This window comes from Evansella sp. AB-rgal1 (assembly GCF_041820985.1).
In the GTDB taxonomy this organism is placed as follows: Bacteria; Bacillota; Bacilli; order Bacillales; family Salisediminibacteriaceae; genus Evansella.
Map to the genome: position 1 here is coordinate 1 of NZ_JBGUAU010000018.1, position 57,671 is coordinate 57,671.

A 57,671-nucleotide genomic window follows, 5' to 3' on the forward strand; every position below is an offset into this window, starting at 1 on the left:
ATCTTTCACATACCTTTTTTATTTCACTTCAAATTTTTGTTAGTTTTCCTTTTAATTCAGCATCAAAACTTCGAGAATGAATCATCTCAATCTCTAATTTATACGGTGCAAATTTATTATTTTTGTCTTCCCCGACATACGGAGTTTCTAGTATTTTCGGTATTTCTTTGAATACATCATGATGAATAATTCGATCTAAAGCTTCAAAGCCAATATGACCATAACCTATATTTTCATGACGATCTTTTCTTGCTCCGCATTCATTCTTGCTATCGTTCACATGTAAAACTTTAATACGCTCAAGACCAATAATATCGTCAAATTCCTTTAAAACAGAGTCAAGATCATTTACAATATCGTACCCAGCATCATGAACGTGACATGTATCAAAACAAACGGAAAGCTTATCATTATGCGTTACTCCATCCATAATTTTAGCAATTTCATCAAAGGACCTTCCACACTCAGTCCCTTTTCCTGCCATTGTTTCTAGTGCGATTTGTACTTCTTGTTTTGAATCCAATGCTTCATTTAAACCTTCAATTATTTTTTTTATTCCTGCCTCTGATCCAGCACCAACATGAGCACCAGGGTGGAGTACAATTTGATTTGCTCCAATTGCAGCGGTGCGCTCTATTTCACTAGTTAAGAACCTTACTCCTAATTCAAACGTTTCAGGTTTTTGAGAGTTTCCTATATTTATTATATAAGGAGCATGAACAACTATATTGGATATCCCATTTTCAAGCATATGTTTGACGCCTGATTCAATATTTAAGTCTTCAATTGACTTTCTTCTAGTGTTTTGTGGTGCTCCTGTATAAATCATAAATGTTGTTGCTCCATAAGAAACTGCTTCTTCACTTGCAGCTAACAACATCTTTTTCCCACTCATCGAAACGTGTGATCCTAATAACATAATATCCTCTCCCAATGAAAAACTATCTTATTCTTTATTTTTTCCGCTTGCTTTCAATCCGGCGCTGTCTTTTATCTTCAAGAGCCTTTTTATATCTTGCCTTCTTTTTGTATCCTGGCTTTACTTTTTTAGGTTTTGCTTTTGCCTTTGTGCTTGTACCACTCTTTTTTACACCAGTTTCCACTTTCGCTGTAGAGACCATCTTTGGACGATTTCGTTTATCAATATCTACCCATTCTCCATCTTTTATTTCACGATACGTAAAACTTATTCCTTGTTTTTCTAATTTCGTAATGCTATCTTGATCATTTCTCCCAACGATTGTGATAGCAATTCCATCCCAACCAGCACGAGCAGTTCTTCCAACGCGATGAATATAATATTCTAATTCGGTCGGAAATTCATAATTAATGATGTGGCTAATTCCTTCCACATCTATCCCCCTTGCAACTAGATCGGTCGCAACTAGGTACTGGACTTCTGCATCCTGAAGACGTTTCATCACTTTTTTACGCTCTCGTGGACTGATTCCGCCATGAAGGATATCTACATTTAAACCTGCTTCTTGCAATCCCTGAAAAACCTCGTCCGCTGTTTCCTTTTTGTTTGTAAAAATAACAGCTAAGTAAGGATTTGCAACTTTCACGATATTTGTTAATAAATCTTTCCGATCACGATCTCTATCAGGTATTAACCAGTGCTTAATTTGTTTTGGTGATACATTTTTCGGCTGAACATGAACATGTCGTGGATTTTGTAGATATTTTTGTAGAAAAGGTTGTAATTTTTCTGGAATAGTTGCTGAAAAAACCATCATTTGAAGTTCTGTTCCCATTCTACTTGCTGCCCTGTCCACATCTTCTAAAAAGCCCATATCTAACATTTGGTCTGCTTCGTCTACGACAAACATATCTACATGACGAACATCCAATGCTTGATTATCTACCATATCAGCCACTCTTCCTGGAGTACCTACAACAATATGTGGTTTTTGCTTTAATTTTTCCATCATTCGTAATCGGTCAGTTCCCCCAACTACCAGTTGAGTTGTAATTGGTTCTTCAGAATAGTTGGTAAGTTTCTTTAATTCGTCAAATAATTGATTCGCAAGTTCACGAGTTGGTGCTGTGATAACTGCTTGTGTTTCTTTTTTTGTTATATTAATTCGATCAACAATTGGTAATAGGAAAGCATACGTTTTTCCTGTACCAGTTTGTGATTGACCAATAACATCCATTCCATTTTTTATTGCTGGTATGAGTCTCTCTTGGATTTCGGTAGGCATTGTAATGTCAAATTCACTCAATGCTTGTATCAAAAAAGATTTTAGTTCAAACCGTTCAAAATTATGTTTCATCTTTTATCCATCCTTCTTATCAATCTTGTCACGTACTTTTAGACATCGAATATACATTTTACCACGAGTCAAAGGTTTCGTGCTACTACAGAGCAGTTTCTTCTTCCCTATTTCTCATTTTTGGTCTAATGCCTATACATTATACTTTCTTCATGCATATACCTAACATGAGAAGATCATGTATTTTGAAAGGATGTTCGGGATGTTTGGACCAAGACCATTTCCTCCTCGTCCGCCTTCAACAGGCGGTGCCTTTCCTAGAGGTGGAGCTTTTTCACAGCCACAATCACAAATGCTACAACGCTCCATAAATAATACACCACCTCCACAATCAGGGCGAGGTTTAGGTGGTCTTTTGTCTAGGTTATTTGGTCGAGGAGGTTCCATGGGGAATCCATCCTCTGGAGCACCTATGGGAAATGCAATGCGTGGAGCTCCATCTATGGGGAACGCATTGCAAGGAACACAATCGATGGGAAATGTTATGCAGGGAGCTCAGTCGATGGGAAATGCAGCCATGGGAGGTGCCCGTTCCATAGGAGGTGCCAGTGCATTAGGAAATGCAGCTAATGCACTTGGTGGAACAGGTGCAATGGGAAACGTGGCAAATGCAGCGACTACAGCTGCTGCTGGAGCAAGTGGTGGTGGCTTAGCCAGTATTATTGGCTTTGTAGAAAATGCACAAAAGACTATTGAAATGGCTCAAATGTTCGGTCCGATGATTCAACAATATGGGCCACTAGTAAAATCATTACCTGAAATGCTCGCCGCATTATCGTCGAACGACTCCGATGAAGATACTGATACAAACCAGGAAGAATCATCAGTTGACTCTGATAATGAAAAGTTAGATGAATCTGATCCTACTTTAGAAGAATCAGCTGAGGAAGCAATAGATGAATCTAATGAAACGAAATCTCTCAACAATCAGAATGAGGGAACTGAAGATGAATTTGAGGAAGAAGAATCAATGAAAAAATCAGAAATGGATAGAAAAAATGAAAAACACTCCAAGGATCACATTGAAAAAGTAACAAAATCTGGATTTAATAAAACAAAAAAAAGTACTAATAATAAGAATAAAGAAAAGCAAATAGCAAGAAAGAAAGAAATAACAGGTAATACCCCTGGGCCAAAGCTATATATTTAATCCAGTCAGAGGAACCATGGCTGGCTTTTCTTTTTACACAATTTCTCATTGACTAATTAGACTATCCATAGTAAAATTTTAAATTTATTTATATTTATGTTACAATAGAAATTACTATTGTATTGGAGGAATGCTCATGTTTAAAGTCGGTGACCATGTTGTCTATCCATACCACGGGGCTGGTACGATTAAAGACATTGAAGAAAAAGATATTTTAGGAGAAAAATTAAGTTACTTTGTGGTCTATTTTCCTTTGAATCACGTAACATTAATGCTTCCTGAAAGTCGTATAAAGAGCTCTGGCTTACGAAAAATCATTCAACCGAAACAAATAGAAGATGTGGCAACTGCTTTAAAGCCGACAGAATGTACCACGAAAAAAGAGGCAGCACGTCCATACTCTAAAGAAAATGAAACTTTATTAAAATCTGGTTCAATATTAGATGCAGCTATGGTAATTGCAAATCTAACATCTAAAGAAGGAGAACGCACGAACGGTTTACATATGGAAGACCGTAAGAATTTAGATCGTGCAAAACAATTTATCGTAAGTGAATTAATGCTTGTAAAAAATATTAGTGAAGAGGAAGCTCTCCAATTTATATCTGATAATTCAAAAGGTGCGTAATCAATATTTTTATGGCGCTTCAAAGAAAAACCTTTCGTTACCACGAAAGGTTTTCTTTGTTATTCTATCTTGTTGAGTAACGTTTTAAAGTTAATGAAAAGGATCGCATTTTCATTATTGTGCTTTAGGATAAAACCAGTTTTCCAATTTGTCGTTTTTGCTTTTTGCATTTATAATGAAACAGATATTAGATTTTTTATAGGGGGGGATGATGATGGAAGTCATCAAAATTTCTCCGCGTGGCTATTGCTATGGAGTTGTAGATGCTATGGTGTTAGCCAGACAAGCGGCTGAAAACTTAGATTTACCAAGACCAATTTATATACTTGGTATGATTGTTCATAATAAACATGTGACTGATGCGTTTACAGAAGATGGCATCGTTACTCTTGATGGACCTAATAGATTAGAGATTTTAAAACAAGTTGAAAAAGGAACTGTAATCTTTACAGCACATGGTGTGTCACCTGAAGTACGAAAAATAGCGAAAGAAAAAGGGTTAACTACAGTTGACGCAACATGTCCAGACGTGACTAAGACTCATGATTTAATTAGAGATAAAAAAGAAGAAGGATATGAAGTGATTTATATTGGGAAAAAAGGTCACCCGGAACCAGAAGGAGCATTAGGTGTAGCTCCTGATATTGTTCATCTCGTGGAAACAATAGAGGATGTAGATCAATTAAATGTAAAGTCAGAAAAAATTCTTATCACAAACCAAACTACCATGAGTCAATGGGATGTTTCTCACCTTATTAATTCATCACTAAAAAAATACCCTCATGCAGAGGTTCATAATGAAATTTGTTTAGCAACCCAAGTACGCCAAGAAGCAGTAGCTGAACAAGCAAAAGAAGCAGACTTAATGTTAGTTGTAGGTGATCCAAAAAGTAATAATTCAAACCGTTTAGCACAAGTTTCCAAAGAAATAGCTGGAACACCTGCTTACCGAATAGCTAATGTGAATGAATTAAACTTAGAATGGTTAAAAGGGATAAAAAAAGTAGCAGTAACAGCAGGAGCTAGTACTCCGACTCCCATTACGAAGGAAGTTATTACATTTCTTGAAAAATTTGATGAGGATGATCCACATACTTGGGATACAACTAGTACCGTTAAACTTTCAAAGATTTTACCTAAAGTGAAGAAAAAAGTAATTTCTAAGACCGAGACAGGTTCATAATACTTACCGTCAAAACCTTTGTATGTATCTTGTTGATATCTGCAGAGGTTTTTTTGGTGGAGTCTTCCTAAAAATAAGTGTATAAGTTTATCTTGAAATACTAACTTTGTTGGTTTGTATGCCATTCGCTACTGACCACTCCCTTTCCGTGGGGAGCTGCCTAGACTCCTCAAGGCTTTTGCTTTTAATCGGGAAGGTTATTTGGCACGAGGTGATGGCTCCTAAAGCCAGACATCGACTTCATCAATCTAAGATTTCTTATCTTTTTAAAAGGCTGTGTTAGTGGTTAGTGTTGATAATCATAAAAATAAAGGGACTTCCATTATTTTGGAAGTCCTTGAATGAATATTCGCCTTGTGTAACTAACGCTACCCCGTTAGTGCCACAACAGCGACAACGACCTGTTAGTGAAAATTAAAGGAACGTATAATAGATAATTCCCGAAATCACTATCAGGGGAATAAAGAAAATACAAATAAACAGTAGAGACTTCTTATAAGCCTTGATATAAGAACGTAAATTCATCCCCTTATCTTCATTTGTAGCTAATTCCATTGCTAAGTAGGCAATGACTAGCAACGCTATTCCAATAGCGATTACCCAACTCATTTCTACCACCTCCAGTTGTTGTGGAATTCTCCCCGTTAGCACTATAAGCAAACGCCATTATTTGCTAAACTCTGATAATCTAAGTGTATCATATGTTTCCATAATTGGTATTAAATTTCCTTTGATTATCATATCATTTATATTAACGTTATTTCTTTGGTGATGAATGGCTTCTAGTGCTTGAAACCAGGTAAGGTAATTATTTAGATACTTCGTTGCAACACCTCTAAATCGTAGTATCCAATCTTTTAGTCTACTGTGATAGCTGTTGACGTTTTGGATATGATAAATCCCTTTAGTACGAATTTTGCTACTTGATTTGAATTGATATATAACCATACCCTTTTCAGCAGCATAGGTTTTAAAGGCACGCCAAGAATCGGTACATAAGACGTTTTTGTTAGAAAGTTTATGTCCGATTGCCTTTTCTAATTGGTCTTTCGTTAATCGTCCCATTCCCAATGCCTGGGAAAAGGTCATTTTATCCCGATCTCTAACAACTAACACACATACTTGTTCATTACTTATTCCGCGTTTTTTAGCAGTTCCTCCTCGTTTACGAGGTTCTCTGCCTTTAATATGCCTAGATCCTTTTTCAGAGTATAGAAAATAAGTCTCGTCCATTTCCACAATGCCTTGAAAGTCAGAGAATTCCATTTTATTTAGCGCAGATAGTAGCTTATGTCTCCAGTAGAATAAAGTGACATAAGAAATATCAGTTTCAGAATCCAATTTATCTGCATTAATTAAATCTGCTGATTTACGTAGCGAGTACCCCTCTATCATACATTCAACAAACTTAATCCATTTATTCAAACGACGAGTACGATACAAAGTGGAATTTGTAAGATCAGTAAAAGTCCTTTTACACCCTTTACAAAGATATCGTTGCTTTTCAACTTCGTCACCATCAACTGGGGTTGTGTATGTGCCATTTCGAACGATATGTTCTGAATCGCAATCTGGACAATGATAGCCTTCTTTGTTCTTACGTTCAGAGATCTCATGCAACACATTGCCTGTTGAGGACGAAGCAGTAAGAGCATTAATCAAATATGCTCGTAAACGATGCTTGTCTCCAGGATTAAGCTCTTGAATAGCTTTAATAATATCTTTAACGTTCACTGATTACACCTACTTTTCCCCGTCTTTTACCACCATTATAGAACAACCGTTTGGGTAATTGCAAATATCAACATTGAACGCTAACACAGCCTTTTAAAAAAGGACTCACTCATTTAACCAATGAGTAAACCCAATTTTTCTATTTCGAGCATGCTATTTATAAAAATGTAAACGGATCTGTATGAACAGTTGATGCAATAACTTCCGTGCTATAGCCTTTCTCTTCTAAAAAAGTAGCAACTTTATTTTTCACGCCTTCTTTCATGATCTTTTCCACGTTATGACCTGGATCCACCATGTTAAGACCTTCCATCATTGCATCATGTGCTACATGGTAATATAAATCTCCTGTGACATAAACATCTGCTCCTTTAAATAAAGCAGAGTTGATATATTTATTTCCATCACCACCTAAAACAGCAACTTTCTTAATTATCCGTTGCAAATCCCCCACGACGCGAACCCCTTTCACATCAAAGGCATTCTTAACATACTCTGCAAAGGCTTCTAACGTCATTTCTTGCGGAAGATACCCTAATCTACCCAAACCATAAGTTTCTCCCTTTATATCCACATTTAAAACGTCATACGCTACCTCTTCATAGGGATGCGCCTCCTTCATAGCTCGTAGTACCTTTTTTTCTAAGGAAGATGGAAAAATACTTTCTATTTTCACTTCAGAAACAAACTCCATTTTTCCTTTTTGTCCAATATATGGATTTGACCCTTCTTCAGGTCTAAATGTGCCCGTTCCCTTTGTATTAAACGTACAATGACTGTAATTGCCTATATGACCAGATCCAGCATTTCCTAACGCTTCTCTTACAGCATCAGCATTTGCTTCAGGTACAAAGACAACTACCTTTTTCAGTGGATCTCCTGTTGTTTCAACAAGAACTTCAACACTTTCTAACTGAAGTGCTTCAGCCATCATATCATTGACTCCACCAGGTGCTACATCTAAATTTGTATGTGCAGCATAAACAGTGATATCGTGTTTTATGAGTTTTTCAATTGTTCTACCATAGGCATTATCTGTTCGTAGTGCTTTTATAGGCTTAAAAATAATTGGATGGTGAGCAATAATAAGATCCACGCCTTCATTGATTGCTTCATCCACAACAGGTTCTAATACATCGAGAGCTATCATCACTTTTTTCACAGGCTTGTTTAACGTTCCAATTTGTAGGCCGATTTTATCACCTTCCACCGCAAATGATTTTGGTGAAAAAGCCTCAAAGTCTTGGATTATTGCTTGAGCATTTGCTAACTTCATTCGAAGACCTCCTCTAGCCATTGGATTTTCTTTTGAACTTCTTCCTGTTTTTTTCTTAATTCATTTGTGATTGTTCCGCTATGTAGTTGCTGATTTATTTTTCTTAATTGCTCCAACTCTCTTTGCCATTTTAAAAGAAACGATACGTTTTTTTCTCTGAGTAAGAAAGGACCTAGCCAGATCTCCTTCTCAACATCATGTGAGTAGGAGGCCATCGTATTTCCTCGCTCTGCAACTAATATTTCGTAGATATGTCCGTCTTCTTCCATAATAGCTTCATCTAACAGCTCCCAGCCATGCTCAATAAGCCATGACCTTATTGGATGTGCAGCAACATTCGGTTGCAGTATTAGTCTTTGTACACTGTCAAGGTTATGTTTACCCTCCTCTAATATCTTTGTTATCAGAGGGCCACCCATCCCAGCTATTGTTACCGTATCAACATTTTCATTATCTATAACAGCTAATCCATTTCCTAATTTCGCTTTAATTTGTTCTTGCAAATTGTTCTTTCTTATCTGAGTTTCAGCTGCGTGTAACGGACCTCTATTTACCTCACCAGCAACCGCCTGTTTTACAATACCGTGTTTCACTAAGTAGACAGGTAGATAGGCATGATCAGATCCTATATCCGCAACAGAAGAACCCTTTTTTACAAATGATGCTACTTTTTCTAGTCGTCTTGATAATTGAAGTTCGTTCATCTCATTCACCTTTTTATTTGGCTCTGTTAAACGTTGATGTTGATTTTCTCCAGGTTGCTCGCTTTCCTTGGGCGAACTGCAAGCCTCCTCGGTCGTTACCTCCCTGCGGAGTCTCGCCTAGCTCGCTTTCCCCTAGGAGTCTCGCACCTTCCGTAAAAATCAACATGGTACAAATATCAACATTGTCCTTTAACATAGCCTTTTATTTAAAAGTTTTCCCTAGTTATAGTGAAAAAAGAAGGATAAATTATCCTTCTTCTTTTGATTCCCTACTATTATTCTGATTCCGCTAAAAGATATTCTGCAACAGCATCCGCTTCGGCCCCTGTAACTAAATTAGGGAGCATTATTCCAGGTCCTTCCGCAATAATATCCAATATTTCATCTTTTGAATACTTTTCAGCTAAAGCATTGACTGGAATATTAGTACTTCCACCAAGTAAATCTCCACCGTGACAGCCAATACAATTTAATTGATACACGTGTTCCCCTAATTCTAACGGATCACTAAACTGTTGCTCATCATTGTCACCATCTTCTCCAGCCATGTTAGGTCCTCCTGTATTCAAGCCCCAAAAGGATAAAATAACAACAAGTCCTATCCCCAAAATAGCAGTTAAAGCAAAAGGATAAAGGGGTTTCCCTTTCATCGTATGTACCTCCTTTTAATAATAAATAAATTTTCTCTATAAAAACCCATCGCTTGCATAAGCATAGCTATTGTATATTGTACTTGAAAATTTCGCAATAGAAAAGTACTAGCTTTTGATAATTGCCTAAAAGCATCTATATTTTATGGCTACCCTGAAAATACGTGTTATTTAAGAGTGCATAAACTATGTAGTTTTAACAATCTTGTTGGTTTGTATTCCATTCGCTACTGCCTGCTCCCTTTCCTGTGGGGAGCTGGCGAGCCGTCCTCGAGCTAAAGCTCTGCGGGGTCTCGCCCCTGCTCTTCCTCCCACTGGAGTCTCGCTGGCTTACGCTCATTACATAGAAAGTCATAGTACTATCCACTACTTCACAGCGTATTTTCATTCGCCATGGTGCAAATTTTTCACTTGCATGGAAGTCTACCCTGTAAATACGCTATCAAACTGGCTTACACTATCTGGTGTTAACTACTTTGTTGGTTTGTATTCCATTCACTTCAGCGGACTCGCGTTCCTGTGGGGAGCTGGCGAGCCGTCCTCAAGCAAAGCTCTGCGGGGTCTCGCCTCTGCTCCACTTCCCACTGGAGTCTCGGAACTTACATACATTATATAAATAATGATGGTACAAAAATACTTTATAGAAATATCAACACTGTCTATTAACATAGCCTATTCTATATAGCTTATTACAACCTACTACTTCCGCGTAAAACCTCGGTCATGTATTTGGGGTCATCCGTAATGATAGCCTCTACCTGTAATCTGAAGCACTTTAATGCATCTTTTAAACGATGTACATTATACACTCGAACTGGTAACCCAGCTTTGGCCCATCGTTTATAATAATAGGTAGATTGATAAGAATGACGAATGTGAATGGCATTCGCCCTCCTTTTTTTCGCATATAGTGTCGCCCTAAATGGCGGGGTTTTTGTTAGGAGTGCTGTTCTTATTGTTGGTTTTTTTTCCTTCACATATTCGATATACGAATGTTCAAATGTACTTATTACTACAGAATTACTCATATCGTAATCATTAATCAGATTTAAACATGTATCAATAAATGATTTTGTTTTTAACTTTTGTTTTTTTAATTCTACATGCAAAGTAAGTCCTGTATCCTTACTCCACTGTAGGACTTCTTCAAATGTCGGAATTTTTTCTCCTCGAAAACGTTCATGAAACCAACTTCCTGCATCAAACTGCTTTAATTCTCTTAATGTAAATGAATGTACAAATCCTCTTCCATTCGTTGTTCTGTCAATCTTTTCATCATGAATGACTACCGGTATATTATCTTTCGTGGATTGAAGATCAAACTCTATCCCATCTATAGGATAGGTACATGCAGAATAAAAAGCAGTCATTGTATTTTCAGGAGTATATTTTTTATTACCGCGGTGAGCGATGATATCCATATGAATAACCACCTTTTATGTATATTCCCTCACATTTACACTATTTTAACATAACATAAAAAAGGAGGTAGATAAGAAGCCCGAAAATACCTCCAATTGTTAAATATCGGTATTTCCAACGTAATCCTATAACAATCCAAACTGCACAAAGTAATGCTACAGCTGCACCTAATATTTTTGATTGATTAGAAAAAAATTTTTCAGTTATTTGCAATACAAAAAGAAATGACAGAAAGGTTGTTGCAACGACATAAATATGCGCTATATATTTCCCTCTCCTGTGAAAATATATAGCAAAAAAAAGAGAAACACAAAAAAATATAAGTGATAGGGTGATTTGCATTAGTAACGAAAACTGAGTAAAATAAATACCAACAAATGATAACGCTATCAGGGTTGCAACAAGCATAATATTTAAGATCGTATGTAAACTAAGAAATTGAAATTTCGTTTTGGTTTGTTTTTGTTGTTCACCTTGAGTATAGAGACTAAGCAAAAAATTACAATATACTTCAGGTAAAAGACGATTCTGTTTCCAGTATTCAATTTCTTTTATAATCATTTTTTTCTTATTGTCCATGACAGTATCCCCTAGGTTATAAATAAAAAAAGAGACAGCCTGACAACTATATTGCCAGGCATGAGAATGGATCTATTCTAAGAAATCCTTTAACCGTTTGCTTCTACTTGGGTGTCTTAATTTACGTAATGCCTTTGCTTCTATTTGACGAATACGTTCACGTGTTACACCGAAGACTTTACCAACCTCTTCCAATGTACGTGTACGACCGTCATCTAGACCAAAACGTAATCGAAGAACATTTTCTTCACGGTCTGTTAATGTATCAAGAACATCCTCAAGCTGTTCTTTTAACAGTTCGTAAGCAGCAGCGTCAGAAGGTGCAAGTGCTTCTTGATCTTCTATGAAATCACCAAGATGTGAATCATCTTCTTCTCCAATTGGGGTTTCTAATGAAACGGGTTCTTGTGCTATCTTTAATATCTCACGAACCTTGTCAGGAGTTAGATCCATTTCCTTGGAAACTTCTTCAGGTGATGGCTCTCTCCCTAAATCTTGAAGAAGTTGACGTTGAACACGAATTAATTTGTTAATTGTTTCTACCATATGAACTGGTATACGAATCGTTCTCGCTTGGTCTGCAATTGCTCTCGTAATTGCTTGACGAATCCACCATGTTGCATACGTACTAAATTTATATCCCTTATTATAATCAAATTTTTCTACAGCTTTTATTAGACCCATATTACCTTCTTGAATGAGATCTAAAAACAGCATACCACGACCTACATACCTTTTTGCTATACTTACAACAAGACGTAGATTTGCTTCTGCTAAACGGCGTTTTGCTTCTTCGTCACCGTCTTCAATTTTCTTAGCTAACTCTATTTCTTCTGTAGCAGATAGTAGTGGTACACGCCCTATTTCTTTTAAGTACATACGTACAGGGTCATTTATTTTTATACCAGGAGGAACACTTAAATCATTTAAATCGAATTCCTCTTCTTCCTTTTCCACTTGTTGCAGACTAGGAACACCTTCAGTTTCATTTAATATTTCTACACCTTGTTCTCCTAAATATTCAAAAAACTCATCCATTTGATCTGAATCTTGATCAAAAGCCGCAAGTCGCTCAGTTATTTCGGCGTATGATAATACCCCCCGTTTTTTCCCAAGCTCAACTAACTGCTCTTTTACTTGATCGATGGACAAATCCCCTTCCGCCATTGGACGTAATGGTTTCTCAGCCATGCGACCCCTCCTTCCTATAATTCAAGACAACTTCTTTATCGTCTGTATTATGCTTTTTTTAGTTCTTGCTCCATTTTAATTATGTCCATACCTATAGTAGCCGCTTGCAGATAATCTTTCTGCTCCTCTGCTTTTTTTCTTGCTAACTTTAGCTTTTCAATTTCTAGAGTTTTAGGGTACTTTTTTATACATTTAATATAATCGTCCAACTCTTGCTCAGACAGGTCATCACTAATCGTCATCATCGCAAGCTCTGCGGCAATTTTTCTTAAATTATTGTCCTCTAATCTTTCAATAAAAGCCGATGGATTTGGATCATATCCTTCTCCATAATAACTGTATAAATGTGCTACGATTGCCTGATATTCATCTATGTTAAATGTTCCACCAATTCGCTTTTGCACTTGGTTGGAAACATTGCTATTTTGAAGCATATGTGCAATAAGTATTCTTTCTGCATTCTCGTAGGCTTTTAATAATTTTTTTTGCTGTTTTTTTAAATTGTTTACCTCTACCTTATATTCTTGTTGCTCTTTTCCTTTACTTGCTTTGAATATCTGAATTTGCTCTTGCTTTAAAGCTTCTAGAGATAAGGTGAATTCCTCAGATAATTGCCTAAGATAATGGTCTCGTTCAACAGCACCTTTTAACCGACTAATTTCAGCTAACATTTTTTTTATATAGTCCATTCGTTGCCCATCATCTTGAAGATTTAGTCCGCGACGATAATATTGATACTTAAACCCCATCACTGTAAGACTTTGACCAATAACATCTTGCCTAAATCGTTCTGACCCTTCTTTTCGGATATAATCGTCGGGATCATATCCATCTGGCAAACGTGCAATTCGGACGTTCATACCCGCATCTTGGAGCATGGTGATATTTTTTAACGTAGCTTTTTGCCCAGCAGAATCCGAATCATAACATAAAATAATATTCTCTGTATTCCGTGAAAGCATTTTTACTTGAACATCCGTTAACGCGGTACCGAGGGTAGCTACTCCGTTATCTATACCCGCACGCCATGAAGAAATAACATCAACATACCCTTCAAAGAGTATAGCTTCATTTTTTTTCCTAATTGATTGTCTCGCTTTATGGAAGTAATACAATGTTTCACTTTTATTAAAAACGGTAGACTCTGGACTGTTGAGATATTTGGGATTTCCGTCGTTCAAAATACGGCCGCCGAACGCAATAATATTCCCCTGTTTATTCCATATAGGAAACATGATTCTTTCACGAAAACGATCAAACTTCTTTTGATCAAATTCCCGTACAGCAAGTAATCCACAATTCACCATTTCACTCATTGGGAACTTCCTTTTTTCTAAAAAGCTAGTAAGAAAATCCCAAGAATTAGGTGCATATCCAATTTGGAATGTTTCAATGGTTTCTTTTGTAAACCCACGTTTTCGTAAATATTCCCTTGCTTCCTTTCCTTCATCTGAAACTGTTAGTACATGATGATACAACTTTGCTGCAAGTGAATGCCCATCATGCCAATATTTTAATAATTCGTTTTCCTTTTCTGAAGTCTCGGTTTGCTGTTCCAATTCTGGAAGTTGAATATTTACACGGGAAGCAATCTTACTAACAGATTCTATAAAAGGAATACTTTCTATTTCCATCAGAAACGAAAAGACATTTCCTCCAGCTCCACATCCAAAGCAATGGTAAAGCTGCTTTTCAGAGGATACAGAAAAGGACGGTGTTTTTTCTCCATGGAAAGGACAAAGTCCTAGTAAGTTTCTCCCTTGTTTCTTCAATGGAACATATTCACTTATAATGTCCACAATGTCTACGGATTTCCTTATCTCCTCTATTTTTTCTTCCGCTATACGTGGACTCATAATCTTCACCAACCTTCTTTCTATTGAAAGGGGATGGATATATATATTTCGCCCTCTCCGTCAAAAATCCTGCTAATATGACAAGATTTTTTCTATTTCATACTTAAATTGCTCCCGATCCTCATCTGTTAATTTTTTTGGACCTTTTGTTTTCCCGCCAGATCGGCGTTTTTTGGCTGAATGGTATCGAGAATCCAATAAATAATCAATCTCTCGATCAGTAATGAACTTTCCTCTCGAAGTTAGGACGTGAACCCCCTTTGCTATTAATAAACTCGAAAGACCAAGATCATCTGTAATAGCTAGATCATCCTTCGAAACTGCATTCGCTATTTTTAAATCTGCAGCTTCTTTATCTTGATCAACATAAACATGATTAACAAAGGATGGAAAGCTTTTGTTTCGGATGTGTGCATAAGATGTAACAAAAACAACACTGATTTTATATTTATCGGCTACATATAAAATTTCATCCACTACAGGACAAGCATCCCCATCGACAAAAATTTTCCCTATTTTCTTTTGCATACTTCTGTATTCTACATCCTTTTCGAGATTCCTTCTTTCTGTTTTTTTTAACAGAATAATTCCCATTTACTATCTTTACCAAAAAAACGAGATTAAGTCTTGACATTTACAATTTATTTGTTCTTTTTTTGATTATGCCTATTTTTTTCATTAAATATAATGAAATCACAATATTTCATTATATAGTAAGATCAAAACTTACGCTACATATTTATCTACTCTTTTATTTATTAAAGAATATTTTTGTTTATTCTTTATTTATTAAAAATTCATCAAAAAAAGATGAATCTAAAATAATGTTAACTCTAGATCCATCTTGATTTGCCTACTCATTTTTCACTTGAATCATATGATAAATTAAATTTGCCGTTTCCTCCACTGCTTTATTAGAAACATCAATTACTTTACAGCCGATTTTTTCCATTAATCGATTTGAGTAGTCCAACTCCGTTCGAATTCGATTAACATTTGCATAGTTAGCTTGTTCTTTTAACCCTAACGCCTTTAACCGCTCCGTTCGTATACTATTCAACTTCTCAGGACTAATTGTAAGTCCGATTACTTTTGAGGCTGGAATCTCAAACAGTTCATTTGGCGGGTCGACCTCGGGTACCAACGGAATGTTTGCTACTTTCAGTCGTTTATGTGCTAAATACTGAGATAAAGGTGTTTTCGACGTTCTCGATACACCTACTAATACGACATCTGCACGAAGAACCCCTCTTGGATCCCTGCCATCATCATATTTAACCGCAAATTCTATTGCCTCTACTTTACGAAAATAGTCTTCATCTAATGTATGCATGATGCCAGGTTCATTCCTCGGAGTCTTATTAAATCTAGTTTGAAGCATTTGCATCATAGGACTTAATATATCATAAAGAGGAATATTTGCTTTAAAAGCTTCTTCTTCTAAATGCTTCCTGATTTCGGGTACAACAAGTGTAAAAGCAATCAATCCATTTGTTTCTTTCGCTTGGTCAATGACTTCGTTCACAGTAGCAGTATCTTCCACATATGGAATTCGTCTTATTTGAATATTAGCACCATTAAACTGACTTGCTGCTGCTTTTACAACCAATTCTGCTGTTTCTCCTACAGAATCTGATACTACATAAACAATCGGTTGATCCTGCTTCACTAATAAACAACCTCCCTGTTATTTAATACATATCTTCTGTTGCTATTTTGACAAATGCTTTTGTAATATTTGTCTTTGTAATTCTTCCAATAATCTCATTTTTTTCTATTTCATTAATCATCACTTTTTTAACTACAGGCAAGGCGTCTATTTGTTTACTAATAAGCTTATTCGCAACATCAATAAGCATGTCATCTTGTTCACATGTTGTAATATTTGGCATTCTTGTCATAATGATACTTACTGGAACAGATTCTAAATCTTGTTTTCCCATGCTTGCTCGTAGTAAATCTTTACGGGAAAGTATTCCTGCTAAGTGTGATTCATCATTCACTACAAAAAGTGTTCCTACATCCTCAAGAAACATTGTAACGATTGCATCATAAACAGATGCAGACTCTTTTACCACAACAGGAACAGATTGAAATTCTTTTACAGTGAGTTTTTGGATACGTTCTGAGAATAATTGAGAACCTGTTTTTCCCGTATAAAAATACCCTACTCTTGGTCGTGCATCTAAGAAACCAGCCATTGTTAAAATTGCTAAATCTGGGCGTAGTGTTGCTCTAGTTAACGATAGTTTTTCAGCAATTTGTTCTCCTGTAATAGGACCATTGTCCTTTACAATTTGCAAAATCAGTTCTTGACGTTTATTTAACTCGATGGTTCTCACCGCCCTCTTCACAGGTGATGCAAATTTAATGATCTATTTAACTGAATAGTATCATACTAAAATCTTTTTTCGTAAGTTATTCTTCCGTATGAAATACAATAGATTGAAAATCGGCAAACGAAGTAATAAGACTTGATGTTTCCTTCATTTGATTTAATCGATTAATTTTAACTGACATATCATCATCCATGACCATAACATTATCAAAATAGTTATGAATAGCTGGAACTAGTTTTGTAAGTTCTTCGTACGCGTCTTGAACATTTCCGTTTCTCAATAGAGAAGTTAAACGCTCCTCCACTTCCTTTTTCACATATAATAGTTCCTTCTCTTCTTTAAGCGAAATTTTGGATTCTATGAAAGAAGTTTGATTATCTGCTTTTTTGGCGATATTCGTAACCCTACTAAATGCTTCTACTGCGGATTTGAAATCTGGATTTGATAACTGTTCATTTAAAAATGTTGCCTTATTAAATAACGTATGGAGTTGTCCGATGTCTGTTTTTAATATTGAATCCACAACATCATAACGTACTCCTTGCTCTTGTAATATATTTTTAATTCGAAGCTTTAGAAATTCAATGAGATCCTCTAGCACTGTTTCTTTATCTCTTTTTAACAAACCTCTTTTTTCAGAAGTAGTAATAGCTATTTGGAGGAGCTCTATTATATCTGTCTCCCACTGCTTCGTACTAATAATCTGAACAATCCCTGCGGTTTGCCTTCGTAATCCATGAGGGTCTTGAGAACCAGTTGGTATTAAACCAATTCCAAAACTAGTAACAACTGTATCTAACTTATCAGCAATACTTATGATTGCTCCAATATCCGAAGAAGGAATGTCATCTCCTGATTGTTTTGGTAAATAATGCTCATAAATTGCTTTTGCCACTGCTTCATCTTCACCAGATTTTAAGGCATATTCTTCTCCCATACGGCCTTCTAACTCAGGGAACTCCCCAACCATTAAAGTAACTAGATCTGCTTTACTTAATGTTGCTGCACGCGTTACTTTTTCTAAGTCATCTTCACTCAGATTTCGTTCCTTACCGATTTCCAACGCTAATTCTTCAATACGGCGAACCTTGTCTCCCACTGACCCCAATTCTTCATGATAAACAATGGATTCTAGCCGTTTTAAACGACTTTCTAACGGATGTTTTAAATCCTCTTGATAAAAGAACTCTGCGTCTGCTAAACGCGCTCTTAACACTTTCTCATTTCCTTTTTGAACATTTTCTAAATGACGATGATCCCCATTTCGAATCGTTATAAAATGAGGTAACAACTTACCTTCTTTATTTTTTACAGGAAAATAACGCTGGTGTTCTTTCATAGATGTAATTAACACATCCTCAGGAACACTTAAATAGCGTTCATTAAAGCTACCATATAACGCTGTTGGATATTCGACTAGATTGTTCACTTCCTCTAGAAGTTCCTCATCTACAGGGATTCTCCATCCTTCACTCTCGCTAATACGATCAATTTGAGAAACAATTGCTTCTTTACGTTCGGTAGGATTAACCAGGACAAATTGTCCAAGCAATAAATTCGGGTATTCACCTGGATCATCCAATGAGACTGAGCTTCCAAGGAAACGATGACCATAAGAAATATTTCCAGTCTCCACATTCGTGATCTTAAATGGAATAATTTCACTTCCATACATTGCCACAAGCCATTTTATTGGACGAACGTAACGAAGCTTTTGACTTCCCCATTTCATATTTTTAGGAAATTGAAGGCCTTCAACAACACTCTTCAATTCTTTTAACAGTACACTTGTATCTTGACCTTCTGTAAACTTCTTTACAAATACATATTCCTCTCCTTTTACCTCCTTAAAGAAAAGTTCATCTACCGGTACACCCTGTCCTCGTGAGAAACCTATTGCTGCTTTTGTCCAATTACCTTCAGAATCTAAAGCAATTTTCCTAGATGGTCCTCGAGCCTCTTCCTCCATGTCGACCTGTTTTTCTTCCAAGTCTTCTATGAGTATTGCAAGTCTTCTTGGTGTAGAAAACCTTTTTATATTGCCATACGTCAATCTATTGTCTTCTAGCCATTGTACGATTTTATCTCCTAACTGATTCATTGCATTCGTAACAAATCGAGCTGGCATTTCTTCTAGTCCAATTTCAAATAAAAATGTTCTATTCATTTTCTTCACCTTCCTTTTTCAGCATCGGAAAGCCTAAGGTTTCCCTTATTTCATAGTATTGTTGAGCACATAAACGAGCTAAATTTCTAACTCTCCCAATATATCCAGTTCTTTCTGTAACAGAAATAGCGCCTTGTGCATCTAACAAATTGAATACATGGGAGCATTTTAAAACATAATCATACGCTGGGATAACTAACTTCTCCTCTAATGTACGTTTTGCCTCCCTTTCGTAAGTAGAGAAAAGTGTAAATAGCATATTGCTGTCGGCTACTTCGAAGGAATATTTGGATTGCTCATACTCATTTTGTAAGAATACATCTCCATATGTAAAACCATTAACCCATTCTAAATCAAAGACATTTTCCTTGTCTTGAATATAAGAAGCCAACCTTTCTAGTCCATATGTTATCTCTACAGCCACAGGACTAGCATCTAATCCCCCTACTTGTTGAAAATATGTAAACTGAGTGATCTCCATTCCATCTAACCAAACTTCCCACCCTAAACCCCAGGCAGCTAATGTAGGTGCTTCCCAGTTATCTTCTACAAAACGAATATCATGTTCTTCCGGGTTGATACCTAGTTGCTTTAAACTTTCAAGATATAATTCTTGAATATTATCTGGAGAAGGCTTCATAATTACTTGAAACTGATGATGTTGATAAAGTCGATTTGGATTTTCTCCATACCTACCATCAGCAGGTCTTCTGGACGGCTCGACATATGCCACATTCCATGGCTCGGGACCAATGCTTCGTAAAAAAGTCATTGGATTCATCGTTCCTGCACCTTTTTCCACATCATACGCTTGAAGAACTAAACAATTTTGATCTGCCCAAAATTTTTGCAACGTTAAGATCATCTGTTGAACATTCATAATTCGACCTCCATTTTTAACATCAATATTTCGATGGAAATAAAAAACTCTCGTCCCTATGTCTAAATGACATAGGGACGAGAGTAACCCGCGGTTCCACCCTATTTGCTTGAATATATTTCAAGCCTCTTTACAAATTGTGCTCTGGAACGCCTTCCTTATTTTCTGTATCCCTAGCTTCCACTGTCCTAGGTTCGCTTCAAAGGTTACCACCTTCTTATACAGAGGGAATAAGTACTCCTTCCCATCACTGCACTGATGTTTAATTACTACAAATCTTACTCAAAAAAAATCGCAATGTCAACTCAAGTTTCATATAATTTATCAACTTGATCTAAAAATCGTTTCGATTTTAGCCTAACTCCAACAAATTCATCATAATAATGAGATAAAATGCTTTTTAATTGTACTTTCGTCTCGTGCTTTACATTTATATTGCCTAATCGTTTTATATCTAATTGTTGAAATAAGCGTATAAGTTTAATTACATTTGGTTGCACGGATAAATGATGAGGATCCTCAAACTTACAACGACTACATAAAACCCCTGAATGTTTCATGGAAAATACAAAAGGCTCCATAGGACTTCCACATAAGCTACATCTCTCTAATGATGGTTTCACACCCGCAACTTCAAGCATTTTTGTTTCAAAAATTCTTGTTAAAATGTCAGGATCCAATTCTTCATTAAGAAAAAGAAGCGTTTGATATAACAATTCAAATAAATAAGGATTTCTTTCATTATCATCTGAAAGTTTATCAACCAGCTCTACTATGTATGCAGCATGCGCAGTAAGTTTTAAGTCATTTCGAACATCTCGAAAGGAATCGATAACATCGGCAGAATTAAGTGTGCCAATTCCAGACGTTCTCTGATAAACAAAAATACTGTAAATAAAAATTTGGGCACTAGATGCAAAACGACTTTTTGGCCGTTTTGCTCCCCGTGCCATTAGTGCTACTTTACCGTTCTCCCTGGTAAAGATCGTTATTATTTTATTCGTTTCTCCATAATCATTCGTACGAATGACTACCCCTTCAACTTTGTGAAGCATATTGATCACCACCAATTCACATGGCGGGATAAAGAGGCCTATTAATGCATTCGGTCTAACTCTTCTGACTCCTCTTCACTATCTTCCATAAAAGACCCATCTCGCTCAAATTCCTTATATAACAAGTATGAATCGATATTGCCTGTCATGGAGAACACTTTCCAAGTTAAGTCAATCATGAGTATTTTCCACCTTTCAGCACGATTTTTACCTCACGTACTTATGTTGACCTCTATTGCCCTAATCATGATATGGAATTTTTGACAATTTACATTTGTACGCATTATGGCTCGGTTGAACACATAATTTTTAGTGTATTTCTTGTAAGAAAAGCGCAAGGCGCCCTCTCAGGACCGAAATGCAAATGTTCTGGACGATAAAAAGTGCTTTTTACTTTTTAATCGGCCAGGTTATTTGACACGAGGTCCTGGCGCCTGGAGCTAGACACCTTTCTAAGTTCAAAAGTTATATACTTTCTTACCTTTTAAGAAAGGCGCAAGGCGCCCTCTCAGGACCGAAATGCAAATGTTCTGGACGAACGAAAAGCTTAATCCGCTTGCATATCTGCGAAGAAAAATGTTCTTTCAGTTGAAAAGTGCTTTTTACTTTTCTAACTGGAAGGTTATTTGACACGAGGTCCTGGCGTCTGGAGCTAGACACCTTTCTAAGTTCAACAAAATTTTATAAATTCTTATCTTTTAAAAAAATACCTTATAAAGGTAATGATAGACTTTTTCGGCTAAAAAAACAATGGGGGAACATGTACTTTTATTGTTTTTTCCACATTTGCCCAATTGTTCTTTTGTCACTTAATTGTAGTCTTCTTATACGGTACAAGATGATGTATTACAGATCTACCCTGAAAATATGTGTTATCGAGCGGACTTAAACTATCAAGTATTAACAACTTTGTTGGTTTGTATTCCATTCGTTTCTGCCTGCTCCCTTTCCTGTGGGGAGCTGGCGAGCCGTCCTCGAGCTAAAGCTCTGCGGGGTCTCGCTGGCTTACACTCATTCCATAGAAAGTTTATAGTACTATAACCTACTCACATCGTATTTTCATTCGCCATGGTGCAAATTTTCACTTTCATAGAAGTCTCCCATGAAAATAAGCGTATCAACAAGTAGTAAACTACAGTATTACCTATATGAATGTAAAAAGTAAGGTAACTCAAGACAATAGACAGTCCTGAGTCACCTTATTAGTTTTAATATTGATCTTCTCCATAACCAAATTCGCGTAATGCTCGTGGTTTGTTTCGCCAATCCTTCTCAACTTTTACCCAGAGTTCCAAGAAAATCTTCGAACCTAATAATTTCTCTATATCTTCTCTTGCTTTTTGTCCGATTTCTTTTAACAATTTACCTTGTTTCCCTATAATTATTCCTTTTTGAGAACTCCGTTCCACGATAATAACAGCACCAATATATATTGTGCCTTTTCCTTCTTTTCGATCTATTTTCTCAATTTCCACAGCAATGGAATGAGGAACCTCTTCATGAGTAAGATGCAATATTTTTTCGCGAATCATTTCACCCATCAGAAATCTTTCAGGGTGATCAGTTACCTGATCCTCCGGATAATATTGCGGTCCTTCCTCTAAATAGTGATACACTTGTTCAAGTAACGTAGAAACGTTATTTCCTTGAAGCGCTGAAATTGGAATTACTTCAGTAAACGTAAATTGACGTCTATATTCATCAATAAGAAGAAACAATTCATCAGGATGTACTTCATCAATTTTATTCACCACAAGAAAGACAGGTGTATTTAAATTTTTTAATTTCTCCATGATAAAATCATCGCCACGGCCTCGACCCTCTTTTGCATCTACAAGAAATAATACTACATCAACTTCTCCTAGAGTCGTTTGCGCTATCTTTAACATGAAGTCCCCTAGTCGATGCTTCGGTTTATGTATCCCAGGTGTGTCAATAAATACAATTTGACCTCTTTCTTCTGTATATACACCTTGTATTCTATTACGAGTCGTTTGCGCTTTGTCACTCATAATCGCTATTTTTTGACCTAATACCTCATTTAGTAACGTTGATTTTCCAACATTAGGTCGACCTATTAATGCTACAAATCCAGATTTCATTGCTTACATGCACTCACCTTTCTAAGTCCTTCGGAGAAAAAGCGCCTGGTAACAGCTCAGCTACTGTCCATTCTTCCACTTGATCGCGTAGATTAGTCAAAATAATTTTTGTATCTTGCTGCAGTAATTCAGATATAACTTGCCTACACGCTCCACAAGGAGATACAGGACCTTCTGTATCAGCAATAACAGCCATCGCTTTGAAATTACGAACACCATCCGAAACAGCTTTAAAAATCGCTGTTCTTTCCGCACAATTACACATACTATATGCCGCATTTTCAATATTACAGCCATGGTATATTGTACCATCCTCTGAAAGCAAAGCAGCACCTACAGGAAAATGAGAATAGGGTACATACGCTTTTTCTCTAGCTTTCTTTGCTTCATTTATTAATGTAGTATCTTCCATAACTACCACCTTTTATTGACATCATTTGTATGATTACAGTAGTTGCAATATTTTTGGAATAAATATGAGAGCGCCTACTATTACAGCTACTAAAGAAAAAATGAAAACCGCTCCAGCCGCTGCATCTTTTATAATTTTTGCCCGAATGTCATATGTTTCAAACAGAACGTCCACACAATGCTCAATCGCCGTATTAATAAGCTCTAAAGCGAGAACTGCTCCTATTACTAAAGCAAGCAGTGCTTGCTCTAGAAGAGGTACTCGGAATATTTGGGCAAAAATAATTATGGCAAAAGTCAACAATGTGTGGACACGAAAATTTTGTTCATGTTTCCATGTGTGAAATATTCCTTGTGATGCATAGATAAAACTCTTTTTTAGGCGTTTCCACGATATAAATGGACGGTCATTTTTGAATCCCATGTTTTTTTAGTATATCCTCTTGTAGCTGGAACATCTCTCTTTCTCGCTCTTCTGTATCATGGTCATGCCCTATCAAGTGTAAAAAACCATGAACTGCAAGAAAGCATAGTTCCCTTTTTAAATCATGCCCATAATCGTCAGCTTGTTCAATAGCTCGTGGAACTGATATGATTATATCGCCTAAGAGTTCTGGCATACCTTCCATAACAACAGGGTCATCTTCACCCTCATTTAATGCAAAAGATAATACATCTGTTGGTTGATCTTTCCCTCGGTAATCACGATTTAACTCTTGAATTTGTTGGTCATTTACAAACGTAATGGAGACTTCTATATCATGATCAAATTTGTGATGATCTATCGCTGTATCGATTACATCACCTACAAGATTCATTAATTCTTCCGATACTTCATTCGTCTCATCAATTAGACCTACTTGTTTATATTCCATCATCTTATTGATCACCTTCTTTCTTTTCATCCTCAATCTTTTCATCTACTTCATCGGGATATTCTATCCTAGAATGGAAGGTACCTTGTAATGTTTCACAAATAGACTTTGCTATTTTATTCAACTCTTTTAACGTTAAATCGCATTCATCAAATTGACCATCTTCAAGACGATCCGTAATAATCTTTTTGACTAAAGCTTCTATTTTCGCTGAAGAAGGTTTATTCATGGAACGAACAGCTGCTTCTACACAATCAGCGATACCAACGATAGCCGCTTCCCTAGATTGGGCTTTTGGACCTGGATAACGAAATTCCTCTTCAGGTATTTCTTTCTCACCATTTTGCATTGCTTTAAAATAAAAATATTTGAGCAACGTAGTACCATGATGTTGCTCTGCTATCCCAATAATTTCACGTGGCATTTTATATTCTTTTAACATATCCACCCCATCATAAGGATGAGCAATAATTATTGTTTTACTCAATTGTGGTGATATTTTATCATGAGGATTATCAATTTTCATTTGATTCTCAATGAAAAAATGTGGTCTCTTCGTTTTTCCTAGGTCATGATAATAAGCACCTACCCTCGCCAATAAACCATTCGCCCCTACAGCTTCACAAGCACCCTCAGCCAAATTTGCTACAAAAACACTATGATGATACGTACCAGGAGCTTCTAACAGTATTTTCCGCAATAATGGATGATTTGGATTAGATAATTCGATCAATTTCGTTGTAGAGAGAACCCCAAAAGCAGCCTCTAAAAATGGCAATAATCCTAACGTCAATACAGCTGCAATAAAACCAGATAAAAAACCGAAACCTAGATTAAAACTAATTTCCATCCATCCAAATTGACCACTACGTAAAAGTAGAATAGCAATAATTACTAAGACATTTAATGCTCCAACAAACAATCCTGCCTGCAGTATTCGAAAAACTTTGTTTGACCTACTTAAAAAGAACACGCCTGCTACTGAACTAAAAAATACGTATATACCATGAGAATAATCTAGAATACCTGATGATTGTCCATTAAATATTACACTAGCTACAATAGAAAATATCATTGCTGTAAACAATGCTACTCTAGAATGCAGAAGAATTGTAATTAACATTGTTCCCATTGCAACAGGTACTATATAAGTTACTCCTGTAACTTCTGAAATTTGAGCAAAACTTATTAGTTTTAAAATTACTAGTGTTAGCGTATATATAACTACATACATTAATAAATGAGTATTATTTGTTTGTAATGATGTTTTAGCATCACCCAAATAATAAGCGAGCATACTTATTAGCAGAATGACAATAATAGCTAGTCCAACAAAAGGGTAGACGTTAGAGTGATCATCTAAAAGTCCTACTAAAGCCAATTGGTTGTATGTTTCTGACGTCACCATCTGACCTTCTTCTACGAGTAATTGCCCTTCGCGAATCATTACGGGGTCTACTGCATCAACTGCATTATTTCGTGCTTCTTCCGTTGCAGCATCGTCCAACATATAATTTGCAACTATTCCAAATCTTACTAACTCAATCATAGAGCGGAATAAACTTGAATCTACGGCAGAATTTACTACTTTTCGCTCTGCTTCGTTCTTCGCTTCCTCGGTTCTATCCATATTTATTTCTTCATTCATTGCATCATAAATTGCACTCGCGGTTGTTTCTTGTGCAGCCTCAAGATTTTCAGGCGAAGCTTGTAATAAGGTTATCAGAGTTTCATCCGATATTTCTTCACGCGTTTGTCGAGCAATAATACTCCGTACGCGCTCTACTTGCTCCTCTAATGTAATTTCATTTGGAATATCTTCTTCTGTTATCGAAGAATCTACTACATCTTCTTCTGCTATTAATTCCAACTCTGCTTCCAGCGCTTCTATTTCATCTATTCGTTCTGATACTTCACGCTGAACTTGACGGATCGTTTGAAATATTTCATTAATCCGAGCAATTTGATTTTCTACATATTGCGTCTTTTTCGTATAGATAGGACCTATTGATTCATATGCTAGTTGTTTTAATCTTTCTGTTTCTGTTTTATGCTCTATTGTTATAGGGGACCGGATATCCTGGTCAGAAATGGATCCAGGCTCCACTTCTAATGTCTCAGGGATGACGTTAGTCACTAATAATCCATAGGTAATAACCCCTATTAATACAAATAGAAAAAATCGAATATACCGATGATGTTTTATATTTTGCCACCAGTTTTGATAATCAATGGAAGGTCGTTTCCCCATGTTTCATCACCTCGTCAGGAATATACAGATAATCATTATTTATAGTTATTGTTTAGTCTGTTCTTCCCCTCGGTCTTCCTCATAAGCATCAATAATACGTTTTACTAACGTATGCCTTACTACATCTGCTGATTGTAGATGATTGAAGGATATACCCTCTACTTTATTTAAGATGCGTAACGCTACTTTTAAACCAGACATTTTTCCTTTTGGTAAATCAATTTGTGTTAAATCACCTGTTACTACCATTTTTGATCCAAAGCCAAGTCTTGTTAAGAACATCTTAATTTGTTCTGCTGTTGTATTTTGAGCCTCATCCAAAATAACAAAAGAATCATCTAAAGTTCTTCCTCGCATGTATGCTAATGGGGCAACTTCAATTGTTCCTCTTTCCATTAGACGTTCTGTATGCTCTACTCCAAGAACATCATGAAGAGCATCATATAAAGGCCTTAAGTATGGATCCACCTTTTCTTTTAAGTCACCTGGCAAAAAACCAAGACTTTCTCCAGCTTCTACTGCAGGTCTTGTGAGAACAATTCGTTTAATATAGCCCTCTTTTAAAGCGTGAACTGCCATAACAACTGCGATGTAGGTTTTCCCTGTTCCTGCAGGTCCTATGCCAAAAACAATGTCCTTATTTCTAATTGCCTTCACATAATGTCTTTGACCTAATGTTTTTGCTAAAATGGGTTTTCCTTTTGCAGTCACTGTTATTTTGTCCTCAAACAACTCGACAAGTTCACTTAGCATATCTCTTTCTACTAATTGTGCAGCGTATACCACATCACGCTCTTGAATTGTTGTTCCTTTTCGAATTAATTGCAAGAGCGTTAACAAAATGGATTCAATTTTTTGGATTTTTTCATCCGAACCAAAAAGAGAAACCTCTTCCCCTCTTGTCGTAATGGTTGTTTCAAATGCTTCCTCCAGTCGTTTTAAATGACGATCATTAGGACCAAAGAGAGCTTGCACTTCATTTGCATTTTGAATCGGAAGGTGAATCATTTGCTTCATATCTGTCAATCGTCTCAGTCTCCTTGAATTATCGGTTGTTTCTTTCCAATTTCATCCACTATTCGATAGTGAATGGTTACTATAACTTTACCACTCTCCACCGTTGGGTGCAAAACTTTTTCTCCAGTTATTTCCGCATCACTACTGAATAGATGACTTACCTTCTCCTTTCCTTTTTCATTCGCTATTCCTACTGCTTCTTTTACAGCAGAATCAATATCAATTTCTTCTGCTTCTAGTATATCAGTATATCCATAATAGAAAGGCATTTGCATTCCGAATAGTTTCCATGAAGCTTCATATTTTTCTTCTTTCACATTTGAATAATCAGGTGGATTCCATCCCCAAAATGGGATACCCAATTTCCCTATAAATAATCGATGTGTACGGTAACGTTGACCTGTTACTGCATAAAGTGTTCTTTCTAAAGGTACACTTACAGTTGCTTCATACCACATTTCGCCAAGGATCTTTCCTTTTGCTGCAACTTGCTGTTCTTTCCCCTCTTTTCCTATTAATCCAGAAACAAGCATGTCCCCTTTTTCCACAAGTTGATTCTGTTCTACCAGAGGTAACCCCTCTTCCACAAACATATCGTAAATAATAGCTTTATGAGTTGCAACGATGTGCCCCGGCGCTTCTAGAGGTTCCCTTTCAGCAATATCTTTTTCCACTACCTGAAAGTGATAGGTTGTACCTTTTCGAGTTACACCAATCCACGTAGCATCACTAATCCGGTCTGTGATAATGGACTGTATATCTTCAGGAGGAGGGAGTCTAAATTGTAATGCGCCTTTCTTTATCCCTAATTCCGTTACTGCTTCTTTTAATTCATGTTCTACTTTCGGAGAAGCACCTTCTATCTCTATACCCCAAACCATGTTTGAAAGCATATACAGAGATATGAAAAAGGCAATACAACCAAAAATGAGTCCATTTCTCCGCCACATTTTCTGGGCAAAAAAAGGAAAGCCTTTACGATCAATGAATTTTATTTTACAATCAGAGGTTTTCGCAATATGACGTAATTGCGAAACCTCGTCCAATAAGACAGAACAGATTAGAACATCCTTTTTTACATAATGGATATTCCAAATATTCATTTTCCTGTCGATACATCGATTAATAAATAATTCTGGATATGCTCCAGTAATCTTGATTCTTACATATCCTGTCATTTTATGAACCCACTGGTTTTTCATTCTCGATCACCTGCCAGAACTCCCCTCTTTTATGAAACGAATATCTTCAATAACACCCTCTAATAATATTTCTTCTGGTAAAATATTTTTAATTATAAACTCATTTCCAACAACTAAAAGCTCACCTTCCGTCAACCTTAATCGCAGTTCTTCTCGAGTGAAACGAATTACCCCTTTATGGTTTTCAATGTATATATGAAAATTTCCGATTAAAGTGACCCTTGGTAAGTCCATCATGACATCTGCTGGAAGGTCCATTTGTTCTGTCATCCACCGCTTTAGTTTTTTTCTAAGTTGCTTCATGATGAACCTCCTTTCGTATCATATGTATGATTGATTTTAACTTCCTATCACAGAAAAGTGCTGTTTTGTAAGAAAAGCTATAAGACAGAGTTCTACAATCAAGATTATTTATTTTACTGGTTAAATTAAATGAGTGCCTCCTCCCCATATGTATGCTATCAACGTACGATTCTTGCATAATTCTGTGAAGACACTCCCATACAATATTTCTCCATACATTGCTTATTAAATATAAAAAAAGGATGAACAGATGTTCATCCTTTTTTACAGTAATAATTATCTTTTTGATTTTGGTTTTCCTAGAACCTCAGACCACACAATTCCCTTAATAACTTCATCACCTGAGATATTACGAAAATCTAAAGCTTTATTAGATCTTGTTATATCCCCGTTTAAAATTGGTGACTGGTAATTAAGTTTCTGTTCCATTCTCGCTGCTCGTTCTTTACGTTCCTTCATTTCCGCATAACGGTCCTGTAGCTCCGAGTTCGCTTTTTCTAAATCACTATCGATATGAATAGAGGCAGTATACGTTTCTTTATGCTCCGGTTCACTCCGCTGATAAGAACTTTGTTGCTGTTGAGTTTGAGGGTATTGCTCCTCTTGTTGTTCTTGACGAAAAATATCTCGCCAATCAACTTCATCTTGTTCCTTCGTTTGCTGAGGACGTTGGTTAACAGGACCTCTTGGGTCTTGTTTCTTCTTTCCTCCAAGTCCTTGTAAAAAGCTGATTATTGCAGCAATGACGAAAAAGAGAAGGAGCGGATTACCTTGAAACAGTTCAAATATAGTTTCCATTGTTCATAGCTCCTTTCTACATGCAAAAGAGAGTTCACTTTTACTTACGACGATTGTTATCGTCGTTCTTTCCGTCATCCGTTGCTTTTCCAATAGATTCACGCATATCTGTGTCAGCCATAATGTTCTTCATATTCGTATAGTCCATAATCCCCATGTTTCCAGAACGGAAAGCTTCTGCCATTGCTTGTGGTACTTCTGCTTCCGCTTCTACTACTTTCGCACGCATTTCTTCTACACGGGCCTTCATTTCTTGTTCTTGTGCTACAGCCATTGCACGACGCTCTTCTGCTTTCGCTTGTGCAATTTTCTTGTCTGCTTCCGCTTGGTCTGTTTGTAAAACAGCTCCAATGTTCTTACCGATATCAATATCAGCAATATCAATGGATAAGATTTCAAATGCAGTACCGGAATCTAACCCTTTTGATAATACAGTTTGAGAGATACGATCTGGATTCTCAAGAACTTCTTTATGGTTTTTAGCAGAACCAATTGTTGAAACGATACCTTCCCCTACACGGGCAATAACTGTATCTTCACCAGCACCCCCAACGAGGCGATCAATGTTTGCTCGAACAGTAATACGTGCTTTCGCTTTCACTTCGATACCGTCCATAGCAACACCGGCAATAAATGGAGTTTCAATAACTTTTGGATTTACACTCATTTGTACAGCTTCTAATACATCACGACCAGCTAAATCAATTGCTGCTGCACGCTCAAACGTTAATTCAATATTTGCACGTTGTGCAGCAATAAGTGCGTTTACTACACGGTCCACATTACCACCTGCAAGATAGTGACCCTCTAGTTGATTAATGTTAATGTCTAAACCTGCTTTTGATGCTTTAATTAGGGGGTTAACAACACGAGCTGGAATAACTCGACGTAACCTCATCCCTACTAATGTAAAAATTCCAACTCTAACTCCTGCAGCCCATGCAGAAATCCATAATGCAACTGGTACAAACGTGAAAAGGACTGCAAATGCAATAATGATTAAACCGATTACAATAATTAACGCAATATCTCCTTGTGGCATAAAAATTCTTCCTCCTTATTTCTCTTCAATTTTTGTTGGTTCTAATACTTCTCTTACTACAATTCGTGAACCTGCCGTAGCAACCACTTTAATAATCTTTCCTTGTCCAATATATCCTCCCTCGGAAACTACGTCAAGTCGTTCGTCGTCGATTACTGCCGAACCAGATGGTCTCAACACAGTTAAAGTCTCTCCTGTTTTTCCGATGATATCAAGGCGATTTTCATTAGACACATAGCCTTCTTCTGTCTTCGTGGAATCCGTAAGTATCATCCTCTTTATCGGGCCACGATAGCCTACATATTTGAAAAATAGGATGGACATTACAATAGTTAAAACTGCTGCAAGTAATATAGAGAATATAATTATTGAAGTATCATAAGAAGCTAATACCATACTTCCTATTATCGAACCTATTCCTATGATACCAAATATCCCGAACCCTGGTACAAAGATTTCGATTAGCAGGAGTACTATTCCAACACCAAATAAGATAAACGTCTCCATTCCTGCGAATCCAGCAACATGATGTCCGAAGAAAAACAAAAACAAAGCTGATAACCCCATAATCCCTGGAATACCAAACCCTGGAGAGTATAATTCCAGTACTAATCCCATACTTCCAAGGGATAATAGAATAGGGATGATTATTGGATTCGTTACAAAGCGTGCAATTTGTTCCGCAAACGTTATTTCCATTTCACGCTCTTGTGCATTTTCAAGACCTAAGAACTCTAATAACTCTTCTCTACTAGATGCAATAGTCTCTGCATACCCAACATCCAATGCTTCACTTGGAGTTAAAGTTAAAATTTTGCCTTTAGGAGCTTCAGGAATATCAATATTTGGATCAGCCATTGCTAATGCATAAATTGGGTCTCGATCATTTAGTAGGGCAGCTTCCCGTAACTCCGCATGCCATGCTGACTGTGCTTTGTCATCCGCTGCACTACCTGATCCATCAATTACAGAGGCCGACCCCATTGTAGATCCAGGCTTCATAACAATTCTATCTGCATTAAGTGCAATATATGCACCTGCTGACAATGCTCGGTCAAGGACATAGGCAGTAGTTGGAATAGGAGTATTTCGAATTAAGGTTGCTATATTTCCAGCCGCATCAACAAACCCACCAGGCGTATTTATCTCAAAGACAATATGATCTGCGCCTTCTTCCATGGCTGTATCTATTGACCTTTCTAAGAAGGCCAACAATCCTCTTTCTACCTCTTGCTCCACAGGAATATAGTAGACGAGCTTTCCAGTTCCTCCCCCTTGTGCTTGCAGAGGTATAAGTGATAACACAATACTAAATAGAATCATTATTGAGAAAAATGCTATTCTAATTCGTTTCATGATGATCTATCCTCCTTCCCTCAAAAATTAACTCATGTATTACATACGATTCATGTAAAAGAAGGTTTCAACTTTTCTTCCATACGTATATTCCTATTATACTAATTTACGTTATGAATTAAAACTAACAGCACGATTAGTATAGAAAACCAAATCATCGTCGCTAACGAAAATATACTGATCCAAACAGAAAAACAAAAGTACGATAATGAATTGAAATAACCAGAAGTCATCTATTTTGTTATAAATACAAATTAAAAACGCCTTACTGAACGTAAGACGTTTACTACATTAATTTAAATATTTAAGTACGAGCTGATTGACTTTTTTCCCGTCAGCTTTTCCTTTAACCTTTGGCATTAATGCTCCCATCACTTTACCCATATCAGCTTTCGAAGATGCTCCAAGCTCTACTACAGTTTCCTGTACGATTTGGTCCAATTCGTCATCTGACAATTGTGACGGCATGTATACTTCTAAGAACTCAATCTCAGACTTTGTTTTTTCAACAAGGTCGTCACGATTGGCTTGTTCATATTCATGGAGGGATTCTTTAAACTTTTTCATTTCGCGACTTAAAACCGTCAATGCTTCATCATCTGATAGTTCGTGACCTAATGAAATCGCTTCGTTTTGTAAAGCTGATTTCAGATTTCGAATTATTAGTAGACGTTGCTTTTCCTTCTTTTTCATCGCATCTTTCATATCTTGATTTAATTGATCAAGAAGTTTCAAAGGAAATACACCCTCTCCTTAGAACTTACGCTTACGAGCTGCTTCTGATTTCTTCTTACGCTTAATACTTGGTTTCTCATAGTGCTTGCGCTTACGAACTTCTGCCAATGTGCCCTCTTTTGACATGGTTCTCTTGAAGCGACGAAGAGCAGCATCTATGGATTCATTTTTACGTACACGTGTTTCTGCCATTCTGTATCCCTCCCTCCAAACAACCAATCGAAAGACACACGAATTTGCATGTCTTTGTTGATTATAAACGAATGCTGACTTTCGGTCAACTTATATCTGAAAAGAGTAGAATAAAAATGAATATTTTTTTATTTTTTTGTACTAAAAATAATTATTAATATTAGTTTTACTAGGCTTTCAAGTCAAAATGTAATAAAAATCTAAAAGAAATATATTTTTATTTTTTTTATAAATGCTTGTCATCCTTGTCCTAATCTACCCATATACATGGTAGGAGAGGAGGGAACTTCATGAACCAAATCTTTTCCATGTTCGCAATTTTTATTGCTTTGTTTTTATTTGGTATGACCGTAATGCGCCAAGGATTACTACACTTACAAGGAGAGCGAATGACTTCCATTATTTATAAAGCTACAGATAATCCATATAAGGGCTTTATAGTTGGAATCATTGTAACAGCGTTATTACAAAGTAGCTCTGCAGTAATGGTTATCACAGTAGGTTTGGTTGCATCAGGGTTTATTCCTTTTCGTCATTCCATTGGAATAATATTAGGAACAAATATTGGAACAGTAGTTACATTAGAAATATTAGCATTTGATTTAGCTATTCTTATTTTCCCTTTGCTATTTCTTGGGATACTTTTGTTGTTACAAAGAAGTCAATTGTTATTTAGTATCGGATGCTTTTGTTTTGGATTCAGCAGTATGCTTGTTGCAATGCATGGATTCGAGACTTTATCCTATCCATTATCATCTTTGGCTATTGTATATGATTGGCTCGTTTCAACAAATGAAATAGAGTCACTCGCAGTAACTATTGGTGTAATACTGAGTGGAATTATCCAATCCAGTTCCGCTGTAACGGCAATCGCTATGAGCTTTATGAATGAAAACCTTTTACAGTTACCAGCAGGGATCTCCATTATGTTAGGTGCGAACTTAGGTACTTGTGTTACTGCATTATTAGCCAGTCTCGGAGGAAGCAAAGAATCGAAACTTACTGCATATACTCATATATGGGTAAACATAATTGGCATAGTTTTATTTTTTCCATTTATCCATCTACTCGCAACGACAGTAGAAACTCTATCATCATCACCTTCTCAACAACTTGCACATGCAGCTTTACTATTTAATGTGGTATGTTCGCTAATCTTTCTACCTTTTATTCATTCATTATCAAGATTTGTTCAGTGGATCCATAGAACGCCAGTTAATTACTGACCTAGATTATATCCACACCCAAATGTTCTGTCCGACAAAGTATAATTTACATATGCTATTCGGACAGAACATTTGACCTCGAGCGAGTAGGCGCAGGAGCTGGGCTTCTTTCCATGACACAACAAGTTATCCACAGATCAAAAAAATATAGTACGCTTATCAATAAAAAGCGACCTCCCTAGATTGGGAACGTCGCCTCGTTTTTAATAATCTGATTGACCTTGTTCACCTTGAACAATTGCAATACCTGCACTTGCACCTATTCGTGTCGCACCTGCTTCCACCATCGCTTGCGCTGTTTCACGATTACGTACACCACCCGATGCTTTTACTCCAAGTTCTGGTCCAACTGTTTTTCTCATAAGTGCAATATCTTCCACTGTTGCTCCACCACCAGAGAATCCAGTAGATGTTTTTACAAAGTCAGCTCCTGCTCTTACAGAAAGCTCACATGCCCTCACCTTTTCTTCATCCGTTAATAAAGAAGTTTCCATTATTACCTTCGTAATTGCCTTCCCTTTTGCTGCTTGTACGACGGCTTCCATATCTCTGTATACAATTTCATCCTCTTTGTCTTTTAAAGCCCCGATATTAATTACCATATCCACTTCTGTAGCGCCATTTTCAATAGCGTTTTTCGTTTCAAATGCTTTTACTTCAGAGGTAGAAGCACCTAGAGGAAATCCAATTACCGTGCACACTTTTACTTCTGGTGTATCCTTTAATATTTCATATGCAGTTTTTACCCAAGTAGGATTCACACAAACGGAAGCAAAACGATGTTCTTTTGCTTCTTCACATAACGTAATGATCTCTGATTTTGTAGCATCTGGCTTTAATAACGTATGGTCAATCATTCTTCCTAGTTCTAAACTCATCAATTTCATCCTCCGAATAAAAAAATTATGTATCCATATGAAAGAATACCATTCCTTTCACACATGTACAATTACCTTTTATTCTTCCATAGATGCAAAATTTTATTAAGTCTACCCTGAAAATACGTGTTATTAAGAGTGCATAAACTATGTAGTTTTAACAACTTTGATGGTTTGTATTCCATTCGTTTCAGCCTGCTCCCTTTCCTGTGGGGAGCTGGCGAGCCGTCCTCGAGCTAAAGCTCTGCGGGGTCTCGCCCCTGCTCTGCCTCCCACTGGAGTCTCGCTGGCTTACGCTCATTCCATAGAAAGTTGAGATTACTAAAACTTCTAAGAACGTATTTTCATTCTCCATGGTGCAATTTTTTTACTTGCATGGAGGTCTACCCTGAAAATATTCGTTATTAAGAGTGCATAAACTATCTAGTTTTAACAACTTTGTTGGTTTGTATTCCATTCGCTTCAGCCTGCTCCCTTTCCTGTGGGGAGCTGGCGAGCCTCCTCGAGCTAAAGCTCTGCGGGGTCTCGCCCCTGCTCTGCCTCCCACCGGAGTCTCGCTGGCTTACGCTCATTACATAGAAAGTCATAGTACTATCCACTACTTCACAGCGTATTTTCATTCGCCATGGTGCAAATTTTCCACTTGCATGGAAGTCTACCCTGAAAATACGTGTTATTAAGAGTGCATAAACTATCTAGTTTTAACAATCTTGTTGGTTTGTATTCCATTCGCTACTGCCTGCTCCCTTTCCTGTGGGGAGCTGGCAAGCCTCCTCAGGCGCAAGCTCCCTGCGGGGTCTCGCCTCTGCTCTACTTCCCACTGGAATTCGTGGACCTGCGCTCATTGCATATAAAGTTAATAGTACTAATATACTTCATAACGTATTCATCCGCCATGGTGCAAATTTTCACTTGCATGGGGTGTCTACCCTGAAAATTACGCGTGTTAGTGGCAGTCAAACTTATCTAGTATTACAAACTTTGTTGGTTATTATTCCATTTGCTTCAGTCTGCTCCTTTCCTGTGGGGAGTTGCCGAGACACCTCCGCTCCCACTGGAGTTCGCATACTTACGCTCATTCCATATAAAATTGATGTTACTAAAACTTCTAATATCGTATTTTCATTCGCCATGGTGCAAATTTATTACTTGCATGGAGGTTTACTGAAATTACAAGATTTAAAAACAGGTATGCAAAGATTCATGTCTTTACATACCCGTTAGCTTTTTTCATTTAAATGACCGCACTCTTTGGTTCATCCCTTACGACTCTTACAAAGCTACCGATATTATAAGGGTAACCTGCTTTTTCTATCTTCACTTTTACGATTTCACCAATTAAGCTTTCGTCCGCTGGAACTTTCACCTTCAAATAGTTATCAGAGTATCCAATGAAATAACCTGTATCAGGGTTTTCCTTATCCGTTTCTTCAGGGATAACCTCAATAACTTCTCCTTCATAATGAGAAGCATACTCTTTTGCTAGTTGATTCGATAACGTAATTAATTTATGCACTCTCTCATTTTTAATATCATCTTCAACTTGCTCATCCATTCTAGCTGCTGGTGTGCCTGTACGCTTAGAATATGGAAAAACGTGAAGTTCAGAAAAACCTACCTTTTTTATGAAGTCATATGTTTCCTGGAACTCTTCATCCGTTTCTCCTGGAAAGCCAACTATCACATCAGATGTAACTGCAAGTCCAGGTAAAGCCTTTTTTAATTTTTCAATTCGCTCGAAGAAAAATTCTGTAGAATACTTACGTCTCATGCGTTTTAATACACTATTCGACCCTGATTGTAGAGGAACATGAAGATGGTTCACAACTTTTTCAGATTGATCAATTACCTGTATTACTTCATCTGTAATTTGACTTGCTTCAATAGAGGAGATTCTAATTCTTTTTAGTCCTTCCACTTTTTCTAAGTCAATTAGCAAATTAGCTAAGCTATAATCCTTCATATCTTCACCGTATCCACCAGTATGAATTCCAGTTAAGACAATTTCTTTATACCCGGCAGCCACTAATGTAGTAGCTTGCTTCAAAACATCTTCCGGTTTTCTAGAGCGCATGAGCCCCCTAGCCCAAGGAATGATACAGAACGTACAAAAATTGTTACACCCTTCTTGAATCTTCAATGAAGCACGTGTTCGATCAGTAAATGCAGGAACATCCAACTCTTCATACACACGTGCTTTCATAATATTACCAACCCCATTAATAGGTTTGCGATCTCTCTGGTATTCCTCGATAAACGGTAGTAGTTTATGTCTGTCTTGAGTACCAACTACTATATCAACTCCAGGAATGGCCATAACCTCCGCGGGAGATGTTTGTGCATAACATCCTGTTACACAAACAACCGCATCTGGATTTTTACGAATGGCACGACGAATAACTTGGCGACTCTTCTTATCCCCTGTATTTGTAACTGTACATGTATTAATGACATATACATCAGACATACTTTCATAATCTTTTTTTTCATAACCAGCCTGCTGAAACAACTGCCAGATAGCTTCTGTTTCGTAATGATTCACTTTACATCCTAATGTATGAAAAGCAACCGTTGGCATTGTCATCACCCCAACAATTCTAAATGATATGATATAGCTGCTAAGCTGTATAAAGGAGCTGTTTCACTCCGAAGTATTCTTGGACCTAAACCGCATATGATCGCTCCATGTTCTTGAAAAAGCTTAATTTCACGATCAGAAAAACCACCCTCTGGTCCAAACAAAAATAAGAGAGTATTTCCTTGTTTCATTCTCGATAAAACAGAAAATAATTGGCTTTTCTCATCGTTTTTTGCTGCCTCCTCATACGCAACTAACACATACGTGTAGTTGGCAAATTGCTTACAAAGTTCTTCTGTTTTCATTACAGACTTTACCGAAGGAACTATTTGACGATGCGCCTGCTCTGCTGCTTCTTTAGCAATTTTATTCCATCTCTCTACTTTCTTGTCTGCTTTTTTTTCTTCCCATTTTACAACAGAACGTTCCCCTGGAAAAGGAATAAAAGATGCAGCCCCTAGTTCCGTAGCCTTTTGAATAACCAATTCAAATTTATCAGCTTTTGGTAAACCGTGAGCGATGGTAACTGAAACTGGTAGCTCTACTTTTTTTTCTTCTCTGAGAAGAATGGAAGCTTTCACGTAATCCTCTTGTAAATCCACTATTTCACTAATAAAACATTGTCCATCCTCATCACAGCAAACGACCGTGTCACCGGTTTTCATCCGCATGACACGGCGAATATGCTTCGCTGCTTCATCAGTTATCATAACATAATCACTATGAAAATGTTCCTTTTCCAAAAAATAACGTTGCATGGTATCCACCTATTCTGGTTTTTTCCCTATAATCGCTACCCAATCTTCCATGACTACTGTTTCCACAATACGAAATCCACTTTTTTCCATTGCGATTTTAACTTCTTCTTTCTTTCCTTGGATAATCCCTGATGTAATCAAGGTACCACCTGGATTTATGCATGTGAAGGCATCATCTGTCATTTTAACAATCACTTCTGCAAGAATGTTTGCAACAATTAAGGTTGATTTTTCATTTATATCTTGAAGTAAGTTATTTTGTCTCACTGATACAATATGATCGGATTTATTTAACTTCACATTTTGTAAAGCAGAAGTTACTGCAACTTCATCTAAATCTAGTGCAAGGATGTTGGATGCACCCAATAAGGCTGCTGCGATACTTAATACCCCAGAACCTGTTCCTACATCTATCACCTTATCTCCTGGAGTTAGATATTTTTCCAGCGCTTGTATACATAATACAGTCGTTGGGTGTGTTCCTGTACCAAATGCCATCCCCGGATCTAGTTCAATAATTAATTCATCTTCATGTACCTTTTTATAGTCTTCCCATGTTGGTGTAATGGTAATGTGATTTGATATTTTTACAGGCTTATAATACTTTTTCCATGCTGTTGCCCATTCTTCTTCATTTACTTCCGAAATCGAAACTATGTTTTTACCTATTTCTATATCATAAGTGCGGAGTTGGTTAATTGATTCTTTGATCGCATCCACAGCCTCAGCAAAAAAGCTATTTTCTGGTAAATATGCTTTGACGAAGACTCCTTCTTCCGGATAATCATCAGGATTAAGCTGATACACTTCACCGAAGGAAGTATCCCATTCCTTCACCAAATCTTGTGGATCTTCTATAACAACTCCACTTGCACCTGCTTCATGCAGAATATTGCTAATAGGCTCCACTGCTTCTTGTGTAGTGTGAATACATATCTCCGACCATTTCAACCAAACCAACTCCCTATATATTCTCTTTTTTGAGGATCATTCCCCAAAGTTCTTAAAAGTTCTTTTTACTTTTGCAAAAAAATTATCATTTTGCTCATCTGGCGTTTCGTTACCGCTTATTTCAGCAAATTCACGAAGAAGATCTTTTTGTTTTTCTGTTAGCTTTTTCGGTGTAACAACTTTTACTTGTATATGTTGATCACCTTGACCCATTCCCCTTACGTTCGGTACTCCTTTTCCACGTAATCGGAAGTGAGTACCCGTTTGAGTCCCAGCAGGAATCTTTAACTTCACTTTACCATTTAATGTAGGAACTTCAATTTCATCCCCTAAAGCTGACTGAACGAAGGTTAATGGCATTTCACAATAGATGTCATCTCCATCGCGTTTAAAAAATTCATGAGTTTTTACGTTAAACACGACGAATAAGTCTCCTGAAGGTCCACCATTTGTACCAGGTTCCCCTTGACCTGAAACTCTAATTTGCTGACCTGAATCAACACCTGCTGGGATTTTTATATGAATTTTCTTACGTTTCTTCACTTTTCCTTGCCCAGCACATGTGCGACATTTATTTTTAATAAATTTCCCTGTACCTTGACAATGATTACATACTCTACGATTTACAACTCGACCGAAAGGAGTATTTTGTTCAATATTTAATTGACCAGAACCATGACAATGCGAACAAGTTTCAGGCTTCGTACCAGGTTTAGCACCTGATCCATCACAAGTTTCACATGTTTCTTCTCTCGGTATCTCTATATCTGTTTCTTTCCCAAAAACAGCTTCTTTAAACTCTAACGTCATGGTGTATTGTAGATCGGCCCCTTGTCTCGGTGCATTCGGATCCCGTCTACCACCACTGCCACCGAAAAACATATCAAAAATGTCACTGAAACCTCCGAAGTCACCACCGCCAGTTCCACCACCAAATCCTCCAAACTGATTTGGATCTGTGTGACCGAACTGATCGTAATGAGTCCGCTTCTGTGAATCACTCAATGTATCATAAGCTTCTTTTACTTCTTTAAACTTTTGCTCTGCATCCGCTGCTTTATTAACATCCGGATGATATTGACGAGCTAATTTTCGATACGCTTTTTTTATATCTGCTTCAGATGCACCTTTTTCAACTCCGAGTACATCATAAAAGTCTCTCTTGCTCATTCTATCCACTCCCGACTTTAATCCATAACGAATATGTTAACATCCTACCCAAAATCAAGCAAGCGCATTGCACCTATAAAGAGAAAAGTCAAAGCCAAGGGCAACCTGACTTTGACTTCATCTCATGCAAAATCGTTACTTATTTTTTATCGTTGTCATTTACCTCTTCATATTCAGCATCAACCACATCATCATTTGCTTGTTGTCCTTCGCCTTGTGCGCCTTCTGCACCTTGTGCCGCTTGTGCTTGCTGAGCAGCTTGTTCATATAGCTTTGTGGAAAGCTGTTGAACAATTTCTTGTAGCTCATCTTTTGCACCACGGATCGCTTCAATATCTTGACCTTCAAGAGCTGATTTCACTTTCTCTTTTGCAGCTTCTGCTTTTTCTTTATCTTCAGCATCTACGTTATCAGCAAGGTCCTTTAATGTTTTTTCAGTTGTGAAAACAAGTTGGTCAGCTTCGTTACGTAAATCTACTTCTTCACGACGCTTTTTGTCTGCTTCAGCATTTGCTTCTGCATCCTTCACCATCTTTTCAATCTCTTCGTCACTTAATCCTGAAGAAGAAGTAATGGTAATAGATTGTTCTTTATTTGTTCCTAAATCCTTCGCACGAACGTTTACGATACCATTTGCATCGATGTCGAACGATACTTCGATTTGAGGTACACCACGTGGTGCTGGTGGAATATCAGACAATTGGAAACGGCCTAATGTTTTGTTATCAGCTGCCATTTCACGTTCACCTTGAAGAACATGAATATCAACGGACGGTTGATTATCTGCAGCTGTTGAGAAAACTTGTGACTTACTGGTTGGAATCGTAGTATTACGGTCAATTAGCTTAGTCATAACGCCACCCATTGTCTCTATACCTAACGATAGTGGTGTCACGTCTAATAAAACAACGTCTTTTACATCCCCAGTAAGTACACCTGCTTGAATTGCTGCACCTAAAGCAACAACTTCATCAGGGTTTACCCCTTTATGAGGATCTTTTCCTGTTAATTTTTTAATAGCTTCTTGAACTGCAGGAATTCTGGTAGAACCACCAACAAGTACAATTTTGTCAATCTCACTTGCAGAAAGACCTGCATCTTGCATTGCACGACGAGTTGGGCCCATTGTTCTTTCAACAAGATCAGAAGATAAATCTTCAAATTTAGCTCTTGTTAAGCTTAACTCTAAATGTTTTGGACCAGATGCATCTGCTGTAATGAAAGGTAATGAAATTTGTGTAGAAGAAACTCCAGATAGGTCTTTCTTCGCTTTCTCTGCAGCATCCTTTAGACGTTGGGATGCCATTTTATCTTTTGAAAGATCAATTCCGTTTTCTTTTTTGAACTCAGCTACTAGATAGTCAATGATAACTTGGTCAAAATCATCTCCACCTAATTTGTTATCACCAGACGTGGCTTTTACTTCAAAGAATCCATCACCTAATTCAAGAATAGAAACGTCAAACGTACCTCCACCAAGGTCATATACTAAAATAGTTTGATCTTCTTCTTTTTCAAGACCATAAGCTAATGCAGCAGCAGTAGGCTCGTTAACAATACGCTCTACTTCTAATCCAGCGATTTTCCCTGCATCCTTTGTTGCTTGGCGCTGAGAATCATTAAAGTAAGCTGGAACAGTAATTACTGCTTTCGTTACTTTTTCGCCTAAATAAGCTTCAGCATCTTCCTTTAATTTTTGTAAAATAATTGCAGAAATCTCCTGTGGAGTATAATTTTTCCCTTCTGCTTCTACTTTATAATCTGTACCTATATGTCTTTTGATTGACACAATTGTATTAGGGTTTGTTATCATTTGACGCTTTGCAACTTCCCCAACTTGACGCTCGCCATCTTTAAAAGATACAACGGATGGTGTTGTTCTTGCTCCTTCTGCATTTGCAATAACCGTTGCTTCTCCACCTTCCATAACAGCAACACATGAATTTGTTGTACCTAAGTCAATCCCAATTACTTTACTCATTGTAATGCCTCCCATTCATTTTCCATATGTAATTTTATCCGTTTACTTTAACCATTGCAGGTCTGATAACTCGGTCTTTCAGTTTATATCCTTTTTGAAGTTCTTCTACTACAACATTTTTATCAAATTCATCAGTTTCTACTTGCATAACTGCTTGATGAAGGTGTGGGTCAAAAGGCTGACCTACTGTTTCTATTGGCTCAATACCTTCTTTTGATAAACCTTCTTTTAACTGTCGGTACACCATTTCGACACCTTGCAACAAATTTTTTGTCTCTTCTGATTCTGGTTGAATCATTAGTGCCCGTTCAAAATTATCCATTGCAGGCAATAACTCTTCAGCTAGTCTTTGTGATCTATATTTAGCATCCGCTTCTTTTTCCATTCTAGTACGACGGCGGAAGTTTTCATAGTCAGCTTGAATTCTTAGTAGACGATTTGTTGTTTCTTCAAGCTTTTGCTCAAGCTCTACATCATGGGAAACTTCTTCACCTTCCATAGCGCCCTCGTTTACGGTATCATTCTGTGTTTCCATATTTTCTACTTCTTCTACTAGTTCTTGTTGTTCTTCTTTTACATTATTTTCCTTTTCCACCACTTTCACCTCCTTAGAAAAAACAATAAATTAACATAAGGCTACGCGCCTTGCTCGCGAGCGAGTAGGCGCTGGAGCTAGATAACAATTAAAAATTCACACTTATTAAATATAGAATCTTAAAGATCATCTCTTTTAAATTAAGAAACAATGTTAATGAAAAAGAGTCGTGAATTTTTCTAGTCTAAACATGGAATATAAAGTGTGTATATTCATTTGTCAAACAATACACACTCGTTGTTAGTATTTACTTTTGATACCGAGTTGATAATAGTTTCGACAAATCTTTCGAAAGGTAATCCAAAATACCAATTACACGTGGATATTCCATTCTAGTGGGGCCCAAGATACCTACTGTTCCCATATGCTTTCCGTCAACCGAATAAGTTGCTGTTACCACAGTACAGTCATCAAATGGTTCAAAACGATTTTCCTGCCCTATTTTCACCGTTATACCTTGAAAATCGGAACGAAATAGTTTAGAAACTAGTGCATCTTCTTCAAATATATTAAAAAGTCTACGAACTCGTTCCACATCATGAAATTCAGGTTGTGCAAGAATATTTGTTTTGCCACCAAAAAACACTTTCTCGTTTTGCTGAGATAAAAATGTTTGATGTAACAAGGTAATCATTGCATCGTACTGATCAATATATTTCTCAAATACTTTACTAATTTCTGATGTTAACTTATGACGTAAGTGAATAAGAGGAACACCTTTTAGTTTTTCATTTAAAATGTTAACCACTTTCTCAAGTTCGTCTACATTTAATCCTTTTGGCAAAGGAACTGTCTGGTTTTCCACATGACCAGTATCTGTAACGATAATAGCAACAGCTGACTCATTGGATATAGGTATTATTTGAATTTGTTTTAAGGTTGATTCAAAAACTTCTGGACCTAACACAATGGATGTGTAACTAGTTAGGTTGGAAAGGATCTTCGCTGATTGTTGAATAACTTGTTCCACCTCACTGAATCTATCACGAAACACCGATTGTATTCCTTGAATCTCCTTCTTCGTAAGTTGTTTTGGAGATAAGAGATGGTCTACATAGTAACGATATCCTTTTTGAGATGGTATTCTCCCGGCTGAACTATGTGGCTTCTCCAGGAAACCTAATTCTTCTAAATCAGACATTTCGTTCCTAATGGTAGCAGGACTATAATCAATGTCTTCTCGTTTGGATACACTTCTCGATCCAACAGGTTCTGCGTGAGTAATGTAGTCATCAATAATCGCATTAAGTATGAGTAATTGACGTTCTGTCAGCATCTGCATCCCCTCCTGTTAGCACTCTCTGTTGTCGAGTGCTAAATCTATATAATAACTTACCAAAGAAGGATTGTTCTTGTCAATGAAGACAAATCAATATTTTTTATAAATTTTTAACAATATTGATATCGTGAAAAAACGTACTACTTGATGCTTAGTTTCTAGTGATATAAGTATGTCTATCCTAACAACACATGGGTTTATGGTAGTCAAACTTATCTAGTTTGACTAACTTTGTTAATTAATATTCCATTCGCTCCAGTCCACTCCTTTCCTGTGGGGAGTTGCCGAGCCACCTTCACGACTACGTCGCTACGGTGTCTCGCCTCTACTCTACTTCCCACTGGAGTTCGTGGACTTGCTCTCATTCCATATAAAGAGAAGAGTACTAATATACTTTTCGACGTATTTTCATTCTCCATAGTTCTTGTTTCCACTTTAATCAATCAACTAACAAGAATTTTTCAAATACTTCGTTCCCTAGTAGTAGGCCCTTTTCTGTTAAGCGAATGGTTGATTCATCAAGGTGTACTAAGCCCCTCTCAATCAAGGATGGAATTACCATAGCAAATACATCAGTTAGTTTTTCCTCATACTTTTGTTCAAATTTCGGTAGAGAGACACCTTCTATTTTCCTTAGTCCCATAAACATTTCTTCTTCCATTTGTTCATGTAAGGGAACTGGATGTTCTTCTCGGTATGGAAAGCCTGTTTTTATGACGCTATCCATGTATTTTGGTAGTGGCCCATGGTTTATTCTCCGTACACCATCAACATAGCTATGGGAACCTGCTCCAATTCCGTAATAGCTTTCATTATTCCAGTACGTAAGATTATGTTGACTTTGGTACCCCTCTTTTCCAAAGTTACTAATTTCATATTGCTCAAACCCATTATCATTCATATAAGTTCTCAATCTTTCATACATTTCAGCTTCCATATCCTCACCAGGTAACGATAAATTTCCTTTTTGCATTTGATGATAGAAAATAGTTTTTGCTTCAATTTTCAAAGAATAAGCACTTACATGCTCAATTGGTAACGAGACTGCTTCATGCAAAGTATCTACGAACTGTTCTATTGTTTGATCCGGCAGACCAAACATTAGGTCAATAGAAATATTCTCAATTCCAATGTCACGAGCCTTTCGTATCGTTTTTTCTACATCATGCGCTTGGTGATCTCGCCCAATTTTTTTAAGAAGAATTGGGTCGAAGGTTTGTGCCCCAATACTTAAACGATTTACCCCTATTTCTTTCATCATTCTCAATTTCTCTTCATCAGCACTTCCTGGATTTACTTCAACAGTCCATTCGTATTCCGGATGAATAGGAAAATAGTGTTTAATCGAAAATAATAATTTTTCCAACTGTTTCGTAGATAAGGATGTAGGTGTTCCCCCTCCTACATAAATGGATGAGATTCCATTTGTCGGAAACTTCTGCAACGTATTCTTTATTTCAATATCACATAAATCTAAGTATTCATCTACTGGCTGTTTTTTTAGATAAAATTTATTAAAATCACAGTAATGACAAATTTGCTCACAAAAAGGTACATGTACATATACGCCACGAGGTTCCATATTGTTTCACATCCAATTAGAAAATGTTTAAGACCGCAGGTAGCCTGCGGTCTTAAGTAGTTACTTGCTCTCGTCCATACTGAGAACGGACATAAACGCTTCTTGTGGTACTTCTACACTTCCCACACTCTTCATACGTTTCTTACCTTCTTTTTGTTTCTCTAAAAGCTTACGTTTACGTGAAATATCTCCACCATAACATTTCGCTAGTACGTTCTTTCTCATCGCTTTAATAGTTGATCGAGCAATAATTTTTTGACCAATACTCGCTTGGATAGGCACCTCAAACTGTTGTCGTGGAATAAGTTCTTTAAGCTTTTCAACGATTATTTTACCACGTTGGTATGCACTGTCACGGTGTACAATAATTGATAACGCATCTATTTTCTCTGCATTCAGAAGTATATCCATTTTTACCAGTTTACTTTCTTTATAACCAATTAACTCGTAATCAAAGGAAGCATACCCCTTTGTACTTGATTTCAAAGTATCAAAGAAATCAAAGACAATTTCGGATAGAGGTAACTCGTATTTAATATTGACACGATTTTCATCCATATACTGCATATCTAGATAATCCCCACGTTTTTTCTGGCAAAGCTCCATTACTGCCCCTACATAATCGTTGGGCACCATAACTTGCGCCTTTACATAAGGTTCTTCTACATATTCAATCTTTTGGGGATCTGGCATATTTGCTGGATTATCAATTTTAATCATTTCACCATCTGTCATGTGTACTTGGTAGATAACACTCGGAGCCGTGGTAATAAGATCAATATTAAATTCGCGTTCAATACGCTCTTGTATGATTTCCATGTGAAGTAAGCCTAAAAATCCGCAACGGAAACCAAAACCTAATGCCTGTGATGTCTCTGGCTCAAATTGAAGAGCGGCATCATTTAATTCTAGTTTCTCCAATGCTTCACGTAAATCATTATAGTCATTTGTATCTACTGGATACAGTCCACAGAAAACCATTGGATTTAAGCGGCGATAACCTGGTAATGGCTCTGCAGTTGGTTTTGTCGCGCTAGTCACCGTATCCCCTACTCGAGTATCCCCTACATTTTTGATAGAGGCTACCATAAATCCAACATCGCCAACTGTTAATTCTTCTCGAATATCTGGTTTCGGAGTAAATACACCTAGCTCTTGAACTTCAAATTCCTTACCAGTTGCCATCATACGAACTTTTTCACCTGGTTTTACCGTACCTTCTACAATTCTAATGTACACTATAACACCGCGATAAGGGTCGTAGAGGGAATCGAAAATCATTGCTTTCAGTGGTGCTTCTGGGTCTCCTGGAGGAGCTGGTACTTTTTCCACTACAGCTTCTAGAATTTCTTCAATCCCAATTCCATTTTTAGCAGAGGCTAAAACACAATCTTCCATTGGTAACCCGATAACATCTTCCACCTCTTGCTTTACTCTCTCTGGCTCTGCACTAGGCAGGTCAATTTTATTAATTACTGGAATAATTTCTAAGTCATTGTCCAGTGCTAAATAAACATTAGCTAACGTTTGCGCTTCAATACCTTGGGCAGCATCAACAATTAATAACGCCCCTTCACAAGCTGCTAAACTTCTTGATACTTCATACGTGAAATCCACATGTCCAGGAGTATCAATTAAATGAAAAATGTAATCTTCTCCGTCTTTTGCTTTATACTTCAGCTGCACAGCATTTAATTTAATCGTAATTCCACGTTCGCGCTCTAAATCCATGGCGTCAAGCATTTGATCCTTCATTTCCCTTTGTGTTAACGCACTTGTTTTTTCTAAAATACGATCAGCCAAGGTAGACTTCCCATGGTCGATGTGAGCTATGATAGAGAAATTACGAATCTTGTCTCTACGTTTAATACGGTCTTGCTGGTTCATCTCGCTCTCACTCCTACTGTTCTCAAAAGAAATGCTTGGTACATATCATTACCAAAAACTTCGTGTTCTTATTGTATCTTATTTATACACTTCTGAGAAATACACTAAGAATTATTATAGCAATAAGTTAGGGTTATCTTCAAACATTCTTTTATATTTAATCTTTTATTAGTCTTCCCCAAATGAAAAGAGAGTCCGTACTAAGAATTTCTTAGTACGGACTGCTATAACTTTCATGATTAATTTGGTTACTTTACAAGAGAAAAGAGAGATTTAAATGCTCCTTCAAAAACATCAGCTGTTCTAAGACCCATTTGAGAGAAAAAATTGTTGTCTGGCGCTTGTGTTTGTTTATCTAACAGATCTCGCTTAACATCCACACCTTGAATTAATTCGTCTCTTATTAATTGATCGTTATGATTATAAATTACAACTCCATCTCCATCTTCCATGTCAATTATATTTTCCTTTGGTTTTTTTAAACCTTCGAATGGGGAAGGAGTTTTGACTACCGTATCTGATTGATCTTCTTTTTTTTGAAAAAAATGATCAGTATCTCCGGAAATATGGTTGGAATATACAATCCCTAATATAAACCCAAACATTAATATTGCTGAGAATATAAGGCCTCGTCCCAATATATGCCCCATTACTCTCCCCCCTCTATTTGAAGTTCCCAATAATAATCACTAAAAATTTCTGCAAAAACTTCGACTGTGCGATAAACCTCTTCTAACGAGTTTTCCACACCACCAAATTCAATAAGTATAGAGTTTGGTGAAATATCTTGGTTGTAGACTCCGTTTACACTTCCTCTTGGTTCAAAAATACCTCTACTTAACCCTGGATGACTTTCCTCTACACGTTGATGTAAATCCTTCATTACTTGTTCATTGTAACCGTGCTGCGGATTACCCTTACCTAAAACAAATAAAATTCGTGCGTAGTATTCTCCATGTATTTCCACTGTTGTTCTTTCTTTTGGCTGAGAGTCTCGGTGAAGGTCAAAATAAAAATCAAATTCTCCATGTTCTTCAATATCAGACTGCAGTACCTCCCTGGACATTCTGTAAGAATCACGATACAGCCAGCCTCTATTGTTTAATTCTCCACTTATATCACTAGTGTCTACTACAGAGCCTATCCCGTAATTAGCTAGTTCCATCCCCAATCTTTCTCCAACTAACGTTATATTAACGGAACCATGATTGGCTAAGTTTGCATCCGATGTATCATCTAATTTTAATTCTGGAAAGTAAGATTCCCGATTATGAGAGTGAATAATGTGCACCACATTGTCTAAGGACTCTCGTTTTGACATTTGTTCTCTTAGTCTTGCCATTTCATCTAAACGTTCATTGGCAGCCTCACGCTCTGCCATCAACACTTCCATCGGAGGAGAGGATTCAATTGGCATATTCGTATAATCAACACCTTCTCCAGCAAGAATAATTCTGCCGTCAAATAAAGCGAAGCCAGGTATCTCGCGTCCTAATAAGCTTCGATGATCTCCTGGATCGATACTTGTTGCCAATTCAAAAACAGTCGACGATAAAGAAGGCTGCTCAAAATCCTCTGGAAGAGACTGTTTATAGTATTGATTTTCCATCCCCATCATCATTACAAACATTTCATTAGGAATATTTCTGCTGGCTTCATTTATGGATGCAAAGGATAATGAATATCCTGGTCCGAAAGCAGTTAATATAGAGACTGTAATAAACAAAGATAATACCCCTAATAAGATAGAGGAAATACCTTTATGAATGACTGAGCTTGTCCTACTTAAATTTGGTTTTCTATTAATGTTAGGTTTCCGCCTTATATTCCGAATAGGACGCTTTTTCATTCCCTTTCATCCTTTCCTGATGCAAACAATATGTATAGAACATAGTTATGATAGGAAAGGACAAGCTAGAACATTTTTTTATGTATTTCAAAAAACCAAAACTAAAAAAGTACACAAAACTGTCACCGGTCTGGTCCGTGACAGTTTTGTGTACAATAAGAAAAACAGAATTATTAAAGGGCACCGGATAAGTTAAATTCAACTTTTCAGTACCTTTCATATTTTATGAAAGGAGCCTTTTATGCAATTATATTTCATTTCGATAATGTAACAAACTAGTGAGTATACGCTCCTACATTTTCTTGGTCTATATTTGCATGCAGTGCAGCATTAAGACCTTGCGCTAATACATTACCCATATCTTCAATAAATGCGTCCACTTCTTTTGGTGTTACCATCATATTGTGCCCTAATGGCGCTAACACCTCTTGTATCAACTGCCTTTTATCATTATCATCTAGCCCGCCAACAATCCCCATATACTGTTGACGCTCCTGGTCTCCAGGCATGTCCTCCTCAGTAAGCTTTCGTCTCTCTCCAAATGTCATTCCCGCTGGAGCTAACGCTCGTTTAGGTGAATTCTTGTCGCGAATTTCTCGTCCAAAATGTTTCAAAACAAAGTCAATAGTGTCGCTCGTTATGGACACTGCATCCACTACTGTGGGAATCCCAACGGCTATAACAGGAATTCCAAGTACTTCCTTTGATAACTCTTTCCTCTTATTCCCAACACCAGATCCAGGGTGGATACCAGTATCAGAAATTTGAATCGTTGTATTCACTCTTTCGATCGATCTTGAAGCGAGAGCATCTATCGCAATAATGAAATCTGGTTTTACTTTTTCCACTACACCATTGATAATGTCACTTGTTTCGATACCTGTGATTCCCATAACTCCAGGAGTTATACCACTAACCGACCGAAATCCATCCTGAACATTTTCAGGTTGAAGTTCAAATAAATGACTAGTAATGAGTAAATTTTCAACAACGAGTGGACCTAATGCATCTGGCGTTACATTCCAGTTTCCTAACCCGACAACGAGGCAGCGAGCATCCTTACTAATGCCAAGACCTGTTAAAAAGGAGCTAAATTCTTTTGCAAATACTTCTGATACGCGATCTTGAAGCTCCGTATCTTTTTGACGGATTCCTTGTGCTTCGAATGTTAAGTATTGTCCTGCTTTTTTTCCAATACGCTCGGTAGCTTCTTCAGAAATGTCAACTTTCGTGATTGTGATTCCATCTAACTCCTGTTCCTTTACAACAACACCATCAATCGTCGTTCGCTCTTGCTGTGTTTCTTGAAGTTTTGCTTCTTCTTGCTGAACAAGTAGTTCATGTGCTTCCACAGCCAAATCTGTCCGAACTTGGTACATACTCAAATCTAATTTTTCGCTCATGAAACTCACCTCAATTATTTGTTTATATTTCATTGCCCTCTTTGCGTTTCAAGTAATTTAGCTTGACACCTTTAATATTTTCTATTGCAATTTAAATTTCCTTTTGGTACAATCCTTATTGTTGCACGAAAAATGAAACGTTATTACGTATTAAGGTTGCATCAAGGAGGTGAAACGGATGGCAAACATTAAATCTGCTATCAAACGTGTTCAAACTAGCGAGAAGCGTCGCGCTCAGAATGCTGCTTTCAAATCAGATCTTCGTACTTCTATCAAAACTTTCAACGCAAAAGCGGAAAGCAAGGACGTAGAAGCTGCTAAAAAAGCATTCTTGGTGGCAACTAAAAAGATTGACAAAGCGGCTAATAAAGGGCTTATCCATAAAAACGCAGCAAACCGTCAAAAGTCTAGCTTACAAAAGAAATTGAACGAAGTATCTGCATAAGCAGATGGGCATTCACTGTAAAGGTTGAATGCCTTTTTATTTTTTTGTTGTTGCTAATTACGTTATTTTGTTATGGTTTCCCTGATTTGCTTTTTTTACCATGAAAATGTTACCCCAAATATTTTTTTGGGGTATTTTGGTTATTTTTATTGTAAAATAGTGCCAAGTAGTATTATATTCTAGATAGAAACATGAAAGAGAATTTATGATAAAAAACAAAGATTGGTGGTGGATTATGAGCAACAACTTTTTTAAAGAGCGTACTGAACCATATCAATTAAAAGTACTCAATTATTTACATGTTCGTATGAGTTTTACCGAAAAAGAAAAGAAATATTTAGAAAATCTGAGAAAAGGCTATGCTGGAGAAAAACAATTTGATCTTTGGCTATCTCAATTGACTGAAGAATATATAATTTTAAACGATTTATTATTAGAGGTTAACCACTCTGAATTTCAAATTGACTCCTTCGTTATCTCCCAACCTAATATTTATGTATTTGATGTGAAAAACCTAGAAGGGGATTATTATATTGATGCTAACGGTCATTGGTTTAAGAAACCAAACCTCGAGTCAAAAAACCACTTGATGCAAATCCAACGGAGTGAAACATTGTTAAGGCAACTCTTTCAGCAGCATAATTTACTTTTCCAAATTAAATCTTATCTGGTCTTCGTTAACCCTGAATTTGTCCTTCTCCAAGCCAATAAAGATCTTCCCATTATCTACCCAAATCAGCTTCAACGTTTTCAAAAACAGCTTCTACATTCACCCTCGAAGTTACAACCAAAACACAACCAATTAGCTCATAAAATGTTATCCCTACATAAAACGAAATCGTCTACAAACAAAATACCTGAGTATGAATATGAGAAGTTACGTAGAGGGATAGTTTGTTGTGAGTGTAAGTTGTTTTCTGTTAGTGTAAATAAACAATATATCTTATGTAATGATTGTGGCGTTATGGAGACGGTAGAAAAAGCTATAGTAAGAAACGTGAAAGAAATTATGTTTTTATTCCCAAGTTGTAAAATTACCACTCAATTGGTATTTGAGTGGTGTTTAATTATTGAGTGTACAAGAAGAATTAGTAGAGTACTGAAAAAACATTTCAAATTAATTCGAAAAGGTAATCAATCATATTACGTTGACGAATAATAATTGTCTATTCATTAACCTGTCTCACCTTCGCTAGCATGGATTAATCTTCGCGACATTTTACTTCCTTCTTCTTCCTCAAATGTCGCGGAACCACTCCTCTCGCGACATTTCACTTCCTTCTTCTTCCTCAAATGTCGCGGAACTGCTTCTCTCGCGACATTTCACTTCCTTCTTCTTCCTCAAATGTCGCGGAACTGCTCCTCTCGCGACATTTCACCTCCTTCTTCTTCCTCAAATGTCGCGGAACCACTCCTCTCGCGACATTTCACCTCCTTCCTTAAATAGCACTCTTCAATCTTTCAACCCAACACAAAAAACCAGGCAGATTCATCTACCTGGCTCCCCCATTATTTTTTTCGAAATTATCTACTGGCTTACTTTTGCATTAAATTGCCCCAGCAGTATCCTCTACTGCCTGGCTTCCCCCGCCATCTTATACTCAATACCAACACTACACCCTAACTCTCGCCCGCTTTGAAAAGAACATTTCTACTGCTAACCCTTTTTCAATGCGACCTGTTTTAATATGATAATCCATCGTAGCAAGCTCATCCAACAAATGAAGCAATTCGTCATCCTCGAATTGACGCACTTCTGTCGCTGCTAGCTTTACAACATAGGGATGAAGCTTTAATTGACCCGCAATTTGCTTTTGTGAATATCCTTGCTGCGTCATTTGTTTCACTTGGTACAAAATCCGAAACTGTCTTACCATAAGAGCAATAATTTTAAGTGGTTCTTCTTTTTGTTTCACTAAATCGAGATATATTTTCCAAGATTTATCGATATTTCGCTTTACTACACCTTCCACTAATGCAAAGATGTTTTGTTCAAGAGATCGCGGAACTAATGATTCAACAATATCCTTTGTAATTACACCATTTTCTCCAACGTGAATGGCAATTTTCTTAGTTTCCGAAGCCATCACCATTAGAGCCGCACTAGTTAACTCTAGAAGAAGCTCAATTGCATCAGACTCAATAGATACACCATTCTCCTTACATCGCTCTGTAACCCACTGGTGAAGCTCTTTCTCCTCCAAAGGAGAGCCATCAAGAAATTCACCATTTTTTTTCGCAAGCTTAACGATCTTTTTCCTTTCATCTAATTTATCATATGGAGCATGAATGATAAAAACCGTTTGCTCTGCTGGATCTTCTAAGTATTTTTCCAACTTCTTTAGATCGTGCTCCACTTTCGACGATTCTTTCGCTGTACTAAAGAAATAAGCGTCCTTTAAGATAACCACACGTTTCCCACCCATAAAAGGAAAAGTATAAGCTTCCTCAATTGCAACTTCCACAGAATGTTCCTTCATATCTAATTTGGATAAGTTAAACTCCACCTCATCCTCTGTTAGGGTTTGTTTCATGATCGCTTGGAGTGTATCCTCAATTAAATATTGTTCCGTTCCAGCTAATAAATAGATGGAGGATATATCTCCTTTTTTTATTCGTTTTATAACATCTATGTAAGCCAAGGTTTACACCCCTTTTGACTAATTTGTACTTTACTCTTATGTAGTTTATCATAGAAATAGAAAAAGGGGAGAAAAACAGTAAATGCTTTCTCCCCATTTATGATAAACGCCATTGCAAAGTGCCTAGGATCCTTCGCAGTGACGATAATCCCGTTCGTCATTATTTAGTTAATAACTCTCTGTACTCGTTATCATATCCTATGCAGCGGTCAGTTATAGGTGACAACTCTTTACAGCTAACGCGAAACAGCGTCATATCAACGTTTCACTTTTTTGTGGATTTTTTTCCACTATTACCGTATACTAAATGATTGAATGGGGGGATTATGATGAATGAATTTGAAAAAGAAGTTCAATCAACTCGAAATGATGCTATCGATAGTGGGGTAGGCTTTGTCGTTTCTTTTGGTTTTTTTATGACAATCTTCATCATTGCTCAAGTAATCGAATTTTTCGGAACAAGATAAGTAATTACATAAGAAAGTAGTTGCTAAAGGGAGTTTTTCATTAGTTTGGTTAAAACAAAACCAAACCGTTGAATACTCCCTCTTTCAATTCCAAAACCCACAGTAAAAATGTATTAATCAGTTTCTCTCATTCCCTTTGAAGGGTTGTCACAATCCTCATTTTTCCATCACTGGTGAAAATCTGAATACCCCCATCATAATCCGTACGATAGGTAACTATCCCTAAATCATCCAATAGATCTAAAACCTCATTGTGAGGATGATTGTATCGATTATTTTGCCCAGCGGATACTAGTGCTATTTTAGGTTGTAGCAATGTTAAAAAAGGTTCACTTGAAGAAGTTTTACTGCCGTGATGCCCTACCTTTAAAATGTCTGATGATAGCGTAGGATAATCCGCAAGTATGCGCCTTTCCCCCTCCTCTTCTAAGTCCCCAGTAAATAAAAAAGACACTCCTTCAATTAATGCAACGAGGACGATAGATCGATTATTTCCTTCCCAGGCATCATTATTTGGATGAATGATGGCAAACCTGTCTCTACCTTCTCGCCACCTTTGCCCTTCCTTTGCCCACTGAATAGGTATCTTCTGATCAAAAATACATTGAAGAGATTTTCTCGTTTCATCATCAAACTCTGAAGCTATTGGATAGTATGCTTTTTTTATTATAAATTCATCTACTACTGTACAAACTTCCCCAACGTGATCCATATGCCCATGAGTTAAAATAAGTTTATCAATGGTATAGATACCGTTTCCTTTTAAGAAGGGTTCTATTACTCTTTTTCCTGGTCCAATGACAGTTTCTTGTTTCTTCCCATCCCAACTTACAATACCACCTGTATCTATCAGATAAACGCCTTTTCTCCTTGGTAGCTCGACCACAATGGAATCCCCTTGACCCACATCAAGCATGGTAATAACAGCGTAATTGCGAAAATACGGGGAGAACATTTGTATTGCTAACAAGAGAAATAAAAGAAAAACGGTTACAATCCTAAGCTTGCTTTTCCTCTCAAACGCAAGAAATAGGACAATAATTATTATGTACATTAGAAAAACCATCATATTTGAAGGTTGACCAAAGACAAGCATTCCCCATTTCCACTGAACAACAAAATCAATTATCTCATGAGCTATATGAAGGCTATAGGATGCCAGGGCGAGGCTTATTTTTCCTAAAGGGGGGAATATAAGAAAGAAAATCATGGTAATAAACGATAGCGGTAAAAACCACAAGGATATAAATGGAATGAACAATACATTAATGGGGAGAGTGAAGAGTGATACCTCATAAAAGTGATATAACGTTAATGGCAAGGAGAATAATTGTGCAACAAGAGTAACCTTTACCATTAGTAACATTTTATTCTTTTCATGAAAAAATGAAGTGGATACAAGTAAAGCAAAGCTTGTTAAAAACGAAAGTTGAAACCCTAAATGAAAAACGATAAGAGGATTGTTAAACAACAGGAGAATACAAATACAAGCAATTACATCCACTCCATTCCATTTTCTTTTCATTACGATTGTTCCTAGTAAAATAAGCATACTCATTAGGGATGCTCGTATAACAGAAGGAGCTGCGCCAGTAAGAAAAATGTAAAATGGAAATAGACAAATTAATATTACTGCAGCAGTTTCTCTTGTTAAACCAACACGACATAGTAGAAAAAAGAGGGAAAAAGTAATCATTCCAACATGTAAACCAGAAACAGCTAATAAATGTAATGCACCGAGTTTTTGATAGGTAGTAATTCGTTCTTCGGTTATAAAAGATCGATCCCCATATATTAGTGCAATCATCAATGAGCGAGCCTCATTATGTTCGATAGAAGTGTTTAGGGTCCGAATCCCTTTTTCCCTTATTTCACTCATCAAGCCCTTGAAGCTTTTTTCAATCTGGTCATTACAAGTTACCTCGTTTGTAGAAAGAATCCAATGAATGCCCATCTCTTTTAAATAACCATCATAGGAAAACCCATAAGGATTACGATTAGAAGATGCCTTTTGTAGTTTCCCTTCAAACCAGCACAGTTGTCCATATGTAGGTACCATTGATGCAACTTTACTAAAAACCTGTAACTTCTCCTCTCGATCTATCACATTGATCTCATAAGAAAATTGCATGGAGTTCGTAATAGATGGTTCATTAGAAATGACACCTCGAAAAGTAGTTTCACTTCCTAAAAAAGATGTAGCACTTTTCTCTAGATGCCAATCTGTGTAAAAGTAAAAAAGGAAAACACATAAAAGTGCTATTAAAATATTCGCTGTATCCCTCCACTTTTTTATTGATATAACGAATGGGAAACAACCAACAAATAGCAACACAAAGCTCCAAAAAGTAAAACCTAATACTGCAAATAAAATACCACTAATACATAAAAACGCATAGCAATACAAACGCTGTGTCATTAGAAAGGTCAACCTCCATTACTTACTATTAAGTTTTATGGAAAAATACGGGAAGATAAAATGGAAGAGAGGGAGGATAAATCCCTCTTCCATGGCATATATTACGAGGAAGTATAAAGCTTATTCGCGGTATCTGATAAGCGCTTTAATTCAGACTGCTCTAATCCAAGAGACTCTAAATGTGACA

Annotated in this window: 55 protein-coding genes (1 of these 55 running past the window's edge); 7 read left to right on the forward strand and 48 right to left on the reverse strand. The window is 36.9% G+C overall.

Annotated features, from left to right (window positions below; genetic code table 11):
- Positions 1 to 28: 28 nt before the first annotated feature.
- Together ACERII_RS15695 and ACERII_RS15700 are read right to left on the reverse strand one after the other, a co-directional pair.
- The gene (locus ACERII_RS15695; RefSeq protein ID WP_373643772.1) at positions 29 to 922 is read right to left on the reverse strand and encodes a deoxyribonuclease IV; all 894 of its coding nucleotides are present in this window, start codon (positions 920 to 922) and stop codon (positions 29 to 31) included.
- Positions 923 to 953: 31 nt separating this feature from the next.
- Positions 954 to 2,276 carry a DEAD/DEAH box helicase gene (locus ACERII_RS15700; RefSeq protein ID WP_373643592.1) on the reverse strand — a complete coding sequence of 441 codons (1,323 nt, stop codon included), beginning with the start codon at positions 2,274 to 2,276 and terminating at the stop codon, positions 954 to 956.
- Positions 2,277 to 2,478: 202 nt separating this feature from the next.
- Here ACERII_RS15700 and vrrA point away from each other — a divergent pair, with 202 nt between their 5' ends.
- From vrrA to ACERII_RS15715, 3 genes are all read left to right on the forward strand, one after another.
- Positions 2,479 to 3,426: a VrrA/YqfQ family protein gene (gene vrrA, locus ACERII_RS15705; RefSeq protein WP_373643594.1), complete on the forward strand. Its 948-nt coding sequence runs from the start codon at positions 2,479 to 2,481 to the stop codon at positions 3,424 to 3,426.
- 136 nt (positions 3,427 to 3,562) lie between these two features.
- Positions 3,563 to 4,054, forward strand: coding sequence for a CarD family transcriptional regulator (locus ACERII_RS15710; RefSeq protein WP_373643595.1), 492 nt, complete (start codon positions 3,563 to 3,565; stop codon positions 4,052 to 4,054).
- 214 nt (positions 4,055 to 4,268) lie between these two features.
- Positions 4,269 to 5,237 (forward strand): 4-hydroxy-3-methylbut-2-enyl diphosphate reductase, encoded by a 969-nt coding sequence (locus ACERII_RS15715; protein ID WP_373643596.1) that lies wholly within the window; start codon positions 4,269 to 4,271, stop codon positions 5,235 to 5,237.
- 414 nt (positions 5,238 to 5,651) lie between these two features.
- On the opposite strand, the gene ACERII_RS15720 is transcribed toward ACERII_RS15715, so the two are convergent.
- The 29 genes from ACERII_RS15720 to rpsU all read right to left on the reverse strand — a co-directional run bounded on the left by ACERII_RS15720 (position 5,652) and on the right by rpsU (position 33,374).
- A complete protein-coding gene (locus ACERII_RS15720) occupies positions 5,652 to 5,846 on the reverse strand; it encodes a hypothetical protein (RefSeq protein WP_373643598.1) in 195 nt (64 codons plus the stop codon).
- A 57-nt stretch (positions 5,847 to 5,903) separates the two neighbouring features.
- Positions 5,904 to 6,971 (reverse strand): IS1595 family transposase, encoded by a 1,068-nt coding sequence (locus tag ACERII_RS15725; RefSeq protein WP_373643600.1) that lies wholly within the window; start codon positions 6,969 to 6,971, stop codon positions 5,904 to 5,906.
- 157 nt (positions 6,972 to 7,128) lie between these two features.
- Positions 7,129 to 8,247: a Nif3-like dinuclear metal center hexameric protein gene (locus tag ACERII_RS15730; RefSeq protein WP_373643602.1), complete on the reverse strand. Its 1,119-nt coding sequence runs from the start codon at positions 8,245 to 8,247 to the stop codon at positions 7,129 to 7,131.
- On the reverse strand, positions 8,244 to 8,951 hold the full coding sequence (locus tag ACERII_RS15735) for a tRNA (adenine(22)-N(1))-methyltransferase (RefSeq protein WP_373643604.1): 708 nt from the start codon (positions 8,949 to 8,951) through the stop codon (positions 8,244 to 8,246). Before ACERII_RS15735 ends, ACERII_RS15730 begins: the two co-directional genes overlap by 4 nt.
- 275 nt (positions 8,952 to 9,226) lie before the next feature.
- Complete coding sequence (locus ACERII_RS15740; RefSeq protein WP_373643606.1) at positions 9,227 to 9,601, reverse strand: c-type cytochrome; 375 nt, start codon at positions 9,599 to 9,601, stop codon at positions 9,227 to 9,229.
- Between the two features lie 689 nt (positions 9,602 to 10,290).
- Positions 10,291 to 11,022 (reverse strand): glycerophosphodiester phosphodiesterase family protein, encoded by a 732-nt coding sequence (locus ACERII_RS15745; protein ID WP_373643607.1) that lies wholly within the window; start codon positions 11,020 to 11,022, stop codon positions 10,291 to 10,293.
- 40 nt (positions 11,023 to 11,062) lie between these two features.
- Positions 11,063 to 11,602, reverse strand: coding sequence for a hypothetical protein (locus ACERII_RS15750; protein WP_373643608.1), 540 nt, complete (start codon positions 11,600 to 11,602; stop codon positions 11,063 to 11,065).
- Positions 11,603 to 11,674: 72 nt separating this feature from the next.
- Entirely contained in the window at positions 11,675 to 12,793 is a 1,119-nt protein-coding gene (gene rpoD / locus ACERII_RS15755; RefSeq protein WP_373643610.1) for an RNA polymerase sigma factor RpoD, read from the reverse strand.
- 47 nt (positions 12,794 to 12,840) lie between these two features.
- Positions 12,841 to 14,649, reverse strand: coding sequence for a DNA primase (gene dnaG, locus ACERII_RS15760; protein ID WP_373643611.1), 1,809 nt, complete (start codon positions 14,647 to 14,649; stop codon positions 12,841 to 12,843).
- A 72-nt stretch (positions 14,650 to 14,721) separates the two neighbouring features.
- Complete coding sequence (locus tag ACERII_RS15765) at positions 14,722 to 15,177, reverse strand: YaiI/YqxD family protein (RefSeq protein WP_373643613.1); 456 nt, start codon at positions 15,175 to 15,177, stop codon at positions 14,722 to 14,724.
- A gap of 325 nt (positions 15,178 to 15,502) precedes the next feature.
- Positions 15,503 to 16,318, reverse strand: a complete 816-nt coding sequence (locus ACERII_RS15770) for a pyruvate, water dikinase regulatory protein (protein WP_373643615.1) — start codon at positions 16,316 to 16,318, stop codon at positions 15,503 to 15,505.
- 22 nt (positions 16,319 to 16,340) lie between these two features.
- Complete coding sequence (gene ccpN, locus ACERII_RS15775) at positions 16,341 to 16,991, reverse strand: transcriptional regulator CcpN (protein ID WP_373643617.1); 651 nt, start codon at positions 16,989 to 16,991, stop codon at positions 16,341 to 16,343.
- Between the two features lie 76 nt (positions 16,992 to 17,067).
- Positions 17,068 to 19,155, reverse strand: coding sequence for a glycine--tRNA ligase subunit beta (gene glyS / locus ACERII_RS15780; protein ID WP_373643618.1), 2,088 nt, complete (start codon positions 19,153 to 19,155; stop codon positions 17,068 to 17,070).
- On the reverse strand, positions 19,148 to 20,035 hold the full coding sequence (glyQ, locus tag ACERII_RS15785) for a glycine--tRNA ligase subunit alpha (RefSeq protein WP_373643620.1): 888 nt from the start codon (positions 20,033 to 20,035) through the stop codon (positions 19,148 to 19,150). Before glyQ ends, glyS begins: the two co-directional genes overlap by 8 nt.
- A gap of 305 nt (positions 20,036 to 20,340) precedes the next feature.
- The gene (gene recO, locus ACERII_RS15790; protein WP_373643621.1) at positions 20,341 to 21,090 is read right to left on the reverse strand and encodes a DNA repair protein RecO; all 750 of its coding nucleotides are present in this window, start codon (positions 21,088 to 21,090) and stop codon (positions 20,341 to 20,343) included.
- 41 nt (positions 21,091 to 21,131) lie between these two features.
- Positions 21,132 to 21,269 (reverse strand): YqzL family protein, encoded by a 138-nt coding sequence (locus tag ACERII_RS15795; protein WP_373643622.1) that lies wholly within the window; start codon positions 21,267 to 21,269, stop codon positions 21,132 to 21,134.
- Positions 21,270 to 22,298: 1,029 nt separating this feature from the next.
- Positions 22,299 to 23,192: a GTPase Era gene (era, locus tag ACERII_RS15800; protein ID WP_373643623.1), complete on the reverse strand. Its 894-nt coding sequence runs from the start codon at positions 23,190 to 23,192 to the stop codon at positions 22,299 to 22,301.
- 13 nt (positions 23,193 to 23,205) lie between these two features.
- On the reverse strand, positions 23,206 to 23,604 hold the full coding sequence (locus ACERII_RS15805; RefSeq protein WP_373643625.1) for a cytidine deaminase: 399 nt from the start codon (positions 23,602 to 23,604) through the stop codon (positions 23,206 to 23,208).
- Between the two features lie 33 nt (positions 23,605 to 23,637).
- Positions 23,638 to 24,027: a diacylglycerol kinase family protein gene (locus tag ACERII_RS15810; protein ID WP_373643626.1), complete on the reverse strand. Its 390-nt coding sequence runs from the start codon at positions 24,025 to 24,027 to the stop codon at positions 23,638 to 23,640.
- On the reverse strand, positions 24,011 to 24,481 hold the full coding sequence (gene ybeY, locus ACERII_RS15815) for an rRNA maturation RNase YbeY (protein ID WP_373643628.1): 471 nt from the start codon (positions 24,479 to 24,481) through the stop codon (positions 24,011 to 24,013). The genes ACERII_RS15810 and ybeY overlap by 17 nt, the downstream gene beginning before the upstream one ends.
- A gap of 1 nt (position 24,482) precedes the next feature.
- Positions 24,483 to 26,729, reverse strand: a complete 2,247-nt coding sequence (locus ACERII_RS15820; protein WP_373643630.1) for an HD family phosphohydrolase — start codon at positions 26,727 to 26,729, stop codon at positions 24,483 to 24,485.
- 45 nt (positions 26,730 to 26,774) lie between these two features.
- Positions 26,775 to 27,755: a PhoH family protein gene (locus tag ACERII_RS15825; RefSeq protein WP_373643631.1), complete on the reverse strand. Its 981-nt coding sequence runs from the start codon at positions 27,753 to 27,755 to the stop codon at positions 26,775 to 26,777.
- A 5-nt stretch (positions 27,756 to 27,760) separates the two neighbouring features.
- Positions 27,761 to 28,948, reverse strand: coding sequence for a sporulation protein YqfD (yqfD, locus tag ACERII_RS15830; protein ID WP_373643633.1), 1,188 nt, complete (start codon positions 28,946 to 28,948; stop codon positions 27,761 to 27,763).
- A gap of 6 nt (positions 28,949 to 28,954) precedes the next feature.
- Positions 28,955 to 29,251, reverse strand: coding sequence for a sporulation protein YqfC (gene yqfC / locus ACERII_RS15835; RefSeq protein WP_373643635.1), 297 nt, complete (start codon positions 29,249 to 29,251; stop codon positions 28,955 to 28,957).
- Positions 29,252 to 29,527: 276 nt separating this feature from the next.
- Positions 29,528 to 30,049 carry a hypothetical protein gene (locus tag ACERII_RS15840; RefSeq protein ID WP_373643637.1) on the reverse strand — a complete coding sequence of 174 codons (522 nt, stop codon included), beginning with the start codon at positions 30,047 to 30,049 and terminating at the stop codon, positions 29,528 to 29,530.
- A 40-nt stretch (positions 30,050 to 30,089) separates the two neighbouring features.
- Positions 30,090 to 31,091 (reverse strand): flotillin-like protein FloA, encoded by a 1,002-nt coding sequence (gene floA, locus ACERII_RS15845; RefSeq protein ID WP_373643639.1) that lies wholly within the window; start codon positions 31,089 to 31,091, stop codon positions 30,090 to 30,092.
- Positions 31,092 to 31,106: 15 nt separating this feature from the next.
- Positions 31,107 to 32,447: an NfeD family protein gene (locus ACERII_RS15850; protein ID WP_373643640.1), complete on the reverse strand. Its 1,341-nt coding sequence runs from the start codon at positions 32,445 to 32,447 to the stop codon at positions 31,107 to 31,109.
- Between the two features lie 291 nt (positions 32,448 to 32,738).
- Positions 32,739 to 33,182 (reverse strand): GatB/YqeY domain-containing protein, encoded by a 444-nt coding sequence (locus ACERII_RS15855; protein ID WP_373643642.1) that lies wholly within the window; start codon positions 33,180 to 33,182, stop codon positions 32,739 to 32,741.
- A gap of 18 nt (positions 33,183 to 33,200) precedes the next feature.
- Positions 33,201 to 33,374, reverse strand: a complete 174-nt coding sequence (rpsU, locus tag ACERII_RS15860; protein WP_013488195.1) for a 30S ribosomal protein S21 — start codon at positions 33,372 to 33,374, stop codon at positions 33,201 to 33,203.
- Positions 33,375 to 33,664: 290 nt separating this feature from the next.
- Between rpsU and ACERII_RS15865 the strand changes: the two genes are divergently transcribed.
- Positions 33,665 to 34,600 (forward strand): Na/Pi symporter, encoded by a 936-nt coding sequence (locus ACERII_RS15865; protein WP_373643644.1) that lies wholly within the window; start codon positions 33,665 to 33,667, stop codon positions 34,598 to 34,600.
- Positions 34,601 to 34,803: 203 nt separating this feature from the next.
- Here the strand turns inward: ACERII_RS15865 and deoC are convergent, their stop codons facing one another.
- The 14 genes from deoC to gpr all read right to left on the reverse strand — a co-directional run bounded on the left by deoC (position 34,804) and on the right by gpr (position 51,511).
- Entirely contained in the window at positions 34,804 to 35,478 is a 675-nt protein-coding gene (deoC, locus tag ACERII_RS15870) for a deoxyribose-phosphate aldolase (protein WP_373643646.1), read from the reverse strand.
- Positions 35,479 to 36,712: 1,234 nt separating this feature from the next.
- Positions 36,713 to 38,056 (reverse strand): tRNA (N(6)-L-threonylcarbamoyladenosine(37)-C(2))-methylthiotransferase MtaB, encoded by a 1,344-nt coding sequence (gene mtaB / locus ACERII_RS15875; protein WP_373643648.1) that lies wholly within the window; start codon positions 38,054 to 38,056, stop codon positions 36,713 to 36,715.
- 5 nt (positions 38,057 to 38,061) lie between these two features.
- Positions 38,062 to 38,814 (reverse strand): 16S rRNA (uracil(1498)-N(3))-methyltransferase, encoded by a 753-nt coding sequence (locus tag ACERII_RS15880; RefSeq protein WP_373643650.1) that lies wholly within the window; start codon positions 38,812 to 38,814, stop codon positions 38,062 to 38,064.
- Positions 38,815 to 38,823: 9 nt separating this feature from the next.
- A complete protein-coding gene (gene prmA / locus ACERII_RS15885; protein ID WP_373643652.1) occupies positions 38,824 to 39,765 on the reverse strand; it encodes a 50S ribosomal protein L11 methyltransferase in 942 nt (313 codons plus the stop codon).
- Positions 39,766 to 39,801: 36 nt separating this feature from the next.
- Positions 39,802 to 40,935, reverse strand: coding sequence for a molecular chaperone DnaJ (gene dnaJ / locus ACERII_RS15890; protein WP_373643654.1), 1,134 nt, complete (start codon positions 40,933 to 40,935; stop codon positions 39,802 to 39,804).
- 139 nt (positions 40,936 to 41,074) lie between these two features.
- Positions 41,075 to 42,916, reverse strand: coding sequence for a molecular chaperone DnaK (gene dnaK, locus ACERII_RS15895; protein ID WP_373643656.1), 1,842 nt, complete (start codon positions 42,914 to 42,916; stop codon positions 41,075 to 41,077).
- Between the two features lie 34 nt (positions 42,917 to 42,950).
- The gene (gene grpE / locus ACERII_RS15900) at positions 42,951 to 43,514 is read right to left on the reverse strand and encodes a nucleotide exchange factor GrpE (protein ID WP_373643658.1); all 564 of its coding nucleotides are present in this window, start codon (positions 43,512 to 43,514) and stop codon (positions 42,951 to 42,953) included.
- 244 nt (positions 43,515 to 43,758) lie between these two features.
- A complete protein-coding gene (hrcA, locus tag ACERII_RS15905) occupies positions 43,759 to 44,787 on the reverse strand; it encodes a heat-inducible transcriptional repressor HrcA (protein WP_373643659.1) in 1,029 nt (342 codons plus the stop codon).
- 215 nt (positions 44,788 to 45,002) lie between these two features.
- Positions 45,003 to 45,209 carry a hypothetical protein gene (locus ACERII_RS15910; RefSeq protein WP_373643661.1) on the reverse strand — a complete coding sequence of 69 codons (207 nt, stop codon included), beginning with the start codon at positions 45,207 to 45,209 and terminating at the stop codon, positions 45,003 to 45,005.
- 20 nt (positions 45,210 to 45,229) lie between these two features.
- On the reverse strand, positions 45,230 to 46,372 hold the full coding sequence (gene hemW / locus ACERII_RS15915) for a radical SAM family heme chaperone HemW (protein ID WP_373643663.1): 1,143 nt from the start codon (positions 46,370 to 46,372) through the stop codon (positions 45,230 to 45,232).
- Positions 46,373 to 46,432: 60 nt separating this feature from the next.
- The gene (gene lepA / locus ACERII_RS15920; protein ID WP_373643665.1) at positions 46,433 to 48,259 is read right to left on the reverse strand and encodes a translation elongation factor 4; all 1,827 of its coding nucleotides are present in this window, start codon (positions 48,257 to 48,259) and stop codon (positions 46,433 to 46,435) included.
- A gap of 248 nt (positions 48,260 to 48,507) precedes the next feature.
- Positions 48,508 to 48,909: a hypothetical protein gene (locus tag ACERII_RS15925; RefSeq protein ID WP_373643667.1), complete on the reverse strand. Its 402-nt coding sequence runs from the start codon at positions 48,907 to 48,909 to the stop codon at positions 48,508 to 48,510.
- On the reverse strand, positions 48,909 to 50,108 hold the full coding sequence (locus ACERII_RS15930) for a stage II sporulation protein P (protein ID WP_373643668.1): 1,200 nt from the start codon (positions 50,106 to 50,108) through the stop codon (positions 48,909 to 48,911). Before ACERII_RS15930 ends, ACERII_RS15925 begins: the two co-directional genes overlap by 1 nt.
- A gap of 275 nt (positions 50,109 to 50,383) precedes the next feature.
- On the reverse strand, positions 50,384 to 51,511 hold the full coding sequence (gpr, locus tag ACERII_RS15935) for a GPR endopeptidase (protein ID WP_373643670.1): 1,128 nt from the start codon (positions 51,509 to 51,511) through the stop codon (positions 50,384 to 50,386).
- Between the two features lie 178 nt (positions 51,512 to 51,689).
- Here gpr and rpsT point away from each other — a divergent pair, with 178 nt between their 5' ends.
- The gene (gene rpsT, locus ACERII_RS15940; protein WP_373643672.1) at positions 51,690 to 51,956 is read left to right on the forward strand and encodes a 30S ribosomal protein S20; all 267 of its coding nucleotides are present in this window, start codon (positions 51,690 to 51,692) and stop codon (positions 51,954 to 51,956) included.
- 235 nt (positions 51,957 to 52,191) lie between these two features.
- A complete protein-coding gene (locus ACERII_RS15945; protein WP_373643674.1) occupies positions 52,192 to 53,115 on the forward strand; it encodes a nuclease-related domain-containing protein in 924 nt (307 codons plus the stop codon).
- A gap of 454 nt (positions 53,116 to 53,569) precedes the next feature.
- Here the strand turns inward: ACERII_RS15945 and holA are convergent, their stop codons facing one another.
- On the reverse strand, positions 53,570 to 54,598 hold the full coding sequence (gene holA / locus ACERII_RS15950; protein ID WP_373643676.1) for a DNA polymerase III subunit delta: 1,029 nt from the start codon (positions 54,596 to 54,598) through the stop codon (positions 53,570 to 53,572).
- A 329-nt stretch (positions 54,599 to 54,927) separates the two neighbouring features.
- Here holA and ACERII_RS15955 point away from each other — a divergent pair, with 329 nt between their 5' ends.
- Complete coding sequence (locus ACERII_RS15955; protein ID WP_373643677.1) at positions 54,928 to 55,065, forward strand: YqzM family protein; 138 nt, start codon at positions 54,928 to 54,930, stop codon at positions 55,063 to 55,065.
- A gap of 127 nt (positions 55,066 to 55,192) precedes the next feature.
- Here the strand turns inward: ACERII_RS15955 and ACERII_RS15960 are convergent, their stop codons facing one another.
- Both ACERII_RS15960 and ACERII_RS15965 read right to left on the reverse strand, forming a co-directional pair.
- Positions 55,193 to 57,484, reverse strand: a complete 2,292-nt coding sequence (locus ACERII_RS15960) for a DNA internalization-related competence protein ComEC/Rec2 (protein ID WP_373643678.1) — start codon at positions 57,482 to 57,484, stop codon at positions 55,193 to 55,195.
- 101 nt (positions 57,485 to 57,585) lie between these two features.
- On the reverse strand, positions 57,586 to 57,671 hold the 3' portion of the coding sequence (locus ACERII_RS15965; RefSeq protein ID WP_373643680.1) for a ComE operon protein 2. The gene runs 481 nt beyond the window's last position; the window shows 86 of its 567 coding nt (coding positions 482–567); its start codon lies off the right edge, out of view; it ends in the stop codon at positions 57,586 to 57,588.

What these genes read in the sequence shown, in the direction of transcription:
- ACERII_RS15925 (WP_373643667.1), bottom strand. Translation starts at nt 48,909, where the DNA reads ATGGGGCATATATTGGGACGAGGCCTTATATTCTCAGCAATATTAATG.
- ACERII_RS15740 (WP_373643606.1), bottom strand. Translation starts at nt 9,601, where the DNA reads ATGAAAGGGAAACCCCTTTATCCTTTTGCTTTAACTGCTATTTTGGGG.
- ACERII_RS15820 (WP_373643630.1), bottom strand. Translation starts at nt 26,729, where the DNA reads ATGGGGAAACGACCTTCCATTGATTATCAAAACTGGTGGCAAAATATA.
- rpsU (WP_013488195.1), bottom strand. Translation starts at nt 33,374, where the DNA reads ATGGCAGAAACACGTGTACGTAAAAATGAATCCATAGATGCTGCTCTT.
- rpoD (WP_373643610.1), bottom strand. Translation starts at nt 12,793, where the DNA reads ATGGCTGAGAAACCATTACGTCCAATGGCGGAAGGGGATTTGTCCATC.
- ACERII_RS15710 (WP_373643595.1), top strand. Translation starts at nt 3,563, where the DNA reads ATGTTTAAAGTCGGTGACCATGTTGTCTATCCATACCACGGGGCTGGT.
- ACERII_RS15720 (WP_373643598.1), bottom strand. Translation starts at nt 5,846, where the DNA reads ATGAGTTGGGTAATCGCTATTGGAATAGCGTTGCTAGTCATTGCCTAC.
- deoC (WP_373643646.1), bottom strand. Translation starts at nt 35,478, where the DNA reads ATGAGTTTAGAACTAGGAAGAATGATTGACCATACGTTATTAAAGCCA.
- ACERII_RS15700 (WP_373643592.1), bottom strand. Translation starts at nt 2,276, where the DNA reads ATGAAACATAATTTTGAACGGTTTGAACTAAAATCTTTTTTGATACAA.
- dnaJ (WP_373643654.1), bottom strand. Translation starts at nt 40,935, where the DNA reads ATGAGCAAGAGAGACTTTTATGATGTACTCGGAGTTGAAAAAGGTGCA.
- ybeY (WP_373643628.1), bottom strand. Translation starts at nt 24,481, where the DNA reads ATGATGGAATATAAACAAGTAGGTCTAATTGATGAGACGAATGAAGTA.
- glyQ (WP_373643620.1), bottom strand. Translation starts at nt 20,035, where the DNA reads ATGAATGTTCAACAGATGATCTTAACGTTGCAAAAATTTTGGGCAGAT.
- hrcA (WP_373643659.1), bottom strand. Translation starts at nt 44,787, where the DNA reads ATGCTGACAGAACGTCAATTACTCATACTTAATGCGATTATTGATGAC.
- ACERII_RS15960 (WP_373643678.1), bottom strand. Translation starts at nt 57,484, where the DNA reads ATGACACAGCGTTTGTATTGCTATGCGTTTTTATGTATTAGTGGTATT.
- yqfD (WP_373643633.1), bottom strand. Translation starts at nt 28,948, where the DNA reads ATGAAAAACCAGTGGGTTCATAAAATGACAGGATATGTAAGAATCAAG.
- ACERII_RS15840 (WP_373643637.1), bottom strand. Translation starts at nt 30,049, where the DNA reads ATGGAAACTATATTTGAACTGTTTCAAGGTAATCCGCTCCTTCTCTTT.
- ACERII_RS15955 (WP_373643677.1), top strand. Translation starts at nt 54,928, where the DNA reads ATGAATGAATTTGAAAAAGAAGTTCAATCAACTCGAAATGATGCTATC.
- ACERII_RS15880 (WP_373643650.1), bottom strand. Translation starts at nt 38,814, where the DNA reads ATGCAACGTTATTTTTTGGAAAAGGAACATTTTCATAGTGATTATGTT.
- ACERII_RS15910 (WP_373643661.1), bottom strand. Translation starts at nt 45,209, where the DNA reads ATGGAGAATGAAAATACGTCGAAAAGTATATTAGTACTCTTCTCTTTA.
- rpsT (WP_373643672.1), top strand. Translation starts at nt 51,690, where the DNA reads ATGGCAAACATTAAATCTGCTATCAAACGTGTTCAAACTAGCGAGAAG.
- hemW (WP_373643663.1), bottom strand. Translation starts at nt 46,372, where the DNA reads ATGGAACCTCGTGGCGTATATGTACATGTACCTTTTTGTGAGCAAATT.
- ACERII_RS15735 (WP_373643604.1), bottom strand. Translation starts at nt 8,951, where the DNA reads ATGAACGAACTTCAATTATCAAGACGACTAGAAAAAGTAGCATCATTT.
- lepA (WP_373643665.1), bottom strand. Translation starts at nt 48,259, where the DNA reads ATGAACCAGCAAGACCGTATTAAACGTAGAGACAAGATTCGTAATTTC.
- floA (WP_373643639.1), bottom strand. Translation starts at nt 31,091, where the DNA reads ATGCCACAAGGAGATATTGCGTTAATTATTGTAATCGGTTTAATCATT.
- mtaB (WP_373643648.1), bottom strand. Translation starts at nt 38,056, where the DNA reads ATGCCAACGGTTGCTTTTCATACATTAGGATGTAAAGTGAATCATTAC.
- ACERII_RS15850 (WP_373643640.1), bottom strand. Translation starts at nt 32,447, where the DNA reads ATGAAACGAATTAGAATAGCATTTTTCTCAATAATGATTCTATTTAGT.
- ACERII_RS15715 (WP_373643596.1), top strand. Translation starts at nt 4,269, where the DNA reads ATGGAAGTCATCAAAATTTCTCCGCGTGGCTATTGCTATGGAGTTGTA.
- ACERII_RS15945 (WP_373643674.1), top strand. Translation starts at nt 52,192, where the DNA reads ATGAGCAACAACTTTTTTAAAGAGCGTACTGAACCATATCAATTAAAA.
- ACERII_RS15805 (WP_373643625.1), bottom strand. Translation starts at nt 23,604, where the DNA reads ATGGAAGATACTACATTAATAAATGAAGCAAAGAAAGCTAGAGAAAAA.
- yqfC (WP_373643635.1), bottom strand. Translation starts at nt 29,251, where the DNA reads ATGAAGCAACTTAGAAAAAAACTAAAGCGGTGGATGACAGAACAAATG.
- gpr (WP_373643670.1), bottom strand. Translation starts at nt 51,511, where the DNA reads ATGAGCGAAAAATTAGATTTGAGTATGTACCAAGTTCGGACAGATTTG.
- ACERII_RS15810 (WP_373643626.1), bottom strand. Translation starts at nt 24,027, where the DNA reads ATGGGATTCAAAAATGACCGTCCATTTATATCGTGGAAACGCCTAAAA.
- ACERII_RS15765 (WP_373643613.1), bottom strand. Translation starts at nt 15,177, where the DNA reads ATGCAAAAGAAAATAGGGAAAATTTTTGTCGATGGGGATGCTTGTCCT.
- ACERII_RS15750 (WP_373643608.1), bottom strand. Translation starts at nt 11,602, where the DNA reads ATGGACAATAAGAAAAAAATGATTATAAAAGAAATTGAATACTGGAAA.
- glyS (WP_373643618.1), bottom strand. Translation starts at nt 19,155, where the DNA reads ATGAATAGAACATTTTTATTTGAAATTGGACTAGAAGAAATGCCAGCT.
- dnaK (WP_373643656.1), bottom strand. Translation starts at nt 42,916, where the DNA reads ATGAGTAAAGTAATTGGGATTGACTTAGGTACAACAAATTCATGTGTT.
- dnaG (WP_373643611.1), bottom strand. Translation starts at nt 14,649, where the DNA reads ATGAGTCCACGTATAGCGGAAGAAAAAATAGAGGAGATAAGGAAATCC.
- ACERII_RS15930 (WP_373643668.1), bottom strand. Translation starts at nt 50,108, where the DNA reads ATGAAAAAGCGTCCTATTCGGAATATAAGGCGGAAACCTAACATTAAT.
- era (WP_373643623.1), bottom strand. Translation starts at nt 23,192, where the DNA reads ATGAAATCTGGATTTGTAGCATTAATAGGTCGACCTAATGTTGGAAAA.
- recO (WP_373643621.1), bottom strand. Translation starts at nt 21,090, where the DNA reads ATGCTTCACAAAGTTGAAGGGGTAGTCATTCGTACGAATGATTATGGA.
- ACERII_RS15745 (WP_373643607.1), bottom strand. Translation starts at nt 11,022, where the DNA reads ATGGATATCATCGCTCACCGCGGTAATAAAAAATATACTCCTGAAAAT.
- ACERII_RS15730 (WP_373643602.1), bottom strand. Translation starts at nt 8,247, where the DNA reads ATGAAGTTAGCAAATGCTCAAGCAATAATCCAAGACTTTGAGGCTTTT.
- ACERII_RS15865 (WP_373643644.1), top strand. Translation starts at nt 33,665, where the DNA reads ATGAACCAAATCTTTTCCATGTTCGCAATTTTTATTGCTTTGTTTTTA.
- vrrA (WP_373643594.1), top strand. Translation starts at nt 2,479, where the DNA reads ATGTTTGGACCAAGACCATTTCCTCCTCGTCCGCCTTCAACAGGCGGT.
- ACERII_RS15795 (WP_373643622.1), bottom strand. Translation starts at nt 21,269, where the DNA reads ATGATTGACTTAACTTGGAAAGTGTTCTCCATGACAGGCAATATCGAT.